56 protein-coding genes and 1 pseudogene (1 of these 57 only partly in view) are annotated in these 54,311 nt (G+C 61.1%); 31 read left to right on the forward strand and 26 right to left on the reverse strand.

The window, feature by feature from the left end:
* Positions 1-125: 125 nt before the first annotated feature.
* From moaC to moaE, 3 genes are read left to right on the forward strand one after another with little or no spacing between them, the layout of a single operon-like run.
* Positions 126-599, forward strand: a complete 474-nt coding sequence (gene moaC, locus ACP7C6_RS23600; protein ID WP_028618933.1) for a cyclic pyranopterin monophosphate synthase MoaC — start codon at positions 126-128, stop codon at positions 597-599.
* Positions 596-838: a molybdopterin converting factor subunit 1 gene (gene moaD / locus ACP7C6_RS23605; protein ID WP_028618934.1), complete on the forward strand. Its 243-nt coding sequence runs from the start codon at positions 596-598 to the stop codon at positions 836-838. The genes moaC and moaD overlap by 4 nt, the downstream gene beginning before the upstream one ends.
* A gap of 2 nt (positions 839-840) precedes the next feature.
* On the forward strand, positions 841-1,290 hold the full coding sequence (gene moaE, locus ACP7C6_RS23610) for a molybdopterin synthase catalytic subunit MoaE (protein ID WP_028618935.1): 450 nt from the start codon (positions 841-843) through the stop codon (positions 1,288-1,290).
* 104 nt (positions 1,291-1,394) lie between these two features.
* On the opposite strand, the gene rhlB is transcribed toward moaE, so the two are convergent.
* Entirely contained in the window at positions 1,395-2,846 is a 1,452-nt protein-coding gene (gene rhlB, locus ACP7C6_RS23615; RefSeq protein ID WP_236318369.1) for an ATP-dependent RNA helicase RhlB, read from the reverse strand.
* 102 nt (positions 2,847-2,948) lie between these two features.
* Positions 2,949-3,605, reverse strand: a complete 657-nt coding sequence (locus ACP7C6_RS23620; RefSeq protein ID WP_426109299.1) for an alpha/beta hydrolase — start codon at positions 3,603-3,605, stop codon at positions 2,949-2,951.
* Between the two features lie 345 nt (positions 3,606-3,950).
* Between ACP7C6_RS23620 and ACP7C6_RS23625 the strand changes: the two genes are divergently transcribed.
* From ACP7C6_RS23625 to ACP7C6_RS23640, 4 genes are all read left to right on the forward strand, one after another.
* Positions 3,951-4,982 (forward strand): amino acid ABC transporter substrate-binding protein, encoded by a 1,032-nt coding sequence (locus ACP7C6_RS23625; protein WP_028618938.1) that lies wholly within the window; start codon positions 3,951-3,953, stop codon positions 4,980-4,982.
* Between the two features lie 72 nt (positions 4,983-5,054).
* The gene (locus tag ACP7C6_RS23630) at positions 5,055-6,236 is read left to right on the forward strand and encodes an amino acid ABC transporter permease (protein ID WP_016978214.1); all 1,182 of its coding nucleotides are present in this window, start codon (positions 5,055-5,057) and stop codon (positions 6,234-6,236) included.
* 10 nt (positions 6,237-6,246) lie between these two features.
* The gene (locus ACP7C6_RS23635; RefSeq protein WP_068937386.1) at positions 6,247-7,344 is read left to right on the forward strand and encodes an amino acid ABC transporter permease; all 1,098 of its coding nucleotides are present in this window, start codon (positions 6,247-6,249) and stop codon (positions 7,342-7,344) included.
* A gap of 11 nt (positions 7,345-7,355) precedes the next feature.
* On the forward strand, positions 7,356-8,120 hold the full coding sequence (locus ACP7C6_RS23640) for an amino acid ABC transporter ATP-binding protein (RefSeq protein ID WP_003171943.1): 765 nt from the start codon (positions 7,356-7,358) through the stop codon (positions 8,118-8,120).
* Between the two features lie 52 nt (positions 8,121-8,172).
* Here the strand turns inward: ACP7C6_RS23640 and ACP7C6_RS23645 are convergent, their stop codons facing one another.
* Positions 8,173-8,664 carry a type II toxin-antitoxin system MqsA family antitoxin gene (locus tag ACP7C6_RS23645; protein ID WP_308908373.1) on the reverse strand — a complete coding sequence of 164 codons (492 nt, stop codon included), beginning with the start codon at positions 8,662-8,664 and terminating at the stop codon, positions 8,173-8,175.
* Positions 8,661-8,961 (reverse strand): annotated as a pseudogene (locus ACP7C6_RS23650) (type II toxin-antitoxin system MqsR family toxin). Before ACP7C6_RS23650 ends, ACP7C6_RS23645 begins: the two are co-directional and overlap by 4 nt.
* A 159-nt stretch (positions 8,962-9,120) precedes the next feature.
* On the opposite strand from ACP7C6_RS23650, the gene ACP7C6_RS23655 reads away from it, so the two are divergent.
* Together ACP7C6_RS23655 and ACP7C6_RS23660 are read left to right on the forward strand one after the other, a co-directional pair.
* On the forward strand, positions 9,121-9,780 hold the full coding sequence (locus tag ACP7C6_RS23655; RefSeq protein WP_122815121.1) for a FadR/GntR family transcriptional regulator: 660 nt from the start codon (positions 9,121-9,123) through the stop codon (positions 9,778-9,780).
* Positions 9,770-11,023, forward strand: coding sequence for a CynX/NimT family MFS transporter (locus ACP7C6_RS23660; RefSeq protein WP_426109300.1), 1,254 nt, complete (start codon positions 9,770-9,772; stop codon positions 11,021-11,023). The genes ACP7C6_RS23655 and ACP7C6_RS23660 overlap by 11 nt, the downstream gene beginning before the upstream one ends.
* Here ACP7C6_RS23660 and ACP7C6_RS23665 read toward each other — a convergent pair.
* From ACP7C6_RS23665 to ACP7C6_RS23705, 9 genes are all read right to left on the reverse strand, one after another.
* Complete coding sequence (locus ACP7C6_RS23665) at positions 11,020-11,670, reverse strand: DUF1120 domain-containing protein (protein ID WP_426109301.1); 651 nt, start codon at positions 11,668-11,670, stop codon at positions 11,020-11,022. The genes ACP7C6_RS23660 and ACP7C6_RS23665 overlap by 4 nt on opposite strands.
* Before the next feature lie 10 nt (positions 11,671-11,680).
* Positions 11,681-12,292: a DUF1120 domain-containing protein gene (locus tag ACP7C6_RS23670; protein ID WP_426109302.1), complete on the reverse strand. Its 612-nt coding sequence runs from the start codon at positions 12,290-12,292 to the stop codon at positions 11,681-11,683.
* A 17-nt stretch (positions 12,293-12,309) separates the two neighbouring features.
* Positions 12,310-13,434: a DUF1120 domain-containing protein gene (locus ACP7C6_RS23675; protein ID WP_426109303.1), complete on the reverse strand. Its 1,125-nt coding sequence runs from the start codon at positions 13,432-13,434 to the stop codon at positions 12,310-12,312.
* A 10-nt stretch (positions 13,435-13,444) separates the two neighbouring features.
* Positions 13,445-15,874, reverse strand: a complete 2,430-nt coding sequence (locus tag ACP7C6_RS23680; RefSeq protein ID WP_426109304.1) for a fimbria/pilus outer membrane usher protein — start codon at positions 15,872-15,874, stop codon at positions 13,445-13,447.
* A gap of 143 nt (positions 15,875-16,017) precedes the next feature.
* Complete coding sequence (locus ACP7C6_RS23685) at positions 16,018-16,734, reverse strand: fimbria/pilus chaperone family protein (RefSeq protein ID WP_426109305.1); 717 nt, start codon at positions 16,732-16,734, stop codon at positions 16,018-16,020.
* A gap of 227 nt (positions 16,735-16,961) precedes the next feature.
* Positions 16,962-17,159 (reverse strand): hypothetical protein, encoded by a 198-nt coding sequence (locus tag ACP7C6_RS23690; protein WP_426109348.1) that lies wholly within the window; start codon positions 17,157-17,159, stop codon positions 16,962-16,964.
* On the reverse strand, positions 17,125-17,757 hold the full coding sequence (locus ACP7C6_RS23695; RefSeq protein WP_426109306.1) for a DUF1120 domain-containing protein: 633 nt from the start codon (positions 17,755-17,757) through the stop codon (positions 17,125-17,127). The genes ACP7C6_RS23690 and ACP7C6_RS23695 overlap by 35 nt, the downstream gene beginning before the upstream one ends.
* Before the next feature lie 58 nt (positions 17,758-17,815).
* Positions 17,816-18,436: a DUF1120 domain-containing protein gene (locus ACP7C6_RS23700; RefSeq protein WP_028618949.1), complete on the reverse strand. Its 621-nt coding sequence runs from the start codon at positions 18,434-18,436 to the stop codon at positions 17,816-17,818.
* Positions 18,437-18,480: 44 nt separating this feature from the next.
* Entirely contained in the window at positions 18,481-19,095 is a 615-nt protein-coding gene (locus tag ACP7C6_RS23705) for a DUF1120 domain-containing protein (protein WP_122686168.1), read from the reverse strand.
* Between the two features lie 488 nt (positions 19,096-19,583).
* On the opposite strand from ACP7C6_RS23705, the gene ACP7C6_RS23710 reads away from it, so the two are divergent.
* The 7 genes from ACP7C6_RS23710 to dacB all read left to right on the forward strand — a co-directional run bounded on the left by ACP7C6_RS23710 (position 19,584) and on the right by dacB (position 27,063).
* Complete coding sequence (locus ACP7C6_RS23710; RefSeq protein ID WP_032864551.1) at positions 19,584-20,318, forward strand: response regulator; 735 nt, start codon at positions 19,584-19,586, stop codon at positions 20,316-20,318.
* A 186-nt stretch (positions 20,319-20,504) separates the two neighbouring features.
* A complete protein-coding gene (locus ACP7C6_RS23715; RefSeq protein WP_028618952.1) occupies positions 20,505-21,140 on the forward strand; it encodes a response regulator transcription factor in 636 nt (211 codons plus the stop codon).
* Positions 21,141-21,232: 92 nt separating this feature from the next.
* On the forward strand, positions 21,233-21,703 hold the full coding sequence (locus tag ACP7C6_RS23720; protein ID WP_016978232.1) for a nuclear transport factor 2 family protein: 471 nt from the start codon (positions 21,233-21,235) through the stop codon (positions 21,701-21,703).
* Positions 21,704-21,740: 37 nt separating this feature from the next.
* Positions 21,741-22,016 carry a GIY-YIG nuclease family protein gene (locus ACP7C6_RS23725; protein WP_016978233.1) on the forward strand — a complete coding sequence of 92 codons (276 nt, stop codon included), beginning with the start codon at positions 21,741-21,743 and terminating at the stop codon, positions 22,014-22,016.
* Positions 22,017-22,091: 75 nt separating this feature from the next.
* On the forward strand, positions 22,092-23,027 hold the full coding sequence (locus tag ACP7C6_RS23730) for a glutathione S-transferase family protein (protein ID WP_028618953.1): 936 nt from the start codon (positions 22,092-22,094) through the stop codon (positions 23,025-23,027).
* Between the two features lie 109 nt (positions 23,028-23,136).
* Positions 23,137-25,566, forward strand: coding sequence for a TonB-dependent siderophore receptor (locus ACP7C6_RS23735; protein ID WP_426109307.1), 2,430 nt, complete (start codon positions 23,137-23,139; stop codon positions 25,564-25,566).
* A gap of 51 nt (positions 25,567-25,617) precedes the next feature.
* Positions 25,618-27,063 carry a D-alanyl-D-alanine carboxypeptidase/D-alanyl-D-alanine endopeptidase gene (gene dacB / locus ACP7C6_RS23740; RefSeq protein ID WP_426109308.1) on the forward strand — a complete coding sequence of 482 codons (1,446 nt, stop codon included), beginning with the start codon at positions 25,618-25,620 and terminating at the stop codon, positions 27,061-27,063.
* 1 nt (position 27,064) lies between these two features.
* On the opposite strand, the gene ACP7C6_RS23745 is transcribed toward dacB, so the two are convergent.
* On the reverse strand, positions 27,065-27,844 hold the full coding sequence (locus ACP7C6_RS23745; protein WP_028618956.1) for an IclR family transcriptional regulator: 780 nt from the start codon (positions 27,842-27,844) through the stop codon (positions 27,065-27,067).
* A gap of 120 nt (positions 27,845-27,964) precedes the next feature.
* Between ACP7C6_RS23745 and hmgA the strand changes: the two genes are divergently transcribed.
* The 4 genes from hmgA to ACP7C6_RS23765 all read left to right on the forward strand — a co-directional run bounded on the left by hmgA (position 27,965) and on the right by ACP7C6_RS23765 (position 32,690).
* Complete coding sequence (hmgA, locus tag ACP7C6_RS23750) at positions 27,965-29,248, forward strand: homogentisate 1,2-dioxygenase (RefSeq protein ID WP_028618957.1); 1,284 nt, start codon at positions 27,965-27,967, stop codon at positions 29,246-29,248.
* Between the two features lie 3 nt (positions 29,249-29,251).
* Complete coding sequence (gene fahA, locus ACP7C6_RS23755) at positions 29,252-30,538, forward strand: fumarylacetoacetase (protein ID WP_028618958.1); 1,287 nt, start codon at positions 29,252-29,254, stop codon at positions 30,536-30,538.
* Positions 30,539-30,550: 12 nt separating this feature from the next.
* A complete protein-coding gene (maiA, locus tag ACP7C6_RS23760; RefSeq protein ID WP_028618959.1) occupies positions 30,551-31,186 on the forward strand; it encodes a maleylacetoacetate isomerase in 636 nt (211 codons plus the stop codon).
* 136 nt (positions 31,187-31,322) lie between these two features.
* Positions 31,323-32,690, forward strand: a complete 1,368-nt coding sequence (locus tag ACP7C6_RS23765) for an MFS transporter (protein ID WP_122686178.1) — start codon at positions 31,323-31,325, stop codon at positions 32,688-32,690.
* Here the strand turns inward: ACP7C6_RS23765 and ACP7C6_RS23770 are convergent.
* Positions 32,687-33,490 (reverse strand): SirB1 family protein, encoded by an 804-nt coding sequence (locus ACP7C6_RS23770; RefSeq protein WP_028618961.1) that lies wholly within the window; start codon positions 33,488-33,490, stop codon positions 32,687-32,689. The genes ACP7C6_RS23765 and ACP7C6_RS23770 overlap by 4 nt on opposite strands.
* A 187-nt stretch (positions 33,491-33,677) precedes the next feature.
* Here ACP7C6_RS23770 and ACP7C6_RS23775 point away from each other — a divergent pair, with 187 nt between their 5' ends.
* Positions 33,678-34,697 carry a Leu/Phe/Val dehydrogenase gene (locus ACP7C6_RS23775; protein WP_028618962.1) on the forward strand — a complete coding sequence of 340 codons (1,020 nt, stop codon included), beginning with the start codon at positions 33,678-33,680 and terminating at the stop codon, positions 34,695-34,697.
* Between the two features lie 8 nt (positions 34,698-34,705).
* Here ACP7C6_RS23775 and ACP7C6_RS23780 read toward each other — a convergent pair whose 3' ends face one another.
* Entirely contained in the window at positions 34,706-36,013 is a 1,308-nt protein-coding gene (locus tag ACP7C6_RS23780; RefSeq protein WP_028618963.1) for an acetamidase/formamidase family protein, read from the reverse strand.
* Between the two features lie 247 nt (positions 36,014-36,260).
* Between ACP7C6_RS23780 and ACP7C6_RS23785 the strand changes: the two genes are divergently transcribed.
* Complete coding sequence (locus tag ACP7C6_RS23785; protein WP_426109309.1) at positions 36,261-36,974, forward strand: dienelactone hydrolase family protein; 714 nt, start codon at positions 36,261-36,263, stop codon at positions 36,972-36,974.
* Positions 36,975-37,063: 89 nt separating this feature from the next.
* On the opposite strand, the gene ACP7C6_RS23790 is transcribed toward ACP7C6_RS23785, so the two are convergent.
* Entirely contained in the window at positions 37,064-37,324 is a 261-nt protein-coding gene (locus ACP7C6_RS23790; RefSeq protein WP_016978245.1) for a YebG family protein, read from the reverse strand.
* A 274-nt stretch (positions 37,325-37,598) separates the two neighbouring features.
* Between ACP7C6_RS23790 and ACP7C6_RS23795 the strand changes: the two genes are divergently transcribed.
* The gene (locus tag ACP7C6_RS23795) at positions 37,599-38,087 is read left to right on the forward strand and encodes a phosphate-starvation-inducible protein PsiE (protein ID WP_016978246.1); all 489 of its coding nucleotides are present in this window, start codon (positions 37,599-37,601) and stop codon (positions 38,085-38,087) included.
* Here ACP7C6_RS23795 and ACP7C6_RS23800 read toward each other — a convergent pair.
* The 3 genes from ACP7C6_RS23800 to ACP7C6_RS23810 form a co-directional block, all read right to left on the reverse strand.
* Positions 38,084-38,398 (reverse strand): DUF3509 domain-containing protein, encoded by a 315-nt coding sequence (locus ACP7C6_RS23800; RefSeq protein WP_028618965.1) that lies wholly within the window; start codon positions 38,396-38,398, stop codon positions 38,084-38,086. The two genes, ACP7C6_RS23795 and ACP7C6_RS23800, sit on opposite strands and share 4 nt — an antisense overlap.
* Before the next feature lie 218 nt (positions 38,399-38,616).
* Entirely contained in the window at positions 38,617-39,906 is a 1,290-nt protein-coding gene (locus ACP7C6_RS23805; RefSeq protein ID WP_068937370.1) for a serine/threonine transporter, read from the reverse strand.
* A gap of 62 nt (positions 39,907-39,968) precedes the next feature.
* Positions 39,969-41,345 carry an L-serine ammonia-lyase gene (locus ACP7C6_RS23810; protein WP_426109310.1) on the reverse strand — a complete coding sequence of 459 codons (1,377 nt, stop codon included), beginning with the start codon at positions 41,343-41,345 and terminating at the stop codon, positions 39,969-39,971.
* Positions 41,346-41,482: 137 nt separating this feature from the next.
* Here ACP7C6_RS23810 and ACP7C6_RS23815 point away from each other — a divergent pair, with 137 nt between their 5' ends.
* On the forward strand, positions 41,483-42,430 hold the full coding sequence (locus ACP7C6_RS23815) for a LysR substrate-binding domain-containing protein (protein WP_028618968.1): 948 nt from the start codon (positions 41,483-41,485) through the stop codon (positions 42,428-42,430).
* Between the two features lie 212 nt (positions 42,431-42,642).
* Positions 42,643-43,053: an HPF/RaiA family ribosome-associated protein gene (locus ACP7C6_RS23820; RefSeq protein ID WP_028618969.1), complete on the forward strand. Its 411-nt coding sequence runs from the start codon at positions 42,643-42,645 to the stop codon at positions 43,051-43,053.
* 54 nt (positions 43,054-43,107) lie between these two features.
* Here ACP7C6_RS23820 and ACP7C6_RS23825 read toward each other — a convergent pair whose 3' ends face one another.
* Positions 43,108-44,622, reverse strand: coding sequence for an MFS transporter (locus tag ACP7C6_RS23825; protein ID WP_236318997.1), 1,515 nt, complete (start codon positions 44,620-44,622; stop codon positions 43,108-43,110).
* A 106-nt stretch (positions 44,623-44,728) separates the two neighbouring features.
* On the opposite strand from ACP7C6_RS23825, the gene ACP7C6_RS23830 reads away from it, so the two are divergent.
* Positions 44,729-45,601 carry a LysR family transcriptional regulator gene (locus ACP7C6_RS23830; protein WP_028618971.1) on the forward strand — a complete coding sequence of 291 codons (873 nt, stop codon included), beginning with the start codon at positions 44,729-44,731 and terminating at the stop codon, positions 45,599-45,601.
* On the opposite strand, the gene fecA is transcribed toward ACP7C6_RS23830, so the two are convergent.
* The 3 genes from fecA to ACP7C6_RS23845 form a co-directional block, all read right to left on the reverse strand.
* Positions 45,602-47,938 (reverse strand): TonB-dependent Fe(3+) dicitrate receptor FecA, encoded by a 2,337-nt coding sequence (gene fecA, locus ACP7C6_RS23835; protein ID WP_426109311.1) that lies wholly within the window; start codon positions 47,936-47,938, stop codon positions 45,602-45,604. It abuts the gene before it with no gap.
* Between the two features lie 91 nt (positions 47,939-48,029).
* Positions 48,030-48,971 carry a FecR domain-containing protein gene (locus tag ACP7C6_RS23840; protein WP_426109312.1) on the reverse strand — a complete coding sequence of 314 codons (942 nt, stop codon included), beginning with the start codon at positions 48,969-48,971 and terminating at the stop codon, positions 48,030-48,032.
* Positions 48,968-49,456, reverse strand: a complete 489-nt coding sequence (locus tag ACP7C6_RS23845; RefSeq protein ID WP_028618974.1) for a sigma-70 family RNA polymerase sigma factor — start codon at positions 49,454-49,456, stop codon at positions 48,968-48,970. The genes ACP7C6_RS23840 and ACP7C6_RS23845 overlap by 4 nt, the downstream gene beginning before the upstream one ends.
* Before the next feature lie 170 nt (positions 49,457-49,626).
* Between ACP7C6_RS23845 and ACP7C6_RS23850 the strand changes: the two genes are divergently transcribed.
* From ACP7C6_RS23850 to ACP7C6_RS23870, 5 genes are read left to right on the forward strand one after another with little or no spacing between them, the layout of a single operon-like run.
* Positions 49,627-49,929 (forward strand): DUF3649 domain-containing protein, encoded by a 303-nt coding sequence (locus ACP7C6_RS23850; protein WP_028618975.1) that lies wholly within the window; start codon positions 49,627-49,629, stop codon positions 49,927-49,929.
* On the forward strand, positions 49,926-51,500 hold the full coding sequence (locus ACP7C6_RS23855; protein ID WP_426109313.1) for a PepSY-associated TM helix domain-containing protein: 1,575 nt from the start codon (positions 49,926-49,928) through the stop codon (positions 51,498-51,500). The genes ACP7C6_RS23850 and ACP7C6_RS23855 overlap by 4 nt, the downstream gene beginning before the upstream one ends.
* The gene (locus ACP7C6_RS23860; protein WP_122686196.1) at positions 51,501-51,827 is read left to right on the forward strand and encodes a DUF3325 domain-containing protein; all 327 of its coding nucleotides are present in this window, start codon (positions 51,501-51,503) and stop codon (positions 51,825-51,827) included.
* Between the two features lie 8 nt (positions 51,828-51,835).
* Entirely contained in the window at positions 51,836-52,414 is a 579-nt protein-coding gene (locus tag ACP7C6_RS23865) for an RNA polymerase sigma factor (RefSeq protein WP_028618977.1), read from the forward strand.
* Positions 52,411-53,388 carry a FecR family protein gene (locus ACP7C6_RS23870; protein ID WP_426109314.1) on the forward strand — a complete coding sequence of 326 codons (978 nt, stop codon included), beginning with the start codon at positions 52,411-52,413 and terminating at the stop codon, positions 53,386-53,388. Before ACP7C6_RS23865 ends, ACP7C6_RS23870 begins: the two co-directional genes overlap by 4 nt.
* 1 nt (position 53,389) lies before the next feature.
* Here ACP7C6_RS23870 and ACP7C6_RS23875 read toward each other — a convergent pair whose 3' ends face one another.
* Together ACP7C6_RS23875 and yejK are read right to left on the reverse strand one after the other, a co-directional pair.
* Positions 53,390-53,740: a glutaredoxin family protein gene (locus ACP7C6_RS23875; RefSeq protein ID WP_122686199.1), complete on the reverse strand. Its 351-nt coding sequence runs from the start codon at positions 53,738-53,740 to the stop codon at positions 53,390-53,392.
* Positions 53,740-54,311, reverse strand: partial view of a nucleoid-associated protein YejK gene (yejK, locus tag ACP7C6_RS23880; protein ID WP_010212893.1) — the 3' portion only. It continues 433 nt past the right edge of the window; only the last 572 of its 1,005 coding nucleotides appear in the window; the start codon falls outside the window, past its right edge; its stop codon occupies positions 53,740-53,742. Before yejK ends, ACP7C6_RS23875 begins: the two co-directional genes overlap by 1 nt.

Below are 54,311 nucleotides of genomic sequence, written 5' to 3' on the forward strand. Positions count from 1 at the left end.
CCGGCTTGCCGGCGATGGGGCCCTCGAGGACGCCATCGCCGGCAAGCCGGCTCCTACGCACAATCAGCCGTGCGCAAAATTGACCCACGGGTTTACAATCGATGCTCCTGATCAGGAGTATCCCTGTGCTGACTCATCTCGATTCCCAAGGTCGCGCCCACATGGTCGACGTCACTGACAAGTCCGTGACGTTCCGCGAGGCGGTAGCCGAAGCGCGCGTGCGCATGTTGCCCGAGACGCTGAAAATGATTGTCGACGGCGCCCATCCCAAGGGCGACGTGTTTGCCGTGGCCCGCATTGCCGGGATCCAGGCTGCGAAGAAAACCAGTGACTTGATCCCCCTGTGCCACCCGTTGATGTTGACGAGCGTCAAGGTCGAACTGAGCGCCGATGGCGCAGACTCGGTGCACATCCTGGCGCGCTGCAAACTCTCCGGCCAGACCGGCGTGGAGATGGAAGCCCTAACCGCCGCCAGCGTTGCGGCATTGACGATCTACGACATGTGCAAGGCCGTGGATCGCGGTATGACCATCGAAAGCATTCGCCTTCTGGAAAAGCTGGGCGGCAAGAGCGGGCACTTCAAGGCGGACCACGCATGAGCATCAACGTATTGTTTTTTGCACGTTACGCAGAAGCGGTGGGTTTTGATTCGTTGGAGATGGAGGGCGACTTCGCCACTGTCGAGGCGGTGCGTCTGGCGCTGGCCAGTGACCCGGAGTTTGCAGTGCTCAACGAAACCAGCCTGATGTGCGCGCGCAACGAAGAGCTGTGCAGCCTTGATGAGCCGGTGCAGGCAGGTGACGAAGTAGCATTCTTCCCACCCGTGACCGGAGGCTGATCATGGCCATTCGTGTGCAGGCCCAGGCATTTGATCCCGGTGCTGAAGTCAACGCCATGCATGCGGCCAATGTCGGCGTGGGCGCGGTGGTGAGTTTTGTTGGCTATGTGCGCGATTTCAATGACGGTCTGGATGTTGCGGGAATGTTCCTGGAGCACTACCCCGGCATGACCGAAAAGGCCCTGGCCAAGATCGCAGTGGAAGCCGAGCAGCGCTGGCCGTTGCTCAAGCTGGAAGTGCTGCACCGCATTGGCGCGCTGGAACCGGGCGAGCCGATTGTGTTTGTTGGGGCAGCCAGTGCCCATCGCCAGGCAGCGTTTGATGCCTGCGCGTTTGTGATGGATTACCTGAAGACGCGGGCGCCGTTTTGGAAGAAGGAAAATACCAGTGAGGGCGCGCGTTGGGTGGAGGGGCGGCACAGCGATCAGGCAGCTGCAGATCGCTGGAAATAAACATACCTCTGTAGGAGCCGGCTTGCCGGCGATGACGACCGTGAGAACAGTGCAAGGCTTGAGGCCACATCGCCGGCAAGCCGGCTCCTACAGGGTTTGCGTATTCAGCTTGGGCGTTTGCGTTCTACCGGGCGCAACAGATGCGTCGGCGGCGTCTCGCAGCTGATCTTGCGCCCCAACAGCGCCTCGATCGACGGCAGCTGATACGAGTCATCTTCCCCAGCAAAGCTGATCGACACCCCCGCAGCCCCGGCACGACCGGTACGGCCAATGCGGTGCACATAGTCATCCGGCACTTCCGGCAGGGTGAAGTTGATCACGTGGCTGATGCCATCAATGTGAATCCCGCGCCCGGCCACATCGGTAGCCACCAACACGCGGATCTTGCCTTCACGGAAACCTTCCAGCGTCTTGATGCGCTTGTGCTGCGGCACATCGCCGGACAGTTGCGCAGCGTTCACACCATCACGTACCAGGCGTTCTTCGATGCGGCGTACTTCATCCTTGCGGTTGGCGAATACCATCACGCGTTCCCAACCGTTGTCGTTGACCAGGTTGTAGAGCAACTTGTACTTGTCGGCACCGGCCACCGCATAGATGTGTTGCTCGACGTTTTCGCTGGCGACGTTCAGTGCTTCGATCTCGACGATGGACGGGTCGGTGGTCCACTGTTTGGCGAGGTTCATCACGTCTTCGGTGAAGGTCGCGGAGAACAGCAGGGTCTGACGCTCGGATTTCGGCGGGGTCTGGCGAATGATCTGACGCACTTGTGGGATAAAGCCCATGTCGAGCATGCGGTCGGCTTCGTCCAGCACCATCACTTCGACCATGTCCAGGTGCACGTCGCCGCGCTGGTTGAAGTCCAGCAGTCGGCCCGGCGTGGCTACCAGGATGTCGCAGTGACGAGCTTCGAGGTGCTTGAGCTGTTTGTCGAAGTCCATGCCGCCGACGAACGTCATGACGTTGAGGCCGGTGTACTTGGTCAGGTCGGCGGCGTCCTTGGCGATCTGTACCACCAGCTCCCGGGTCGGGGCGATGATCAGTGCGCGCGGCTCACCCATGTAGCGCTCTTTCGGCGGTGGTGTCTGCAGCAGTTGGGTGATGATCGAGATCAGGAACGCGGCGGTCTTGCCGGTGCCGGTCTGGGCGCGGCCGATGGCGTCTTTGCCGGCCAGGGTGAAGCCCAGTACCTGCGCCTGGATCGGCGTGCAGTACGGGAAACCCAAGTCCTGGATGGCGTGCATCAGTTCAGGCGCCAGTCTGAAATCGTGGAAGCGGGTCTTGCCTTCCTGGGGCTCGACGACGAAGTCTTCGAGTTTCCATGGGATCACCGGCGGTTTTGGCGCGCGCTCACGGCGCGGTTTTGGGGCCGGTGCGGCTTCTTGTGCCGGTTCAGGCGGTGTCACCGTAGGCGTTTTGGGCTGGGCGACAGGCTCGGTCCGGCCAAGCTGTTGGCCGTCATTGCGGCTGCCGGCAGTCGGGGCAGTAGCACTGGGAACAGGCGCGAGCGGCTCGGCCTCGCTTTTGCCGAACATCTTCTTGAGTGCTTCGAGCACGGTGATCTCATTAATTGGTTAAGGAATGTACGCCGGCCAGTGTAATGCAAGAAACGGGCGCGGCGTAGTGCGTCTGTCATACGGCTACATTGATGCCGGTTTTCAGCCCAGGCGTGCGGTCAACCACGTGCCGATATCGCGGATCTCCTCGGGTAACACTTCGTGGCCCATTGGGTATTCCTGCCATGTCACGGTGACACCACGGCTCTTCAAATGCTCGTAGGCGCTGCGGCCCATGGCGTTCTGCACCACATCGTCGTACTGGCCGTGCAGGCAAAAGGCGGGAATACGCTGTTGGCTGGCGGACAATTCCAGCTCTTCGCTGAAAGTCGGGGCATAGGTGGAGAGGGCGATCACGCCACCCAACGGGCCTTCCCAATTCATAAACGCGGTGTGGAAAACCACGGCGCCGCCTTGGGAAAAACCGGCGAGGAAAATCCGCGACGCGTCTATTCCGGTTCTTTTCTGCGCTTCGATCAAATCCGTGACCATTTTGGCCGAGGCTTCCAGCTCTTCCAGGCTGATCGAACGGGCCGGGCTCATGGCCTTGATGTCGTACCAACTGGGCATCTCGTAGCCACCGTTGATCGTCACCGGACGGGTCGGTGCCTGGGGCAAAACGAAGCGGGTGCTCAGCAAGCTTTCCTGCAGCGCTTCGGCCACCGGCAGGAAGTCATAGCGATCGGCACCCAGGCCATGCAACCAGATTACGCAGGCGTCTGCGGGCTTGGCGGGCTGAAGAATCAAGGGGTCGGTCATGTCTGCTCCATTAATGTGCGTGCGCTCCGATTAAGTGCGACGGAACGGTGCGTGGCTTGTCGATCTGTTAAGAGAATGTCGCAAGGCTGAATCTTTTGCACTTGCTCATGGGCCGAAACGGCTCAGCCAGCACTCTGGTACGCGCCTTGCTATGTGTAGGTCGATGTCAGAACTTTCCTGCGACGGTAACACTATCAGTGCCTGCCGCTTGTGGGAAAGAACCTGGAATTACTGCGACAACTTCATGCCGCTTGACCCCAAAAAAAGCCAACACGGGTCAATATCGCCTCATAAGGGTGCGCTGAGGTTCTAGCTCCGACACAACAAGAGCAACTGGAGGTTTGAATGAAGGTATTGAAATCCACCCTGGCCATCGTTTCTGCGGCGGCCGTACTGGGTGCCAGCGGTTTCGCCCAAGCCGGCGCCACTCTGGATGCCGTGCAGAAGAAAGGTTTTGTGCAATGTGGCGTGAGTGACGGCCTGCCGGGTTTCTCGGTGCCGGATGCCAGCGGCAAGATCCTCGGGATTGACGCTGACGTGTGCCGCGCTGTGGCCGCTGCCGTTTTCGGCGACGCTACCAAGGTCAAATTCAGCCAGTTGAACGCCAAGGAGCGTTTCACCGCGCTTCAGTCGGGCGAAGTCGACATTCTGTCCCGTAACACCACCATGACCAGCTCCCGCGACGCCGGCATGGGCCTGAAATTCCCAGGCTTCATCACTTACTACGACGGCATCGGCTTCCTGGTAAACAACAAGCTTGGCGTGAAAAGTGCCAAGGAACTGGACGGTGCAACCATCTGCATCCAGGCCGGTACCACCACTGAGCTGAACGTTTCCGATTACTTCCGCGGCAACAACCTGAAATACACCCCAATCACCTTCGACACCTCCGACGAAAGCGCCAAGTCGCTGGAATCCGGTCGTTGCGACGTGCTGACCTCCGACAAGTCCCAACTGTTCGCCCAGCGCAGCAAGCTGGCCGCGCCGAAAGACTACGTCGTTCTGCCGGAAACCATTTCCAAAGAACCGTTGGGCCCAGTCGTGCGTAACGGCGACGACGAGTGGCTGGCCATCGTGCGCTGGGTGGGCTACGCCATGCTCAACGCTGAAGAAGCCGGTATCACCTCCAAAAACGTTGAAGCTGAAGCCAAGTCTACCAAGAACCCCGACGTTGCCCGTCTGCTCGGTGCTGACGGCGAATACGGCAAAGACCTGAAAGTGAAGAAAGACTGGGTCGTACAGATCGTCAAGCAAGTCGGTAACTACGGTGAAGTGTTCGAGCGCAACCTGGGCAAGAGCACCCCGCTGGAAATCGACCGTGGCCTGAACGCGCTGTGGAACAACGGCGGCATTCAATACGCACCCCCTGTGCGCTGATCGCTGATGGTTCTGTCACCCGGTGGGCCAACCGCCGGGTGATGTTCTGTTCCATTATTTTCGGGGCATTTCATGCAAAAACAAATCGGCGCACCCAAGCAGAAGCTCAGCTTCAGCGACCCCAAAGTGCGTGCGTGGCTCTTCCAGATCATCACGATTGTGGCGGTGGTCTCGCTGGGCTGGTACCTCTTCAACAATACCCAGACCAACCTTCAGCACCGAGGCATTACCTCGGGTTTCGACTTTCTTGAGCGCAGTGCCGGCTTCGGCATCGCGCAGCATTTGATCGATTACACCGAATCGGACAGTTATGCCCGGGTGTTTGTGATCGGTTTGCTCAACACCTTGCTGGTGACGTTTATCGGCGTGATCCTGGCGACGCTGCTCGGGTTCGTCATCGGCGTGGCGCGGCTGTCGCCGAACTGGATGATTAACAAGCTGGCGACCGTGTATGTGGAGGTGTTCCGCAACATTCCGCCACTGCTGCAAATCCTGTTCTGGTACTTCGCGGTGTTCCTGACCATGCCGGGGCCGCGCAACAGCCATAACTTCGGCGATACCTTCTTTGTCAGCAGCCGTGGCCTGAACATGCCGGCAGCGATTGCCGCTGACGGTTTCTGGCCGTTCGTGGTCAGCATCGTCGTTGCCATCGTGGCAATCGTGCTGATGGCACGCTGGGCCAACAAGCGCTTTGAAGCCACCGGCGTCCCCTTCCATAAGTTTTGGGCGGGCCTGGCGCTGTTCATCGTGATCCCGGCCTTGTGCGCCTTGATCTTCGGTGCACCGCTGCACTGGGAAATGCCCAAGCTGCAGGGTTTCAACTTTGTCGGCGGCTGGGTACTCATCCCTGAACTGCTGGCACTGACCCTGGCGCTTACCGTCTACACGGCAGCGTTTATTGCCGAGATCGTGCGTTCGGGCATCAAGTCCGTCAGCCATGGCCAGACCGAAGCCGCGCGCTCCCTGGGCCTGCGCCCTGGGCCGACGCTGCGCAAGGTCATCATTCCGCAGGCACTGCGAGTGATCATCCCGCCGCTGACCAGCCAATACCTGAACCTGGCGAAAAACTCGTCGCTGGCCGCCGGTATCGGTTACCCGGAAATGGTTTCGCTGTTTGCCGGCACGGTGCTCAACCAGACCGGCCAGGCCATCGAAGTCATTGCCATCACCATGAGCGTGTACCTGGCGATCAGCATCAGCATTTCCTTGCTGATGAACTGGTACAACAAGCGCATTGCGCTGATCGAGCGGTGAGGAAACGCCCATGAGTTCACATACTTTCAAACCGGATATGCCGCCGCCGAACAAAGTGTTCGGGCCGATGGCCTGGATGCGCGCCAACCTGTTTTCCAGCTGGCTCAACACCCTGCTGACCCTGTTGGCGTTTTACCTGATCTACCTGGTGGTGCCGCCGATCCTGCATTGGGCAATCCTGGATGCCAACTGGGTTGGCACCACGCGCGCCGATTGCACTAAGGAAGGCGCCTGCTGGGTGTTTATCCAACAGCGCTTCGGGCAGTTCATGTACGGCTACTACCCCGGCGACCTGCGCTGGCGCGTAGACCTTACCGTGTGGCTGGCCATTGTTGGCGTGGCGCCGTTGTTCATCTCGCGCTTCCAGCGCAAGGCGGTCTACGGCCTGAGCTTTCTGGTGCTATACCCGATCATTGCCTACTTCCTGCTGCACGGCGGGATCTTCGGCCTGACCAACGTGGCGACCAGCCAATGGGGCGGCCTGATGCTGACCTTGGTGATCGCCACTGTCGGCATCGCCGGCGCGTTGCCACTGGGCATCATGCTGGCGTTGGGACGGCGTTCGAATATGCCGGCGATTCGAGTGGTCTGCGTGACCTTCATCGAATTCTGGCGTGGCGTGCCGTTGATCACCGTGCTGTTCATGTCCTCGGTGATGCTGCCGTTGTTCCTGCCTGAGGGCATGGGTATCGACAAATTGCTGCGTGCATTGATTGGCGTGATCCTCTTCCAGTCGGCCTACGTGGCCGAGGTGGTGCGCGGTGGCCTGCAGGCGATTCCAAAAGGTCAGTACGAAGCCGCTGCGGCGATGGGCCTCGGTTACTGGCGCAGCATGGGCCTGGTGATTCTGCCGCAAGCCCTGAAGCTGGTGATCCCTGGCATCGTCAACACGTTCATTGCGCTGTTCAAGGACACCAGCCTGGTGATCATCATCGGCCTGTTCGACCTGCTCAACAGCGTCAAGCAAGCCGCCGCCGACCCAAAATGGTTGGGCATGGCCACCGAAGGCTACGTGTTCGCGGCCCTGGTGTTCTGGATTTTCTGTTTTGGTATGTCGCGCTATTCCATTCATTTGGAACACAAGCTCGACACAGGCCACAAGCGTTAGGAGTTGTTGTTATGAGCGAAGCGATCAAACAGCCTGTGAGCCCTGAAGGCATTATCCAGATGCAGGGCGTCAACAAGTGGTACGGCCAGTTCCACGTGTTGAAAGACATCAACCTCAACGTCAAGCAGGGCGAGCGTATCGTGCTGTGTGGCCCGTCGGGGTCGGGCAAGTCCACCACCATCCGCTGCCTCAACCGCCTGGAAGAACACCAGCAAGGCCGCATCGTAGTCGATGGCGTGGAACTGACCAACGACCTCAAGCAGATCGAAGCGATCCGCCGCGAAGTCGGCATGGTGTTCCAGCACTTCAACCTGTTCCCGCACCTGACCATCCTGCAGAACTGCACGCTGGCGCCGATGTGGGTGCGCAAGATGCCCAAGCGCAAGGCCGAGGAAATTGCCATGCACTACCTGGAGCGCGTGCGTATCCCGGAGCAGGCTCACAAGTTTCCGGGGCAACTGTCCGGCGGCCAGCAACAGCGCGTGGCGATTGCCCGTGCGCTGTGCATGAAGCCGAAGATCATGCTGTTCGACGAGCCGACCTCGGCACTCGATCCGGAAATGGTGAAAGAGGTGCTGGACACCATGATCGGCCTGGCCGAAGACGGCATGACCATGTTGTGCGTAACCCACGAAATGGGCTTTGCGCGCACCGTGGCCAACCGCGTGATCTTCATGGACAAGGGCGAAATCGTGGAACAGGCAGCGCCGAATGACTTCTTCGACAACCCGCAGAATGATCGGACCAAGTTGTTCTTGAGCCAGATTTTGCATTGATCGAAGGTTGAATGAATAAACCCGGCCTGGTGCCGGGTTTATTTTTTTGGGGCTAGGACGCTTTGAGTGCTTCAGCGTCGTTGTTCACGGTGTAGGTGAAGGCGCCACGCATGTCAGCGCCTTCGGCTAAGACTTCTGCATCCGCCAGCAAATGCGGGTGACGATCCAATAACCGCATCAATAATACCAGCGGCTTGGGGGGAAGAAGCTCGCCACGTTCGTAGCGAGAGAAAGCGTTGTGGCCGCCACCGGACAGCAATTTCACCGCCTCTTTTTGGGTAAGGTGCAATTTGCGGCGGATACGTTTCATCTCAGCGCCAATCATCTTTTGGGCCGCTATGACGAGTTCATCGCCTGCTTCTCCATAACGATCCGCACTATCGGTGTCGGGGTCCCAGAAGCCGTCGCCGCATTCGTGACATTCCCAGCCGGACAGATTGTCTACCCGGCGCTCCATACCTTTGACCCTCATGGTTTCACTGCGGCCCTCGAAATAATGCAATGCGTCGGGGGCGCCACAGATGTAGCAATTTTTTACCTTCATAGGTTCTTCTCCTTGAAGGAGATCACCGTCCGGGGAGTAAGTGACCTTGATGTAAATCTCCCTATCTTTTGAGTGCGTGTGATACACGTCCTGCCAAATTCGATGGTCCCTATGAGTGGTCATCGACTTGTACAACATCCAGTTTTGTAACTCATAGATGGCATGCTGCATCTCCTTGATACTGGAGTGGAGTTCCCGGCCGCACCGTTGTGCTGTCTGGGTAAAAGCTCTCCTGCCAAGCCGCCTCACATCCGCCTTTATCACCGCCAAATCGTAATGAGGTGTGTACTTTTCCATAAGACACCTGAGTCCAATAATTACCCTCAGAGGGTAATTTTACCAATCGAAAATACTGCTCCTTTTCCTGCCTAAGAACCCTAGTGCGTTGCCTTTGTAGGCAACTCCGAATAGGCTGTAGGAAAATTCATCCTATGATTGGACGAAAGTGCAAATCCCATGACAGACATCGCCCCCCTGATCAAACGCTCCCTGGTGGATCAGGCCTTGGAGCAACTGCGCTTGCGCATCAGCCAGGGCGTGTGGGCCATCGGCGAACGCCTGCCCACCGAGCCGGAGCTGTCCGCCGAACTCGGTATCAGCCGCAATACCGTGCGCGAAGCCATGCGTGTGTTGGCGTTTTCCGGCTTGATCGAGATCCGCCAGGGCGACGGCAGCTATTTGCGTTCGATGACCGACCCGCTGGGCACGATGCGGGCGTTGTCCCACTGCACCCTGGCGCAGGCGCAGGAAACGCGGCAGATCCTGGAAGTGGAGGCGATCAGCCTGGCAGCCTTGCGCCGCACCGACGAAGACCTGAAAAAGCTGCGTGAAGCCCTCGATGCCAGTGCCGCGCTTTACCACGGCGACCTGGAGGCCTATATCAGCGCCGACCTGGTGTTCCACAAACACTTGGTGGATGCGGCGCACAATCCGGCGCTGAGTGAGCTGTATCAGTATTTCTCAGCCATTGTCGGCGCCCAGTTGCGCCAGACCCTCACCATCTCGCCTCGTCGCCAGGCGGTGTTCGACCTGCATATCGCGTTGCTCGATGCCGTGGAGCATCAAGACCCGGAACGTGCCAAATCCCTCTGCCGGCAGTTGATCAATGAACCCTGAAACCAAGCTTGATGAACTGTTGATCGACGCCGAAGCCGACGACGAGGTGGTGCAACACGCCCCTCCGGTGGTCAGCCGTCTCTGGCTGTTGCTGTTCGGGCTGGTGCTGGTGGCACTGAACCTGCGCCCAGCGCTGTCGAGCTTGTCGCCGTTGCTCAACGACGTGTCGATCAGCCTGGGCCTGTCCGCCGCCAAAGCCGGCCTGCTGACCACCTTGCCGGTGCTGTGCCTGGGGTTGTTCGCGCCCCTGGCACCGATACTTGCCCGGCGTTTTGGCGCCGAGCGCGTCGTACTGGGGATTCTGTTGACACTGGCTGCCGGCATCCTCCTGCGCAGCTCATTCGGTGAAGTCGGGCTGTTTGCCGGCAGCCTGATCGCGGGTGCAAGCATCGGCATCATTGGCGTGCTGCTGCCGGGTATCGTCAAGCGTGACTTCGCCAAGCAGGCCGGCACTATGACGGGCGTCTACACCATGGCGCTGTGCCTGGGGGCGGCGTTGGCGGCGGGGGCCACGGTGCCGCTCAGCCATTATTTTGGTGACAGTTGGAACATCGGTCTGGGCTTCTGGATTGCGCCAGCACTGCTGGCGGCGTTGTTCTGGTTGCCGCAAGTCGGTCAGAAACACGGTGCGCATCGCGTCGCTTACCGCGTGAAGGGCCTTCTGCGTGACCCGTTGGCCTGGCAGGTGACGCTGTACATGGGCCTGCAGTCGTCCCTGGCCTACATCGTGTTTGGTTGGGTGCCGTCGATCCTGATCAGTCGTGGCCTGAGCCCCACCGAAGCCGGGTTGGCGCTGTCCGGTTCGATCATCGTGCAATTGCTCAGCGCCCTCACCGCGCCATGGTTGGCCACGCGCGGCAAGGACCAGCGCCTGGCCATCGTGGTGGTGATGGTGCTGACCCTCGGCGGTCTGTTCGGGTGCCTGTATGCTCCGATCGACGGTTTATGGGGCTGGGCAATCCTGCTGGGCCTGGGGCAGGGCGGTACCTTCAGCCTGGCGCTGACCTTGATCGTGCTGCGCTCGCGGGACGCTCACGTGGCGGCCAACCTGTCGAGCATGGCCCAGGGCATCGGTTATACCCTGGCGTCCCTCGGGCCGTTGGCGGTGGGCCTGATCCACGATTGGACCGGCGGTTGGGCCGCCACCGGTTGGGTGTTCGCCCTGATTGGCCTGGGCGCGATCGTGGCGGGCCTCGGTGCCGGGCGGGCGAAGTACGTCGGTGTCAGCAGCGAGAAAATCTAGAGATACAACACCTCCAGGGTCGCTGAGCCGTCCATCATGATGTCGGTGCTCAGGTCCAGGTTCTGCTTGGCGTTGATCACCACCTCCAGGGTCAGGGTGCTGGTGAGGTTCTGAATTGCTGCCGGCCCGGCGGTACTGCCCTCGATGTCGGTAAAGCCGAGCAGGCTTCGAGCGCCGATATCGATGGGTTTCAGGTTGGCCATGCGCCAGGCGAGGCCGCCGACGGTGGACTCAGTGCCATAGACCGGCGCCCAGCTATCGGCCGCGGTCTGCTTGGGGTCGAAGCTCAACGAATACAAACCGATCTTGTTGCCGCTGTTATCGAGGCCCAGTCCATAGAAAATCTCGCTGTTGACGTGGGCCGTACCGTCGCGATTGTCGCGCATGCGCAACGCATACTGTACTGGGCCGTTGCAGGTGAGCGTCAGATTCAGCGATTTGCGTGGCAGGCGCTTGCCGGTGGTGAGGTTGAGGTCTTGCTGGGAGATTTTGCCGAACTCGACCCTGCCGTTGCCCGACAGGATCGGTGTGCAGGAGGCCGGTGTAATCAGGCCTTTTACGCTCAGGTCGGTGGTGGAGGCGGCATGGGCCGGTAAAACGTTGACCAGCCCTACAGCGGCGGTCAGAAAGATCAGTGACGTTTTCATGGGGTAGCTCCTATAGGTATTTCACAGTCAGGGTTACGAACCCGTCGATGGGTACTTCTTCGGTTAACGGCAGTGTGTTTGCAGGGGCTATGGTTGGGACGATCTGCACGTTTGCGTTCAATAGCTGGACCGGCGCTGGGACGACCATTGATTTGTCGGGAGTGAATGCTGTGAGGAATTTGGGCGACAAAATTGACGTCGGGCTCCAGCCCGCCCACGTCGACCCGAGGGCGTACATCGGCGTTCCCTGCGCCGTGATGGAGTTGAGCTCTAATGTCATGTAGCCGAGCTTGATTGCGTCGTTGATCAGGCCCAGGCCGAATGTATAGGGCCTATCGCTGTAACTGGAGCCGGATCGGTTATCTCTGGTCTCCAGGGCTAGCAGGGTCATGGCTTCGCAAGTGACTTTCAGTTGCAGCTCATGCGCGGTTAGTCGGGTTGGCTGGGCGACGTTCAGATCCCTGGCCGAAATCTTGCCCAGGTCGTACTGCCCAGCAGCGCTCAGGGTCGGCTCGCAGGCACTGGGCGTGATCCGGCCGGTGACGCTCAGCTCCGTGGTGGAGCCCGCGTGCGCCAGAACGCTTAGAAAAATGGTTGTGAGAATCAGGTATCGATAAAACATGTGGGCTCCGATGTTGCTTAGAAATAGATGATTTCAAGGGTGGCCGAACCGTCGAGTCGCACCTCATTGCTCAGGTCCAGGGTGTTGAGTGGCGCAATAACGGCCTTCAGGTTCAGTAGCGCGCTGAGGGTTTGCAGGGCGTGGGGGCCGTCGGTGCCGCCGGCTGTACCGGTGAAGCCGAGCAAGCTGCGCGCGCCCAGAGGTAGTGGGCTGGCGCTGGCGCTGCTCCAGGCTGTGCCGCCGGTGGTGGAGCCCGTCCGATACAGCTGGGGCAGATGGTCGGCGGTTGCCTGGGTCGGGTCGGCAAGCAGGTAATACCGCCCGATTTTTTGCCCGCGAGTGTCCAGGCCCAGACCATAGGCCGTTTCATCGAGGCCTCCGGTGGCGGAACCTTCGCGGTTGTCGTGCATCACCAGTGCAAAGGGCGCTGGACCGTCGCAGGTCACCGTGAGGGTCAGCGGTCGCTCCGGCAGGGCGGTGTCTTTGTCGTGGTTCAGGTCGCCGACTGACAATTTGCCGAAGTTCACGGCGCCATTGTTGGACAGGCTGGGCGTGCACGCCGCCGGCGCGAAGCGCGCTTGCAGGCTCAGTTCCCGCGAGCGCCCCGAGGCGGGAGCATCGACCAGGCCGGAGGTTTCCCAGGTCACAGCGTCGCGCACCCGCACGGCCTCCTCGCGGGCCCAGGCGCTGACCTGCAGTTGTACCGAAAAGCTGCGGCCCATGGCGGGTTGGCCATCGATCATCGGCACGACGCCATGGTCGGCACGCCAGCTCAGATTTGCGCCGACCAGGCTCGGCGCCTGGCCCTGGCCTGCGAGCAAGCCAAGTTCAACGGTGCGCCCATCCAGCACGCCGTCACGCACGTGCAGTTGGTAACTGCCACCGTCGGTGAAACGCAGGCGCTCGATGCCGGCGGCCATAGCACGGTAGAACAGGCTCATGTCCTGCGGTTGCGGGCAGTTCAAGGTCAGGGACAATTGCCGTTCGCCCAGCAGTCGTTCTGCTGCCGAGGTCGGTGGAACGGCGCGGTTCATCAGGCCGAAGTCCAGGCGCGATTCGCTGAGGTCCAAGCGGCATTCGTCCTGGGCTTGTACCGCGCTGGCGCAGAGCAGCAAGGCTGTGAGGCAGTGGTGAAGCTTCATAGGCTTTTCCTCAAGGGGTCTGGCAGCGGGCTGGGGCCGTTTCGTAGTACACGTGTGGGTCGGCCTTGGCCGGCAACTCGAAGCGCAAATGGCAGCGGCGTTGGTCGGGGGCTTTGATCCACAGCGTGCGGGTGTCGAGGACATCGGGCAGGAACACCTGGTTGTTTTCCTGGACCAGGGTGATGAATTCGCCGTCTTCGGTGGTCACCGTCGAGCCTCTTGGCACGGGTCTGTCCAGGGTCAGCAGTGCTCGACGGGTCAGGGCTACACCGAACTCGACGCGGTCCACCGCGCCGCGCCCGGCCGTCACCACAGCCAGGCCGTTGTTGATATCGGCATTGCGCGGCAGTGAGCGGGTTTGCACTTCGAGTGGGCTGCGTCCGTAGGCGCTGAGCTGGGAGGCTACGGCCTGGCCTTGCCAGTCGGTCCACACCGGGCCGCTGGGGGTGTTGACCTTGATGCCGGCCATGTCGCCTATCGACAGTACAGCGAAGGTATCGCGCACCGGGTAGGGTGAGAACGTCACGCCGTCACTGTGCAACACCACGGCGCCCCGTGCGCCGCCCTGGTAGCTGGAGCGTTCGGCATCGGAGCGGGTGTAGTTGAAGTCCATTTGGCTGTAGTACGGCAGCGCGGACACGCCTACGGATGATTCGACTTCGCGGTCGCGCGAGTCACGTTCGACGCCGACCCGATAGGCCAACTGATCGTTGATCTGTTCATTCAGGCCCAGCCCTGTGTGGTGTTCGCCGCCGGCATTGCGTATCCACGCGCGGCCACGGCGATTTTCCCCAAGCGGCACGCTGAGCGTCAGGTACACCCTGTCGTCGTTGTAACGGCGACCGCTCATGTGCCATTCGGCGGTGGCGGACACCGACATTCCAGCGACCTGGGTACCCCACGACGCCAAGGCACGGCTGCTGCTGTCGCCCTGGAACGAGGACGAGCGCGAAACCCCCGCGCTGAATGCCCCCAGCCATGGGTGCGACCACGAGGTGGTTGCGCTCTGCTGGTCGCGGTAGCGCGAACGTTGCTGCTCGCGGGTGTCGGTGGTGTAGGTCGACTCGGTGAGGTCGCGGTAGCCCGGGGTGCGCCAGGAGTTGGCCGCCGTGACTGACCAGCGGTCGCTCAGTTTCTGCGACCACGCCAAGTCGGTCTGCACACCGCGCTCGCGGGTACGTCGAGTGGCCTCGGAGGCGACCACGCTGAATTGCACCTGGCTGTCTTGCCAGGGCAACAGCCCCAGGCTCACGCCCGCCGATCGGTAATCCTCGGCCGCCAACACGCCGCTGCCCAGGCTGACCTGCGGGTGTGGCGCGGCACTGTAGCCGGCACTCACCACCCACGGCTCGACCCCCTCGCCATCACCGATATTGCGCACCCGCCCGGCGGCAACCGAGAAGCCCGGCGCCGGTAGCCCCAGTCCGAGCATTGCGGCGGGCACGGTGAAGCGGCGTTCTTCGCCGGTAGCTTCCTTGACGGTGACTTCAACGTCGGAGCGCCCGTTGAGGCGCGGCACATTGCTCAGGGTGAACGGGCCTGCGGGCACCACTGTGGAGTGAATCAAGGTCCCGTTCTGGCGCACCTCCACCTGGGCCGGGCCATTGGCGATGCCATCGATGGTCGCGCCCTGGTTCTGGTCTTGCAGCGCCTGTTCGGTGAGCACTTGCATGCCGTTGATTTGCGCGCCTGCGAGTACCGGGTTGTAGAGGTTGATCTGCCCAGCCTGCAACACCGCCTGATGGCTGGCGAACGTGCGTTGAGCGTAGGCGTCAAGGTGTGTGGTGCTGGAGACACTGTCCTGCCAGGTTTGCACCTGGCGACTGCGCACAATCCAGTCTCCCGCGTTAAAACCGACCTCGGTATTGGCCGAGCCGAAGCGGTTGGAGTCGCCGCCGTAGCGGTTGTACAGGCCGGTCACGTCATAGTTGAGCAACGCGGCAAACCCACCGGTGTGATACCCCGAAATGTCCTGGGTGACCGGGCGCAGGGCCTGTGTGGGCACCACCAGCGCCAGGCTCAGGCTGGCCGGGTCCGGCTCGATCACGGTTTGCGGGTAGTCCTGGAGAAAGTCATAACAGCTGCTTTCTTCTACGGGGCCCGATGACGGCGTCACCAGTTGCCCGGCGTCCAGCAACAGCGGGTCGAAGCACAGCGTGCCTTGCTGATCGAAGCTGACATCGACGCGCCCACGCCGTTGGCCGTTGACTGTCAGGCTGAGCGCATGGAGCCCTTCGGTGAAACGTGGTGCCTGCATCAGCAGGCCCGCGAGTTCAGGGTCGATCCCGCGCTGGCGCAATGTTTGCTGGTCAAAGGCCGCGGCCGTCGAGGGAGGCTCTGCCCAAGCCTGGTGTGTCAGCAGGCCCGGACAGAGGGCCAGTGCCATTAGTGCCAGGCGTGGTGAAACGCCGGGCACGGCTTTGCCGTCACGGTAACTCATGACTGTGTTCACACAAGTGCACTCTTCTTGGGGGGGAAGGGCCCGACTCGGATTTCCTATCGCGGCAGGGGGCTTTCCCGGTGGCCTTCAGTAGGTGACCACTTCGTTATTATTGGCGCCTTTGCTTCCCTGGCGCCGCTGTTTCACAGGGTGATGGGCGCGTCGTGGGCGGTGACGGCAAAGCCATACACCGTGGCAGGTTGCAAGCGCACGCGGGTGGCGCCGGAACCGCCGGCGGTCACGGTCAGTGTTTCGCCGGGAAGCACATAGGTGCGCGGGAGCATTGCCGCGCCGTTGCCCGGCATCAATTGAAGTTCCTGAGCCATGCGCACCACATACGACGTGGGGTTGTGGACGCTGAGCTGGTCGGCCTTCAAGGTCCAGGTCAGGCCCAGCCAGGGCGTGCGATTAGGCGCGAGCCCCTTGGGATGAATGATCACCGGCAAATTCTGGCGTACGGTCACGCCCACTTGGGCGCGTCCGGCCTTGGCGGGGTCGCGTTGGGCAGGCATGCCTTCGAAAATCACGCGTTTGAGGCGTTGGGTTTTCAACGGCTCGCCCGTTTGCAGAATGAACCGCACCAGCTGGCTTTTGGACGCTTCGACCCGTGTGAGCGGTGGTGTCACGAACAACAGCGTATTTTTGTCCTCGGGAATGTCTTCGAGAGTCACGTGCAACAGGGCCAGTTTGTTATCGGTGTTGGTCACCGACACACTGGCTTCGCCGTCAGCCTCGTTGACGATCACCACCGATGTGTCCGGGACCATGCCATCGGCACGCGCGGCGGTTGCGCCAAGTGCTGCCAGCACAGCACAGCAGAGCCCGGGGCCCCAGCGAAAAACGGAAAAAAACAGTTTCATGACAGGTCTCTTCAGAGAGGCCGCCCTGCACACGGTGAATCAACCGGGCATCGGCGGCGCGGTGTTAGTTAGAGGTACCGCAGGTCCAACGTGATCGAGCCATCGAGGGGCACCCGCTCGTTGAGCGTCAAGGTGTTGGCCGGGCTGATCGAGGTGTCTACCCGCAGGGAGGCCACTAGTTGCCGGATGGGCGCCGGTAGTGTCTCGCCCGCTCGGGCAAACCCCAGCTACTGGCCCGGATACATGTACGGATCCGGCGTCCAGTTCTCGCCCTTGTCGGGCGAGATCAGGGGTTGCAGCGGCTGCGCGTCGCCAACCGACCCGTGCACCGACAGGCTGACCGAACCGAGGCGCTCGCGGATGGTACGGGCGTACAGCCAAGCGCCAGTGTTACAGGTACACGACGCTGATCGTGGCCGAGCCATCAATACCTGTGTCTTGGGAGATGGTCAGATTCTTGGCCGGATGGATGAACGGGTTTACCAAGAATTCCATCTGCGTGTCCTTGGCCGGAATAGGCGCCACCGGTACTACACCGGGTTGTTTAATTGAGACCAGCATGTCGGTTTGCCATCCTTCGTCTTCAAACATGCGGAACCAGGTGTTGCCGTTGTTCATTGACCCAATCGGCTGGACGATGGCCTGATCGGCGATGACCTTGTCGAGGTACACGGTATAGCCGCCGATAGGCTCGCCGGCGGCAGTTTTTCCGAGGCCCAGTTCGATTACGTTGGTTTTGGAGTCGACGCGGTTGTCGGTGGCAGTCATTGCAAACAGCGTCGGTGCCTCGCAGTTGATACTCAGTTGCAAGGTAACTGGGGTCAGACGCGTTTGGGCATCCTGGTTAAGGTCTTTAACCGAAAACCGGCCTATATTGATGGTGCCGCCTGGCGTCAGGCTCGGCGTGCAGGCCGAGGGCACAATCATCCCTTTGACGGTCAGGTCGGTGGTGGACGCGGCAAACGCCGGCAAAGCGCTGCCAATCAGCAGGCCAGCGACGCTGGTGCAGAGTAGTTTTTTCATGTCGGTTAACGCTCCTTTGACGGGGTCGGGATACAGGGTGTACAGGGATGTACGGGTATTACAGATAACGCATGGTCACGGTCACATGCCCATCGACGGGCACTTCATCGTTAAGGGTCAGGCTGTCGGCGCGGGCAATCCGGGTGTAGAACACAATGTCCGCATCGAAGGTCGTCACCGCAATCGGCCGGGGAGGGTCATCCATCGAAGCGATGGCGAGCAGACTGAGGTGGCTTAAATGCGAACCTGCGGCCCATTGGGTGCCGCCATCCAGGGACACGATGGTGCGCACCGCCAGTGTGTCCGCTACAGGGTTACTCAATACCAGCGCAACGCTGCCCAGGTTTTCATCGTTGGGGGTTGTGCCCAGGCCGTGGTGGTTGGGAATCACCGCCGTGCCGCCACGGTTGTCGAGCGTGGTCAAGGCAAACAACGTCGAGCCTTCGCACCGCACATTCAACTGCAAGGTGTCAGGGGGCAGCAGTGTGTGCCTGTCTTGATTGAGGTCTTTGACGGTGATCTTGCCGTGGTCAATCGCCCCCCCGTCGGACAACGTGGGCGTGCAACTGCTCGGCGTAATCATGCCGGAGACGTTGAGGTCGGTGCTGCTGGCGGCAGAGGCTTGAGGCAGGTAGATGATCAGCAGTGCCGCCAATACTGCAGGGGTCGATTTATCCATGGATCGAATAACCTCTAGGGGGAATGCCCTGTGTGGAAGAAGAGTTACAGGTACACGACCTCAATCGTGGCTAAACCGTCGATTGGCGTTTCTTCCGAGGGAAAACCCATGGCTCTGTCGATCTGGCCGATCACCACAATGTCCGTATTCAGATTCTGGATCATGGTCGGCTGTGGATTCCCAGGAATGCCAAACGCCGCCAGCGTCGTTCCCTGCCAGATAGCGTTCCCAATGACCTGCCAGTTTTGACCGTTATCAGATGATTGGAGGGGCGTAACGTCGACGTTATCGGCCACGGCGTTTTCAAGGGAAAGAGTGAAGTTGCCGATTTTGACGTTGTTGCTTGTCAGGCCCAAGCCATAGCCGTCGAGTATGGTTGACGACCCGGAGCGATTGTCGGTGCCTCTTAACGCAATTAACGTGGCAGCATCGCAGAGAACGTTGAGTCGTATCGTGATGGGGTCCAGGTGTGTCGGGGTGTTGGGGTCGAGGTCTTTTATCGAAATCTTGCCGTAATTCACGTTCCCGGACAGGCTTGGGGTGCAGGCGCTTGGAGTGATCATGCCTGTGACGGTCAGCTCTGTGGTGCTTGCGGCGAACGTCATGCCACTACCGGCAAGGGTGAAGACGGCGGTGAGGGCGGCTAGGGACTTTTTCATGTTTTAAGAGCTTCCGGTGCCAAGGCTGAATAATGACGGTGCCAGTGGCCGTCTGCAGCTACGTTGCGACCGCCTGGAGTGGTCAGTCGCATCCCTCTCTGGGGACGCCGGGAAATCTATCGTTGGGAGGCGGTCTCGCAAATACAATAAATACGACAATCGTCCAGGGCTGAGAGGGTCGTCAGAAGCAGAGTTGACTTGTGTAGGATTAATGGATTTTTCGTAGTTGTTGTATCGTTTAAAGGCACGCAATTGACTACTGTACGTGCTCCCCCGCAGTAAGCCCTTCACGTAAATGCTCGGAGTTGTGCGCACGCTCAGGGAGCGTCCAGCGTTATGGGCGAGCCTGTTTCTCCGTTCGTTGTGCCGCCCGAACCTGGTTGGCTGGCGGTGTAATCGAGGTGACCATGCAGCCGGGTACTCCACCCGACGAGGGCTCGGGGAGCGCCTTTTCGTCGTCAAGCGGGTTGCCTGTAAAGTGGCAAGGCTTGACGGTATTGGTGGTCGAGGATCACCCGGCCTATCGCATTTTGCTGGGCTGGATTCTGCAAAAACTGGGGCTCGGCTTTGTGATGGTCGCAGACGGCCGGGCCGCGCTTGAAGCGATGCACCGACAGCCCGTGGACCTGGTGCTGACGGACTGCCAGATGCCCGTCATGGACGGCTACGTGATGACCCGCACAATACGGCGCAGAGAGCGCATTGCCGGTACCGGGCGCATGCCGATCATTGCCTTCACCGTCACCCTGGGAACCGAGCAGATACAACGTTGCTTGGCGGCCGGCATGGACGCCTGGCTGCTCAAACCGGTGACCTTCGAGCAACTGCGCGACATCCTCACCGTATGGCTTCCCGCTACCGGGGAACTGCGCGAGCAGCGCAGGCCACCTGCACAACCGGACTGGCCGACCCGCATGAGCCTGGTCGACACCTTCGGCAGCGCGGCGACAGTGAAGCACCTGTTGCAAACCTTGGTGCGAGAGGCGCAAATCGACCTCGCGGCGCTGGCCGAGGCCAAGCGCACACGGGATGCCTGCGCCGCTGCAAACCACCTGCACCGATTGATCGGCAGCGTAGCGTTTCTGGGTGCAGGCGCCCTGGAAACCCGCGGCATACAGATGATCGAAGCCGTGGCGAGGGAAGGCGTGCAGAGGCATGCGCAGCCTCTCGGCGTGCTGCTGAAGGACCTTCGCTTGTACCTGAAATATCTGTCCTCACTGTAGTTTTGCAGGACGTTTCTGGTTGTTTTGTAGCCTCTACGCGTAGGTGAATTCTGTTTATTTTGTAGGTCTTGATCTATGGCTCATTAATCGCGGGGCGGCGCCGGAAAGCGCCGGCCGTCAACGGTTGTGGCTGAAAGCCACTAGGGGTACCGTGCACCAACTCAACTGGCAATCCAGGTGGTTCCCATGCTCCGTGTAATTATTGCTGACGATCATCCTATTGTGCGTGTTGGGCAGAAAGTAGTGATCGAGGCCAATGGCAAATGCAAGGTAGTGGGCGAGGCCGATGGTCCCGATCAACTATTGGAATTGGTGGCTCATCAGCCATGCGACGTGCTGGTGACTGACTTCGCCATGCCGGGCAATCAACAGGCCGATGGTTATGGCTTGCTGGGCCTGCTGCACCGGCAATACCCGCAAATGCCGGTGATACTGGTGACCATGTTTGCCAATGTCGCCACCCTGCGCGCATCGTTTGCCCACGGCGCCAGGGCTATCGTCGCTAAAAGTGCGTCGGCCCGCGAGTTGCCGCAAGCGATCAAGGCGGTGTGTGGCGGCCAGACGTTTGTCAGCGAATGCCTGCGCCAGCAAATGGAAGAAGCCGGCACCCTGGACCAGCAAGCGGTCCCGCAGCTGTCCGGCAAGGAGAGCGAAGTGGTGCGTATGCTCGCCAGCGGCATGACCGTCAGCCAGATCGCGGCGCGGGTCAACCGCAGCATCTCGACCATCAGCAAGCAGAAAAGCACCGCGATGAGCCGGCTGTGCATTTCCACCGATGTGGATTTGTTCGCCTACGCACGCAGTAGTGGCATGGTGCCGTAAGCTCGCTTATTTGCGTGGCGAATGTCGGTAGCCTTGGCGGCGCGGGCAGCTTATCGTGCGCCTACTCTTTTCGACACCCGCGGAGCCTGCCCATGAGTGATGCCCATAACGCCCTGATCACTGAGTTCTACAGCGCCTTCCAGCGCCTGGACGCCGAGGCCATGGCCGCCTGCTACACCGACGATGTGGTGTTCAGTGACCCTGCGTTTGGCGAACTGCACGGCCGTGATGCCGGGGACATGTGGCGCATGCTGACCACGCGGGCCAAAGACTTTTCCCTGACCTTCGACAACGTGCGCAGCGATGAGCGCAGTGGCAGTGCCCATTGGGTGGCGACGTACTTGTTCAGTGCTACCGGCAACACGGTGGTCAACGATATCCAGGCGCGCTTTGTGTTTCGCGACGGCAAGATCTGCGAGCACCACGACAGCTTCGATCTGTGGCGTTGGTCGCGGCAGGCGCTGGGCACCAAGGGCTTGCTGTTGGGTTGGACGCCGCTGGTGAAAAACGCCGTGCGTGCCCAGGCGTTGCGTGGTTTGAAGGCATTTCAGGCCAGTCGTTGATAAGCTTGGCGCTCTTCTGTATTAGCCGAATCGACCTGTGACTGATCCTTCTGAACCCAAACCCTGGTTCGTCTACCTTGTACGCGCTGCCAATGGCTCGCTGTACTGCGGTATCAGCAATGACCCGGTGCGCCGCTTTGCTTCTCACCAGAGCGGCAAGGGCGCGCGGTTTTTCCTGTCCAGCCCGGCCGTGGCGCTGGTGTACACCGAGCAATGCGCGAGCAAGGGTGAGGCGTTGCGTCAGGAGCGGTTGATCAAGAAGTTGAAAAAGAGTGCCAAGGAGTGCCTGGCGGCCAGCGGTTCATTGATTTGACTGATGGGTTCCCATCGTCCCCAAACGGCGTGTTGCAGGCTAATCTAGCGGCTCACTTCTAGAGCGGAGCCTGGCATGTCTGAGTTGATCCTCCACCACTACCCGCAGTCCCCCTTCGCTGAAAAAGCCCGCCTGATGCTGGGTTTCAAGGGTTTGTCCTGGCGCTCGGTGCATATCTCGCCGGTGATGCCCAAGCCGGACCTCACCGCCCTGACCGGCGGCTATCGCAAAACGCCGGTGTTGCAAGTCGGCGCGGATATCTACTGTGACACCGCCTTGATTGCCCGACGCCTGGAGCAGGAAAAGTCCGCGCCGGCGCTGTTTCCTCAAGGCCAGGAGTTGGTCACCCAAGCCTTCGCCGCCTGGGCCGATTCGGTGGTGTTTTCCCATGCCGTGGCGCTGGTGTTCCAGCCGGAATCCCTGGCGGTCAAATTTGCCAAGGTGCCGCCGGAAATGATCCAGGTGCTGGTGGCTGACCGCAGCAAGTTGTTCAGCGGCGGCACCGCAACCCGCGTGCAATTGGAGCAGGCCAAGCACCAATGGCCGACGATCATCCATCGCATCAATCAGCAATTGCAGCACCCGGCCGGGGATTTCCTGTTCGGCGAGCCGTCGATTGCCGACTTTGCCCTGGCCCACCCACTGTGGTTCCTCAAAGGCTCTTCCGTGACGTCGCCGTTGGTGGATGCCTATCCTGCCGTCGCCGCTTGGCTGGATCGCGTGCTGGGTTTCGGCCACGGTACATCCACCCAGATGAGCGCCGATCAGGCCCTGGACGTATCGCGCAATGCGGCACCGGCTGTTCTGCCTGAAGAAGTCTTTGAGGACTTGAACGGCTTCAAGGCTGGCCAGCAGGTGACCATTTGCGCCACCGACTACGGCACCGACCCGGTGGCGGGCGAACTTCTGTTTGCCGGACGCGAAGAGCTGATCCTGCGCCGCAGCGACGAACGTGCCGGCACCGTGCATGTGCATTTCCCACGCATGGGTTTTCGCATCCAGGCGCAATAAACAAAAATATTTGCAAATTAAGGTGAGGTAAATCCACCGCCCATCCGTGTAGTGCTTGAAACTGCGATCTATTCGCATTAACAGCGTTTTCTACACGGGTTCTCACAGCATGAAGTCGACGGCGGGCGGTTGGGTTAAACAGTGGCTGGGAGCCTCGGTATTGGCGGTATCGGGGTTGGCGTTGCTGCCGCTGAGTATGGCGCAGGCGCAGGCGCAGGAGCAGCAGAGCGCCCAGTTTAACTTTGCGCTGGCGGCCAAACCGTTGCCCCAGGCCTTGAGCGACTTCAGCCGGGTCACCGGCATCAGCGTAATCTACACCGACGAAGCGCCCTACGGCCTCAGCGCCCCGGCAGTCAGCGGGCAGATGAGTGCAAACCAGGCTCTGCAACGCCTGCTGGGCAACAGTGGCTTCACTTTCCGCCAGATCGATGCCCGCACCCTGGCCCTTGAACCGCTGCCGACGGAAGGCGCGGTCAACCTCGGCGCCACGACCATCAGCGGTGCCGGCCAGGCCCAGGACAGCACCAGCTACCAGCCGCCGCCCACCAGTTCGGTGATGCGCTCCCACGCGCTGCTGCTGGAAACCCCGCAGACCGTCAACGTGGTGCCCGCCCAGGTACTGCGCGACCAGACCCCGCGCAATCTGGATGATGCCCTTGCCAACGTCAGCGGTATCACCCAGGCGAACACCTTGGCCAGTACCCAGGACGCGGTGATGCTGCGCGGCTTTGGCGACAACCGTAATGGTTCGATCATGCGCGACGGCATGCCCATCGTGCAGGGGCGTGCATTGAATGCCACGGCGGAGCGCGTCGAAGTGCTCAAGGGCCCGTCGTCGCTGCTGTACGGCATCCAGGATCCGGGTGGCGTGGTGAACATCGTCAGTAAAAAGCCTGAACTGGTGCAGTCCACCGCCCTGACCGTACGCGGCTCCACCTTCGGCGACGGCAAGAACGGCAGCGGCGGCAGCCTCGACACCACTGGCCCGATTGGCGACAGCGGCCTGGCCTATCGTCTGATCGTCGACCATGAAGACGAAGACTATTGGCGTAACTTCGGCACTCACCGTGAGAGCCTGATCGCACCGTCCCTGGCCTGGTATGGCGACAGCACCCAATTGCTGTTTGCCTACGAACACCGCGAATTTCTCACACCGTTTGACCGTGGCACCGCCATCGATCCCAAGACCAATCACCCGCTGGACATCCCGGCCACACGGCGTCTGGATGAACCCTTCAACAACATGGAAGGCCGTTCCGACCTGTACCGTTTTGAAGCCGATCACGACTTGAACGATGATTGGAAAGCTCACTTCGGCTATAGCTGGAACCGCGAGACCTACGACGCCAGCCAAGTGCGCGTCAGTGCGGTGAACACCAATGGCACCCTGACCCGCAAGATGGACGGCACCCAAGGGGCAATCACCACGGACCGTTTCGCCACCGCGAGCCTGGAAGGTAAGGTCAATGTGTTCGGCCTGCAGAACGATGTGGTGTTCGGCCTGGATGATGAGTACCGCAAAATCTACCGCGCCGACCTGATTCGTCAGAGTTCACGCGCCACCAGCTTCAACTACAACAATCCGGTGTACGGCAATGAAGTCGCGGGCACTACCGTCAGCCCTGCTGACAGCGCCCAGACCGACCTGCTGCGCAGTGATTCGCTGTTCTTCCAGGACGCCATCCACCTGAACGAACATTGGATTTTCGTCGCCGGCGCGCGCTATCAGATGTATGACCAATACGCCGGCAAAGGCGTGCCGTTCAAGGCCAACACCAACGGCAACGGCCAGGCCTGGGTGCCGCGTGCGGGCCTGGTGTATCGCTACACCGATGAACTGTCGTTCTACGGCAGCTACACCGAATCGTTCAAACCCAACTCCACCATCGCCGCCTTGGCCGATGGCAGCACCTTGACCGGCGACCTGACGCCCGAGGAATCCAAGTCCTGGGAACTGGGGGCCAAGCTCGACATTCCGGGACGCATCACCGCCAGCGCGGCGCTGTTCAACATCGACAAGCGCAATGTGCTGGTCTCCGTCGGCTCCGGCGCCAACACCGTCTACAGCATCGCCGGCCAGGTGCGGTCCCGTGGCCTGGAACTGGACGCCACCGGCCAGTTGACCGACAAGGTGAGCCTGATCGGCAGCTACGCCTACACCGATGCGCTGGACGTCAAAGACAAGGATCCGACCCTGCAAGGCAATCGCCTGCAAAACGTTGCCAAGCACACCGGTTCGCTGGCGGTGGCCTATGACTTCGGCAACATCTTTGGTGGCGACCAGTTGCGCGTGGGCACCGGTGCGCGTTACGTCGGTGCACGTGCAGGCGATGCGGCCAACGATTTCACCTTGCCGGGTTACACCGTGGCGGATGCCTTCGCGACCTACGACACCAAGATCGATGGGCAAAAGGTCAAGTTCCAGCTCAACGTGAAGAACATGTTCGACCGCGTCTACTACACCTCGGCGGCCAGCCGCTTGTTTGTGTCCATGGGCGATGCGCGGCAGGTGTCGGTGTCCAGCACCCTGGAGTTCTAAGGAGTTTATGGTAGCGTTGCCGCCACTGATGTCTTGGCGGAAACGATACTGATGCATTTTGGACGATGGCTACATCTGCTGTGCTTGAGCGTTTTGCTGGGTGGTTGCGCGAGTGTTTCACCGACTTCCACCCCGGCAAGCCTGGAGCAACTCCTGGCTGACCCGGCCCTCAACGGCGCCACTGTTTCCCTGATGGTGCGTGATGCCCGTAGCGGTAGCACGCTCTATCAACACAACCCGCGAACCCGCCTGATTCCCGCCTCCAATCTCAAGTTGCTCACCACCGCAGCGGCGATGGATGTACTGGGGCCGCAATACCGCTTCTCCACGCAACTGCTGAGCAACGGCGCGCAACAAGGTGAGCGCCTCGCCGGCAATCTGTACCTCAAGGGCCTGGGCGATCCGACCACGCAATTCGCTGATTACCAGACATTGGCGGCACAGCTCGCGGGCCAGGGCGTGCGCCAGATCCAGGGCGACTTGGTATTTGACGATACCTTTTTCGACGCCGAACGCCTGGGTGTGGACTGGGCCCAGGACGACGAAAGTACCTACTATGGCGCGCAGATTTCCGCGCTGACCGTATCGCCTAACACGGATTTTGATGCGGGCACGGTACTGGTCACGGCAAAGGCGCCCGCCATGGTTGGCCAACCGGTCAGTGTGGTGGTGAGCCCGTCCACCGACTACGTGCAACTGAACAACCGCGCTGTCAGCGGCCCCGGCAACAATTACGGCATCACTCGCCAGCACGGCACCAACCTGCTGCAACTCACCGGCGCGTTGGCGCCCGGCAAGCAAAGTCGACAGTGGGTGAGTGTGTGGGAACCGACGCAACTGGTGGCCAATCTGTTTGAACAGGCGCTGGCGCAGCAGGGCATTCAGGTGCTGGGGCGGCGTGTGATCGGCGGCGTAACCCCGGTAACAGCCAGGGTGTTGGCCGAGCACCAATCGGCGCCTTTGCAGGCACTGATCACGCCGCTGCTCAAGCTGTCGAATAACAACATGTCCGAAGCGTTGCTAAAGACCATGGGGCGCAAGCTGTCCAATGCTGGGACGGCGCAGGCGGGTGTCGCGGCAGTGGCGGATTTCATGCGCCGTCAAGGTTTGGACCCGATGACGTTGAGCCAGGTCGATGGTTCGGGCTTGTCGCGGCGCAATCTGGTGTCCTCGCAGAACCTCACCGACCTGCTGCTGGCGACGGCCAAACAGCCTTGGTTCGACGCTTGGTACAACGCTTTGCCAATCGCTGGAAACACCGATCGCATGAGCGGCGGCAGCCTGCGTTATCGTCTGCGCGGGACGGCGGCGGAAAACAACCTGCACGCCAAGACCGGCTCCATGGCCGGTGTGTCGTCGTTGAGCGGCTACATCACCGACGCCCAGGGCCGGCGCCTGGTGTTTTCAATGATCAGCAACAATTACCTGAGCACCACCGCACCGATCCGCGCCCTGGAAAACCGCGTGGCGCTGGCCCTGGTGCAGTGGCACGACTAGTTCAGGGCTGATAGCCCATGCGCCAGCTCACGGCCCGGGTCGCCGCCAGCAAGTGCTGCGCCGCCGGGCCGTCTTCGTCGGCATGGAACAACGAGGTGGGACCGACCACGGTCATCACCGCCGCCACTTGGCCGATGGCGTTGAAGACCGGCGCGGATAACGCATCGACGCCGGGCATCAACAAGCCATGCACAAAATGCAGGCCACGGTTGCGGATTTGTTCGCACGCGGTGGCGTAGGCCTGGTCATCTGCCAGGGCATGGGCGATGCCAGCCTGGATTTCGCGTTCACGCAGCTCCACGGTTTCCCGCGACGGTAGAAAGGCGCTGAACACCAACCCGGTGGACGAACTGAGCAGCGGCAGCACCGAACCCAATTGCGTCACCACCGTGACGGCGCGCACGGCGGGTTCGATCTGCACCACGGTCGCGCCCTGATTGCCCCATACCGCCAGGAAGCAGGTTTCATTCAACTCATCGCGCAGCTCCGCCAGGGGCATCGCGCCCACTTTCAAAACATCCATGCTGCCCAGCGCCGCCAAGCCCACGCGCAAGGCTTCGCGGCCCAGCCCGTAATGGTTGGTGGCGGTGTTCTGTTCAGCGAAACCCGATGCGATCAGCGCCTGCAGGTAGCGGTGCACCTTGCTCGCCGGCATCTGCACGTGTTCGGCCAGGCGTGACAGCGAAGTGGCCGGGGACAGCTCGGCCAGCGCCTTGAGGATATCGGTGCCCACTTCGGCCGAGCGGACTTTCTGTTTACCGGTGTCGCGGGGCTTTTCCATGGAAGGGCGAGAATCCAAGAGATGAATGGGCGTCTTTATAGCTTGACGGTCGATAGTGATCAAATTACGTTATGCGTAACTGGATTACGATAAAAATAACTGACCTACAGAGGACGATCCATGAACCTCGAATACCTGTCGGGCTTCGGCAACGAATTCGCCAGCGAAGCCTTGCCCGGCGCACTGCCGGTCGGCCAGAACTCCCCGCAAAAAGCGCCCTACGGGCTGTACACCGAACTGTTCTCCGGCACCGCGTTTACCATGGTGCGCAGTGAAGCCCGGCGCACCTGGCTGTACCGCATTCAGCCGTCGGCCAATCACCCTGCTTTCATCAAATTGGAGCGGCAATTGGCCGGTGGGCCATTGGGGGCGGTGACGCCCAATCGCTTGCGCTGGAATCCGTTGGATTTGCCGAGCGAACCGACGGATTTCATTGATGGGCTTGTAGGCATGGTCGCCAATTCGGCGGCGCAAAAGCCCTCAGGCATCAGCATCTACTCCTATCGCGCCAACCGTTCCATGGAGCGTGTGTTCTTCAACGCCGATGGCGAACTGTTGATCGTCCCCGAACAAGGTCGCCTGCGCATCGCCACCGAATTGGGCGTGCTGGAGGTGGAGCCGCTGGAGATCGTCGTGCTGCCGCGCGGCCTTAAATTCCGCGTCGAGCTGCTGGATGCTCAGGCGCGTGGTTATGTCGCCGAGAACCACGGCGCCCCGTTGCGCCTGCCAGACCTGGGCCCTATTGGCAGCAATGGCCTGGCCAATCCGCGCGACTTCCTGACGCCAGTCGCCCACTACGAAGATCAGAAGAAACCGACAACGCTGGTACAGAAATTCCTCGGCGAACTCTGGGCCTGCGAGTTGGACCATTCACCCCTGAACGTGGTCGCCTGGCACGGCAACAACGTGCCGTACAAATATGACCTGCGCCGCTTCAACACCCTTGGCACCGTGAGTTTCGATCACCCGGACCCGTCGATCTTCACCGTCCTGACCTCGCCCACCAGCACCCACGGCCTGGCCAACCTGGACTTCGTGATCTTCCCGCCGCGTTGGATGGTGGCCGAGAACACCTTCCGTCCGCCGTGGTTCCACCGCAACCTGATGAACGAATACATGGGCCTGATCCAGGGCGCCTACGACGCCAAGGCCGAAGGCTTCCTGCCCGGCGGCGCGTCGCTGCACAGCTGCATGAGTGCCCACGGACCGGACGGCGAGACCTGTACCAAGGCCATCAACGTAGAGCTGGCGCCGCACAAGATCGACAACACCATGGCGTTCATGTTCGAGACCAGCCAAGTGCTGCGTCCCACCCAGTTCGCCCTGGACTGCCCGCAACTGCAAACCACTTATGACGCGTGCTGGGCCTCGCTGCCCGCCACCTTCAACCCGAACCGGAGATAACCCATGACTCAGCCCACACTTACCCGCAGCTGGGTGGCCTCCGCCAATGGTCACACCGATTTTCCTCTGCAAAACCTGCCGTTGGGCGTGTTCAGCATCAACGGCTCGGCACCACGCGCTGGCGTGGCGATTGGCGACTCGATCCTGGATCTGCACGCCGCCATCGATGAATTCGACGGTGAAGCCCGTCGCGCCGTCGAAGCGACCGCCGGTGGCCAACTGAACGCCTTTTTTGAACTGGGCCGCGGCCCCCGCGTGGCCTTGCGCGAGCGCCTGTTGGAACTACTGGCCGAAGGCAGCAAGCTGCACACCCGTGAAGCGCAGGTGCTGCACCGCGCCGCCGATTGCCAGATGCACGTACCGGCGCGGATCAATGACTACACCGACTTCTACGTCGGCATCGAGCACGCGCAAAACGTCGGCAAACTGTTTCGTCCCGACAATCCACTGCTGCCCAACTACAAGTACGTGCCGATTGGCTACCATGGCCGTGCTTCGACCATTCGTACCTCAGGCACCGACGTGCGCCGCCCCAAAGGCCAGACCCTGCCGGCCGGGCAGACCGAACCTACTTTCGGTCCGTGCGCACGCTTGGACTATGAACTGGAGCTGGGCATCTGGATCGGCCAGGGCAACGAGATGGGCGATTCGATTGCCATTGGTGACGCGGCCGATCACATCGCCGGTTTCTGCCTGCTCAATGACTGGTCGGCACGGGATATCCAGGCCTGGGAATACCAGCCGTTGGGGCCGTTCCTGTCGAAAAGCTTCATCACCACCATCTCGCCTTGGGTGGTGACGGCCGAAGCCCTGGAACCGTTCCGCAAAGCGCAACCGGCGCGCCCTGAGGGCGACCCGCAACCGCTGTCGTATCTGTTGGATAAACGTGACCAGGCCGCAGGTGCCCTGGACATCGAGCTGGAAGTGCTGCTCACCACCGCCACTATGCGCGAGCAGAACCTGCCGGCCCATCGCCTGGCCTTGAGCAACAGCCTGCATATGTACTGGACGGTTGCGCAATTGGTGGCGCACCACAGTGTCAACGGTTGCCAATTGCAGGCAGGCGATCTGTTTGGTTCGGGGACATTGTCCGGTCCGCAAACCGGTCAATTCGGCAGCCTGCTGGAAATGACTGAAGGCGGCAAAAAAGCCGTTGAATTGCCGTCCGGCGAAGTGCGTAAGTTCCTTGAAGACGGCGACGAAATCATCCTGCGTGCGCGTTGCAACCGTGAAGGCTTTGCCTCCATCGGTTTCGGCGAATGCCGCGGCACCGTGATCGCGGCGCGCTAGGAGGGCAGGGCGATGGAACTCTACACCTATTACCGTTCCACTTCGTCGTACCGGGTGCGTATTGCCTTGGCCCTCAAGGGCCTGGATTTCACCGCGGTGCCGGTCAACCTGCTGGTCCCGGCGGGCGGCGCCCACCGCCAGCCTGAGTACCTGGCGATCAACCCGCAAGGTCGCGTCCCGGCCTTGCGTACCGAGGAGGGCGAGCTGTTGATTCAGTCGCCGGCGATCATCGAATACCTGGATGAACGTTATCCACAGGTGCCGCTGCTCTCCAAAGACCTGGCGACCCGCGCCCATGAGCGCGCGGTAGCCTCGATCATTGGCTGCGATATCCATCCGCTGCATAACTCCAGCACCCAGAACTTGCTGCGCCAATGGGGGCATGACGAGACTCAACTGCTGGAGTGGATCGGTCACTGGATCAGCCAGGGCTTGGGCGCGGTGGAGCAGTTGATCGGCGACCAAGGGTTTTGCTTCGGCGAGCAGCCGGGGTTGGCCGACACCTTCCTGATTCCGCAACTGTATGCGGCCGAGCGCTTCAAGGTGCCGCTGGCGGCGTATCCACGCATTGGGCGGGTGGCGGCGTTGGCGGCGCAGCATCCTGCCTTTATCAAGGCCCACCCCGCCAATCAACCTGACACCCCCTGACCCCTGTAGCAGCCGGCTTGCCGGCGATAGCGTTATTTCAGTCGATCAATCATTGCCTGATTCACCGCCATCGCCGGTAAGCCGGCGCCTACACAGTTGCGCTAGACCATAAAAATAAAATCAAAGGTACCTTGCGATGCACAATCAGATTGCCAGCTTTCGCGCGGCACTCGACGCCCGTCCGGTGTCGCGTTATCAGTGGTTGATTCTCTTGTTGCTGGCGCTGCTGCTGGTGACCGACGGCTACGACGCCCAGGTGCTGGGTTACGTGGTGCCGGCGCTGGCCCAGGATTGGGGGTTGGAGAAGGCTGCATTCGGCCCGGTGTTCAGCGCCAACCTGCTGGGGCTGACCTTGGGGTCGTTGCTGGTCACGCCGCTGGCGGATCGGTTCGGCGTGCGCCGCATCCTGCTTGGCTGCGTACTGATCTACGCCACGCTTACGGTGCTGATGGTATTTGCCAATTCGCTGAACACGCTGATGGCCGCGCGGTTTATCTGCGGCATCGGCATGGGCGGCGCGATGCCCAGCGCGATGGCTTTGATGTCGGAATACTCGCCGCCGCGCCTGCGCACGTTGATGGTGACGTTGGCGGCGTGTGGCTTCTCGTTCGGCGGTGCGGCCGGCGGGTTTGTGGCGGCGGGTTTCATTGAAGGCTTCGGGTGGCAGGCGGTGTTCCTGGCGGGTGGCGTGACGCCGTTGCTGTTGTTCCCGTTTCTGGTGTGGCTGTTGCCGGAATCCTTGCCGCGTTTGCTGCGTGATGCGCCGCCCTATGCTCGGCTGCAGAGCGTTACGTCACGCATGCTGCCGGGCTGGCAACCACCGGCAGCGACCGAGGCCAAAAACCCGCAGGAGCAGGGCAGCAAACTGACGGTGGTGGAGCTGTTTCGCAACGGCTACGCGCGCCCGACGCTGCTGATCTGGGCGACCTTTTTTGTCAGCTTGATCCTGCTGTATTTCATGATCAGTTGGTTGCCGTCGCTGCTGTTGGAAAGTGGCTTGGCGTTGAAAGAAGCCAATCTGGTGACTTCGATGTTCCTGTTCGCCGGCACCTTGGGCGCCATCGGCATGGCCTGGTTCGCCGACCGCTTGAAAAGCAAAGTGCGGCTGTTGTCCGGCGTGCTGGCCGCGGCTGCGGTGTGCACCCTGCTGCTCGGCCTGAACCATGACAACCCGCGTTACCTGGTGGCCTGCGTGTTCGCGGCCGGGTTTTGCATCATCGGTGGTCAACTGACCCTCAATGCCTTCGCCAGTAACTTCTACCCGGCACACGTGCGCGCCACCGGAACGGGCTGGGCGCTGGGCGTGGGGCGTTTTGGTTCAATCCTGGGGCCGCTGTTTGGCAGTATGTTGCTGGCGATGCATATTCCGGTGCAGCAGATTTTCTTTTTCTGTGCGATACCGGCGGTGATCGCAGCGTTGTTGATCATTCAGGTGCGTTCGCCGGGTGCTGAAGGACCGAAGAGCCCGCTGTCTGGGGATATTCTCAAAGCGCCGCAGGCTTAGTGCACCACTGAGTTGGGCGGCAGGTGGCCCAGGCGTTCGGTCAGGCGCAGGCGTTGGATCGGATCTTCGCTGAGCATCAGCGCGTGTTCCAGGTCGAAGCGTTCGGCGTTGGGGCAGTCCAGGCGCTGATACAGGCTGGCACGTGCCAGGTAATCGGCGGCGCTGGCGTTGCCCAGTTCCAGCACGCGTTCGGCGTCAATCAGGGCTTGGAGTGGGGCGTCGTTGGAAAGGTGCAATTGCCTCAAGTTGCGTGACAACCGTTGCAGGATCGAACGCGGGTCGGCTGTGTGGAGGTGATCGGCTTGCAACTTGAGGTTGGGGCCGTATTGGCGCTGCAACAGGTCGCGGCAATCGTTCGGGTAGAGGCGCCGGCCGCCGCAGGGATCCAGCAGGTGATCGGCGCCGGGGACTCTTAAAAGGAAATGGCCGGGGAAATTCACGCCGACCATGGGGATCTCCAGGCGGCGCGCCAGCTCAAGGGCGATCAGCCCCATGGCCAGGGGTTGCCCGCGTTTGCGCTGCAAGACCTTGTCCAGCAGGGCTGCGGCGGGGCGCAAGGGCGTGAATTCATCCTGGGCAAATCCCAGGTCATTCAAGCGCCGCAACAGCGGCTGGCCCAGTTCATCCGCCGGCAACAGCGGCATGCCCAGGCTCACCTGTTGTTGCAGCAAGGTCAGTTCCTGCAGGATCTGCAAGGGCTTCACGGCCGGATCATGCTCGGCAGCAATCCACAACGCCGCTTCAAACAGCGCGGGTGGGGAGCGTTCCAGGCAGGCGAAAAAAGCTTTGCGGGGATTCATTGCATTCTCCGGCAGATGCCCCCGTTTTAGCCTTGCTGGCAATTTTCGTCCAGTGGCTTGGGAAATATCCTGCGTGCTTATGTCGCAAGACCTGTGAAATCGGACGGCTTATTCCAGCCTGGTCCGGCAGTTTTCTGCCGCAAGCCTATACTTGGCCCACTACCAGAAGTGATTCGGGAGCTTGACGATGTTTGCTCTCATGCACAGCACCCGCCTTGAATCGCTGCACTTGAGCGTCGACCCGGCCACCGGGCTGAAGGCGGTCATCGCCATCCATAACAGCCGCCTGGGGCCTGCCCTCGGTGGCTGTCGCTACCTTTCCTACCCCGACGACGAAAGTGCCGTGGCCGATGCCGCGCGCCTGGCCCAAGGCATGAGCTACAAGGCGGCCTTGGCCGGTCTGCCGGTGGGCGGGGGCACCGCCGTGATCCTGCGTCCCGGCCACGTAGAAAGCCGTGCCGCATTATTTGAAGCCTTTGGTCGATGCGTTGAGCAACTCGACGGCCGTTACATCACCGCCGTCGACAGTGGTACTTCAGTGGCGGACATGGATTGCATCGCCCAGCATACCCGCTATGTCACCAGCACCACCGCCGCAGGCGACCCATCGCCCCATGCCGCCATGGGCGTGTTCGCCGGCATCCGTACCACCGCCATGGCGCGCCTGGGCAGCGACAACCTCGAAGGCTTGCGCGTGGCCATCCAAGGGCTAGGAAATGTGGGCTACGCCTTGGCCGAACAACTGCATGCCGCCGGAGCCGAACTGCTGGTAAGCGACATCGACCACGGCAAGGTGCAACTGGCCATGGAGCAGTTGGGCGCGCACCCTATCGCCAACGACGCGTTACTGAGCACGCCGTGCGACATCCTTGCGCCTTGTGGCCTCGGCGCCGTGTTCAACCGCCAGAGCGTCGGCCAATTGCGTTGCGCCGCTGTGGCCGGTTCTGCCAGTGCGCAATTGACTCATCTGGACAACGCGGATCAATTGGAGGCACGCGGCATCCTCTACGCCCCCGACTACGTGATCAACTCCGGTGGCCTGATCTACGTCGCGCTGAAGCACGGCGGAGCGGAACTGCCAACGATTACCGCGCACCTGTCCAACATTGGCACGCGCCTCACCGAGATCTTCGCTCACGCCCAGGCGGAAAAACGCTCACCCGCACGGGTGGCGGATGAGCTGGCCGAGCGTTTGCTGTACCGCTGATACACCGATCAGAGTTGATACTTCTCACGCACCAGTGAGCCGACCCCCATGCGATCCAGAATGTGCATCGGACACAGGAGCGTGACACGGACGGTCCCCGGCAGCCGACTGATTTCAATCGAGCCGTTAAGCGTTGCGCGGTTGCGCACCTCATCCATCGACAGGCCCGTGACGGCCGCTGCGCGCTCCAGGCCGTTTTCCGTCGCTAAGTTGAGGTCGGCGCCACTGCCGATAAAAGTAATGGGTCCGTTGTCTTCTATCTCGAACTGCCCCCAGCGCTCGCCCAATGCTTTGACATGCAACCGTTGCTCGGCAGTCATCGGACGAGCCATGGGCGGCAGGTCATCAAGGTTTTGCAGCAGGATCGGGCCGTCGAGTGACAACCCCTTGATCACATGGGCGGTCAGTTCGGTTTCACCCGATACATCGGTGGCATGCCCGGCAATTTCGCCGTTGCCTTGCTGGGCGTGCATATCGCCCATGTAAACCCCGGCGCCGGGGACTCTCACCGGGCAAATCAGCACGCAACCTTCACGTACCGAGTTAGTGTCCATATGCCCGTCGGTTTTCGCGGCATGCAGTTGGTCATGGGTCATGCCGTAGCGATGGGGCGCGCCGACCAGGTACTGACCGAAGTCGGCACAGTTGTGGGAGTCCGGCAGATCCCGTGAAGGCGTGGTGCCAATATTGCCCAGGAACGGCCGCATGTGCGCGGCAAGGCCGGGGATATCGGCGCGGGCCAGGGACAGAATCGAATGCTGGGCGGACATCTCCGGCAACGCCGCCATATCCGGTGCCTGGCCGGCGAGGCGGTCGGCTACCAACTGGTTCACGGTCAGGCTCAGCTGATGCTCGGCATCGAACACGATGACGTAGCCATGGCTGAAACGAAATGCGCTGACCTCCGCCCCGCAGGCGTTGCAACGAATGGCGTCGGCGCCGATGCCGTCGACATGGCTGGCGGGATGCTCCTGCCCACAGTTGGAACAGAACTTGGCGACAAAGGGATCGCCATGATAACGCCCCTCAACAAAACGCATGACACCGGACGAAGTGGCCAGAGACGTCACGCGCATGCGTTTAATCTTCAGGGCCACGGCGTCACCGACCTCTGCGCCGGCGATGAATACGGGTTGAGTCACCTCATGGCCACCCTCAAATGCGGGCGTGATCATTGGGCCCCAACACCCCGGCGGAGTACCGGTGATAAGCGTGCCGCCATCGGCGAGCGGGCCGAGCATCTTCTGGCTGGGGCCGATGAGGCCATTGGTGTAGGTGTTGACGATCAGGCGATCAACCGGTGCTGAGTGGTGCATTTTTATTCTCCGGGTCCTATGTGATTGAACCTTCGGTCACGGCGTATTGATCAGGGAAGGTTCAGGCAGGCCCAGTAGACCGGTGTTTTGTATCCCGAATATGTCGCGCGGGTGCGCTAATACACAGTGGTACATAACGATGGGAGAGGAGGGTTTGTAACTGCAAAAATCCTGATAGGGTTCTGTGGGCTGGCGCTTTGAGGTGCTTGCTCAGCTATCGTTTTCATACTTGCTGCGGAGAATATTCATGTCCAATCAAGCAACAGCGCATTCCGTAACGTTCAAGCGTCCGGACGGCGCCGAGGTCAATGGCTACCTGGCCAGCCCCGCTGTGCTGGAAGGGGCGCCGGCCATCGTATTGATTCAAGAGTGGTGGGGGCTGAACGAGCAGATCAAGGGCGTGGCCTTCCGCCTGGCCGAGTGCGGTTACCGGGTGCTGGTGCCGGACCTTTATCGCGGCGCCTCGACCGTGGAAGAGGAAGAAGCCCATCACCTGATGGACAGCCTGGATTTTGGCGATGCGGTATCCCAGGACATCAAGGGCGCGGTGCGCTACCTGCAGGCCGACTCGCAAAAAGTGGGCGTGACCGGCTACTGCATGGGCGGGGCGTTGACGCTGTTGGCGCTCAATGCAATTCCGGAGCTGGCCGCGGGTGTGGTCTGGTATGGCTTCCCACCGCTTGAATATCTGGATGCGGCAAAAATCAAAGCACCGCTGATTGGCCATTGGGGCACACAGGATGCTTTTTTCAATATCGACACTGTCGCGGAGCTGGAGTCAACGCTGCACGCGGCAGGTGTGGACGCTACCTTCTACCGTTACCTGGCGCGCCATGCCTTTGCCAACGAAACAGCGATCGGCAACGGCCGTATCCCCGACACGCAATACGACGCCGCGTGGTCGCAACTGGCGTGGGACCGCACGTTGACCTTCTTCGGCAAAACCCTGTGGCAGGCGTAAGGCGCAAATAGCCTTCGGTAAAACGATGAGTTGCCGGTCTGCCTGAACCTGTTGGTTCACCCTGAATCAACGGAGGCGGGCCGGCCTCCTTACTCTGCCTCTGGCTGCCCGATCTCGGCCAGGGCGCTGGCGTTGTTCTTGAACGCTGCTGCAAAGGCGGCGCGGTTCTTGGCCATGAAAATACCGGCATCTTCTGCCTGCTTTTCAGTCAAGCCTTCCACGTTTTTCAACAGGACATCCATCAGAGACTCTGCCAGTTCAAGCATCTGGTCGTGTGCGTCGGCAAGTTTGCGATCCACGAATGTAGTCTCCAAGTCGCGGGTACTGCGATACAGGGTTTCAACAGCCATTTTTTGGCCTCGTCATCAGGGTGCAGTAGTGAAGGGGAGTAGCCCTTGTGTTCGGGTGTTTCTGGATAGCTGTATTTATATACAGTAAAAAGGTTAAGCCAAACCATCGAGTTTGGATAGCAGTTTTTTAATGTAGCCCGTAAATACAGGTTTGGAGTGCCTCATGTCACCCCGCCACCATCTCATACCTGCCCCTGGCCTTTTTTCTGCATGCAGAACAACCGTCACGTCCAACCCGCATTATCCGGTCGAGTCGACCTAAGGAAGCATCATCGTGAAGATCAATTGGGCCGAAAGGCTACGCCAGCAAGTGCACGGGCTGGCCGAGTCCCTGGGGAATCTGTTCGTCGAGTCGTTCCACTACCTGGCGTTGTTCGCCATTGGTGCGGTGACGGCCTGGGCGGCGGTGATGGAGTTTCTGGGGATGTTGGAGAACGGGCACATCAAGATCGATGACATCTTGCTGTTGTTCATCTACTTGGAACTGGGTGCGATGGTCGGCATTTACTTCAAGACCAACCACATGCCGGTGCGGTTTCTGATCTACGTGGCGATCACCGCGCTGACGCGCCTATTGATCTCCAACGTGTCGCACCACAACCCGCCGGACGTGGGAATCATCTACCTGTGCGGTGGGATTCTGCTGTTGGCGTTCGCGATTCTGGTGGTGCGTTATGCCTCCTCGGCGTTCCCTTCGGTGAAGGTCGAAGGCCCGCGTCGCAAGGGCGAGGCGAGCCTGGAAACCGAGAAGGGCGAACTTTAAAGCCCGACGCTGAACGGCAGGGCGCGGGTGGGCGGTCGCTGCAGGACCTTGTGATCGCCATCCGTCATCACCGCCAGGATCTCCATGGCGCTGTGGCCCTGCTCGATGGCAATACCGAACTGGATACTTTGCACCAGGCGTTTGAGGCGCTCTGGATCATTGCGCTGTTCGGCGCTGATCATGCGCTTGGCCACTACGCCTTGTTCGTTGGAGAGGGTCAGCATGATGCTGCCGTCCAGCCGTTGTATGCTCAAGTTGACGCGGTATTCAGGGGTGAACGTGTCGGTGATGATCTGAAAAGGATTGTCCATGGTGCGTACCGCCTGATAAGAACATGCAGTCATTGACGACCGGTGTCGGGATTAGTTCGCGTCTCCTGACCATCGGCCACTCCGTCGCTGAGGTTTTCACAACGTCCGTTTCCCTCCACAGCTGTACAGCAAAGGCCGTGCCGCATAAGGCGCCGAGCCGTTATTGCGGGACATGAAAAAGGCGAACCGAGGTTCGCCTTTTTGTTGGGTGATCTATTTCAGGGCAGTACCGAGAAAACGATCGCAGACAGCGCAATCAACCCAATCACTACGACGAATACATTCGACACCTGGCCTGAATACTGGCGCAAAGATGGCACGCGACGAATGGCATACATCGGCATCAGGAACAGCAGGCACGCGATGATCGGCCCGCCCATGGTCTCAATCATGCCCAGGATGCTTGGATTGAAGGTGGCCACGGCCCAGCAGGTCAGCACCATGAACAGCGCCGTGCAGCGTTCCAGCCATTTGGCCGACATCGAACGGTTGCGCCCGCGCAGTGATTTGACGATCAGGCCCTGGAAACCTTCGCTGGCACCGATGTAGTGGCCGAGGAAGGATTTGGTGATGGCCACCAGCGCAATCAACGGCGCGGCGTAGGCGATCACTGGGGTCTGGAAGTGGTTGGCCAGGTAGGACAGGATCGAGATGTTCTGCGCCTTGGCCGCTGCCAGGTCAGCTGGCGACAGTGCCAGTACGCAGCTGAAGCAGAAGAACATCACGGTCAGCACCATCATGCCGTGGGCGGTGGCCAGGATGCCGCTGCTTTTGCGCTCGGCCTGTGCGCCGTACACGCGTTTCTGGTCGACGGCGAAGGCGGAGATGATCGGCGAGTGGTTGAAGGAAAACACCATCACCGGAATCGCCAGCCATAGGGTTTTGAGGAACAGCGGCATGGGCATGCCATCACCGGCGGAGGCGAAGAACGCGCCGTTCCAGTTGGGGATCAGGCTGACGGCCAGCAACAGCAGTGCCGCGACGAATGGATACACCAGCACGCTCATGGCCTTGACGATCACGCCCTGGCCGCAGCGCACGATGGCCATCAGGCCAAGAATCAGCACCAGCGACAGGATCGCCCGAGGCGGTGCGGTCATGTGCAGTTGGTGTTCCATGAAACTGCCCAGGGTGTTGGTCAGCGCCACGCTGTACACCAGCAGGATCGGGAAGATGGCGAAGAAATACAGCAGGGTGATCAGCTTGCCCGCACCGACGCCAAAGTGCTCTTCGACCACTTCGGTGATGTCGCCGGATCTGCCTGACAGCACAAAGCGCGTTAGCCCACGGTGGGCGAAGAAGGTCATCGGGAAGGCCAGCAGGGCCAGTACGATCAACGGCCAGAAGCCGCCGACGCCGGCATTGATCGGCAGGAACAACGTGCCGGCGCCGATGGCGGTGCCGTAGAGGCCCAGCATCCAGGTGGTGTCGTGTTTGGTCCAGCCGGTGGTCACGGTTGTTGCTGTAGCAGCAGGATTTTCAGCAGCAGGTGTACGTACATCGGTCATCGGTATTGCCTCGTTATTATTTTTGCGCGGGCTCACGTAGGGGGCGGGTAGAAGTGCTCCGATCAGCACTCCACCCAGCTGACCGCCAGGCCGCCCCGTGAAGTTTCTTTGTATTTGTCATGCATATCGGCGCCGGTATCACGCATGGTGCGGATCACCCGGTCGAGAGAAATGAAATGTTTGCCGTCACCGCGCAGGGCCATTTGCGTCGCGTTGATCGCCTTGACCGCTGCGATGGCATTGCGCTCGATGCACGGCACTTGCACGAGGCCGCCTACCGGGTCGCAGGTGAGGCCGAGGTTGTGTTCCAGGCCGATTTCGGCGGCGTTTTCCAGTTGCTCGGGGGTGGCGCCAAGGATGTCGGCCAAGCCCGCAGCCGCCATGGCGCACGCCGAACCGACCTCGCCCTGGCAGCCGACTTCGGCGCCGGAGATCGAGGCGTTTTTCTTGCAGAGGATGCCGACGGCGGCGGCGGCCAGGAAGAAATTGACCACATCGTCGTCAGACGCGTCGGCGTTGAACTTCATGTAGTAATGCAGTACCGCCGGGATGATTCCTGCCGCGCCGTTGGTCGGTGCGGTGACCATGCGCCCACCGGCCGCGTTTTCTTCGTTGACGGCGAGGGCGAACAGGTTGACCCACTCCATGGCCGACAGGGTCGACGTGATGACATTCGGCTTGCCGATTTCCAGCAGGCTGCGGTGCAATTTCGCCGCGCGACGGGGCACGTCCAGGCCGCCTGGCAAGATGCCTTCATCGCGCAGGCCCTGCTCCACGCATTCGCGCATCACCGACCAGATGTGCAACAGGCCACTGCGGATGTCGGCGTCGCTGCGCCACGCGCGTTCGTTGGCCATCATCAGCTCGGAAACCCGCAGGCCGTGCTTGTTGCACAAGGCCAGTAGTTCTACGGCGCTGGAAAAGTCGTAGGGCAATTCCACATCGCTGGTCGGCGCAATGCCCGAGGCCGCTTCCGCCGCTTCGATGATGAAACCGCCGCCTATGGAGTAATAGGTTTGCTCGCTCAGCAGGCCGTTTTCGCCGTAGGCGTGCAGGGACATGGCGTTCGGGTGGTAGGGCAGGCTTTCGTCCAGCAGTAGGAGATCGTGCTTCCAGTTGAAGGCAATGTCCTGCTGACCTCCGAGAAGCAGTCGGCCGGATTCGCGCAGTTGCTGGATGCGTGCGTTGATCGAGGTGGGGTCGACCCGGTCCGGCCATTCGCCCATCAGGCCCATCACGCAGGCGCGGTCGGTGGCATGGCCGACGCCGGTGGCGGACAGCGAACCGTACAGGCGCACTTCTACACGGCGAGTGTCGCTCAGCAGGTGTTGGTCGATCAGGGCCTGGGCAAAGGTCGCCGCCGCCCGCATCGGACCGACGGTGTGGGAGCTGGAAGGGCCGATGCCCACTTTGAATAGATCGAAAACACTGATAGCCATGCTAAAGCCTTACAAGCAATGGAGTAGAAATCGCTGCCATGTTTTGTAGAGCGAGCGGAATTGGCGCGATACTGAGCCTCTGGATCGGCACTGACCAACGAATTATCCTAAGACACCCTTTAGCAGGACTAAACACTATGACCCGGCCCATTCATGGCCAGACGTATGTCTGGCTGCACGTTTTTTCCTGTGCTGCGCGGCATTTGTCGTTCACCCGCTGCGCCGAGGAACTGCACATCACGCCGGGCGCGGTAAGCCAGCAGATCCGCCAGTTGGAGGAGCGCTTGGGATTCCGCTTGTTTCATCGGCGCGCGCGGGGGGTGGAGCTGAGTGCAGAGGGACAGCGATTGGCGACAACGGTGGGCGAGGCCTATGGCAGCATCGCCGCGGAGTTGCAGCGCCTGGACGCGGGAATGATCAGCGGCACCCTGCGCCTGCGCTCGATCCCGTCGTTTCTCGGCAAGTGGCTGACCCCTCGGTTACCGCGTTTGCAGCAGCGCTTTCCGGATATCCAATTGCGTATGGTCGCCGAGGACAGCAGCATCGCCTTGCATGAGGGCGACTTCGACCTGGCCATCGACTTGAACGACGGCAGCTACCCTGGCTTGTTATCCACAGCCCTGTTGGACGAACAAATCTTTCCGGTCTGCGCTCCGAGCCTGCTGCGCGGCCGGCCACCGCTGCATGGCCCCGCCGACCTGGTGCATTTCCCACTGCTGCATGACATCACTGCCTGGCGTGGGAGTTATGAGTACGCCGAGTGGGAGTTTTACCTGAATGCTATCGGCTATCACCATGCCGACGTGCGCCGTGGCCATACCTTTAACCGCAACCACCTGACTATCGAAGCCGCGATCGCCGGCATGGGCGTGGCCATTGCGCGGCGCACCTTGCTCAACGATGAGCTGGAGCGCGGCACCTTGATCGTGCCCTTCGGCCTGGCGGTGCCTAACCACAAACGTTACGTGTTGCTGTATGCGCCAGGCGCACTGAGCCATCCGGGCGTGCGCGCGGTGCATGATTGGCTGGTTGAAGAGGCGGGGATTTTCCGCGGATTGCACCCGTTGGGAGAGGGGCAATTGTGAGGTTGGCTGGGCGTAAGAACATGTAACTAACTCCCCACCCTAACAGCGTTTTTGCTCGTAGTCAGACTTAATTTGTAATGTGGGATTTATCTTTGCAAAGGGGTTGAATTGTTCTGCTGACTGCTCAATTGTGTAGTCAAGAGGTCATGGTTTCACCGACCCGGTGTTGCAGTTGTGACCTCTCGCGAGCTAGCTGAAATAAGGGAAGAACTATGCAAATCCAAGTCAATAGCGATAACCATATTGAAAGCAGCATCCGACTGGAGGAGTGGGTACGTACTACCATTGAGAGCACGCTCGAACGTTACGAGGAAGACCTGACCCGAGTGGAGGTCTACCTGCGGGATGAGAACGGCGACAAGCCCGGTCCCCACGATTTAAGTTGCCGCCTGGAAGCGCGGCCAAAAGGCCATCAGCCAGTGTCGGTACTGCACAAGGCCGATACCCTGGAACAGGCGATCGACGGTGCGGCGACCAAGCTGGACCATGCGTTGGAACATCTGTTCGGCAGACTGCAAGGCAAGCCACGCGCTGCCGGGAAGAGTCAGCCGACCACCAAAGTCAACGAAGATGAGCTTGAGCAGGAGTTTCTGGAAAAAGAACGCGCCGTGTTCAACGGCTGATAGTTTTCTCACGCTCCACTAAAAACGGGCCTGCATTTGCAGGCCCGTTTTCGTTTACTGGCTGCGTCGGAAGAAATACCTGCTCAACCACGCCAACCCACCTGCACCCAGGCCCGCGTAAAGCATGGCCCAACCGATGCCATGTCGCAGGGCTGCCTGGGCATCGGTGAATGCCAGACCCACTGATGCCCCCAGCTTGCCCGCCGCGATGTTCTGGCTGATGGTCGGCCACTCCAGCACAGAGCTGTCGGGCAGTACAGCTGCCAACTGATGGCTGATCCCCAACAGCAGCACCAACCCCATCAACGCGATGTTGAGTGCGAGGGTAATCAATCGTGCGCTGAGGTCGATGCCTGACGCCATGCCCGCACGGTCGGCCGAGACTGCACCGGTGGTGGTATTGGTGGTGGGGGAGTTGGTCAGCGCCAATCCCACCCCTGCAATGATGCAACTGATCAGCACCAGCACGATGCTCGGTTGCGCCACCGCATTGGCGGCGGCCATGCTCAGGAAGCCTGCGCCCATCAAGCCCAGTCCACACGGGATGACGCGCTCGGCACCGTAACGCAGGGCCAGGCGCTCGGCCACGGGAGGTATTAGCAAAGTGGGCAAGGTGTAGGCGAGCAAGGCGCCGCCCGTGGTCACGGTGTCGTAACCAAGCCCAGCCTGGAAGTACAAGGGCAAGTAGATCATGAACGGCCAAAAACTGAAGTTCATGCCGATCGAACCCATCAGTGCGCCGTTGAAACGCTGGATGCGGAACACCGAGAAATCGAACATTGGGTGAGGGCTGCGCCGCTCGACAACAATGAACAGCAGCAGCCCGGCTACCGCCAAGCCCGCCCAGCCGAGCATGGGCGGTGTGCCAAAGCCGTTTTCAGTACCCTGGGTGATGAAATAGACCAGCGCAAACACCGACAGTGTCAGGGTTAGCATGCCTGCGATGTCGAGGCGATGTGCAGCGGGATCCCGCGATTCCTGCACACTGATCCGCAGCAGCACCAGTGTGAACAGGGTCAGCGGTACATGTACGAGGAACACCCAGCGCCAGTCTGCGACCGCCAGGATCAACGCCCCCACGATGGGCCCAAAGCCCAGGCCCACTCCAGCAATCACGCCCCATATCGCGAACGCCCGCGCCCGTGCCGCCGGTTCGCGGAACAGGTGCGACAGGATCGCGAACTGGCAGATCATCATCGCCCCGGCGCCGATGCCTTGGACGAAACGCGCCGCGATCAGTGTGGTGGCATTGTTCGCCAGCCCACAGGCCAGGGAGGCCAACCCGAACACCCACAGGCACAGCACCAGCATGCGTCGGCGGCCAAAGCGATCGGCCAGTGTGCCGGCAGCCATCAGTACGCTGGTGCAAGCCAGGGTGTAGGCGTTCATGATCCATTGGGCGTCTTGGAATCCAGTGCCCAATTGGTTTTCCAGGGTCGGCAGGATGACCGGCACGCTGGAAATTTCCAGGCCGAACATCAGGGCGACAAGGCACACGGCGGTCAGCGCAAGACCGTTTCTGGCCGTGCGCCGGGTATTGGCGACCGATAACGTGACGGCGGGTGGCATGGGACTCTCCTGTCGATAGGGTATCGGGCTATTTTCAGGGGAATCGAGTTCCTTATTCGTGATAAGTTTTCCACTCATAAGGGAATCAAGGGCGACAAACCGCACCATGACCACGCCACGTTTTGACGGTGTCGAACTCTTTCTGCAGATCGTCGAGAGCGGCAACCTGACCGAAGCCGCCGAACGGCTGAACCTGACGCGCTCCGCCGTGGGCAAGGGCCTTGCGCGACTCGAGGCGCGCTTGGGCACCTGCCTGTTGCAACGTTCTACCCGGCGCCAGCGGTTGACCGAGGACGGCCAGGCTTACTACGAACATTGTTTGCGCGCGCTGGCTGAGCTGGAGGCCGCCGAGTCGGTACTGGAAAGCGGCCGACAACTGCCTCGCGGGCGTTTGCGGGCAAGCCTGCCGCTGGCTTTCGGGCACCACTATGCGGCGCCCGCGCTGTGGGGCTTGATGGCGCGTTATCCGCAGTTGGAGATCGAGATCAGCTTCGCCGACCGGTTGGTGGACCTGGCTCAGGAGGGCTTCGATATCGCCGTGCGGATCGGTCCGTTACCCGATACTGACCGCCTCAGCGCACGGCGCCTGGGCGAGCAGTCGGTGGGGCTGGCGGCTTCACCGACGTACTTGCAGCGCGTCGGGCCGATTGCATGCATCGAAGACCTTGCCGGCCATCGCGGCATCGCCTACCGCAGCAACACCCCGCACCGCAATCGAGTGGCTTCACCGCTGATGATGGATGACCTGCAGGCCGTGGCCGATGCCGCCATCGCGGGTGTGGGCCTGGCCTGGTTGCCGAGTTGGTTGATTGCCCACTACGTGCTGCGTGGGCAATTGCAGGCGGTGCTGCCTGACTATCGTGAGCAACCCGCCCCGATCCATGTCATCTGGCCGACGGCCACGCACATGCCGGCCAAGACGCGTTGTGCAATCGACGCGTTGGTGGCCGGCACCCCTTCGTGCCTGGCGGGCAGTTGATCAGAACGCGATGGACGTCTGCACATACACCGTGCGCGGCTCGCCCACGTATTTGCCCTTGTTGTTATCGTCGAACGAGCGCGTGAAGTATTGGGTGTTGAAGATGTTTTTCACACCCACTGCCACATTCAAGTCCGACAGCTGCGGGCCGAAGTCATAGGCCGCACGGCTGCTGAACAGCATGTAGCCAGGGATGCGTCCGTTGGCGCCGTCGGCGGTTTCTTTCTCGGTGTTGGCGTTGTCGGCGAACTGGCTGCTCTGGTAGCTGCTGTCCAGGTTGAGCTTCCAGCGGCCTTCGGTGTAGCCCACACCGAGGGTGCCTTTGTGCTTGGAGGAGAAGGGCACGCGGTTGCCTTTGTTCGGGCCGTCTTCGCGAATGGTGGCGTCGACGTAGGCGTAGGTGGCATACACATCGAACCCTGCCAGCGCCGGGCTCAAACCATCGAGCGCGTAATTGATGCTGGTCTCGATACCCTGGTGACGGGTTTCGCCACGGGCAATTACCGAGTCATTGGTCTGGTTGCTTTCGTATTGGTTGTCGAAGTTGATCAGGAACGCGCCGATTTCCGCACGCAAGGTGCCGTCGTCGTAGCGGGTACCCAATTCCCAGGTACGGGCTTTTTCCGGTTTCACTTCGCCGCTGGTCACGCGGTTCGGCATCTGGCTGTACTGCACGCTGCCGAACGAACCTTCGGTGTTGGCGTAGAGGTTCCAGCTGTCGGTGAGGTGGTAGAGCACATTTAGCGCCGGCAGCGCGGTGTTGTAGTCGCCCTTGTATTTGACGTTGGTCAGGTTGTTCGTCTGCTGCGACTCGATAATCTCGTAGCGAATGCCCGGGGTGATGGTCCACTTGCCGATATCGATCCGGTCATCGATGAAGAACGCATTGGCTTCGGTGCCGCCACGGGTGTCGCGGTCGTTGCGGCTGTTGGTAGTGGGGATTTGCTGGTTGGCGGCAATCGGCGTGCGGTAACGCAGCTCGTGGCCGGCCTCGTTGATGTATCGGTAGCCGACGCCCACTTCGTGGCTGGTCGGGCCCAAGTCAAAGCCTTGGGCGAAGCGGGTCTCGATGCCACGCACCCAGTATTCACGCGGGGACAACGAGAGGAATGTGCCCTGGTCCAGGTAACCGCTGCGCAAGGTCTTGGTGAAGAAACTGTTCACAGTGAATTCGCGGCGGTCCTGCTCATAACGATAGCCGACGTTGAACATCGTACGGCGGCCCCAGAATTTGTCGTAGGGGCGGGTGGACTGGTAGGGATCCGCTTTGTAGTCCGAGACGTTCAAGCCACCCGGCATATCGGCCTGGCCTTCGTAGTACTGCGCCATGGCGTTGAAGCTGTTGGCGTCATCCAGTTGGTATTTGCCCTTGAGGATCAGGTCGTCGATGCGCGTGTTGCTGTTCTCGCGCCAGTCACCACCACGGGTGCCGGAGTACAGAATCGCGCCGCCCAGGCCGTTGTCGGCGGTGCCGCCGGCCAGCAGGTTGCCGGTGGTCTTGAAGCCGTCGTGGCTGGAGGATGGGCTGGTTTCGGTCTGCAAGCCGCCTTTGACCGTGGGCGCATCCGGGATCGCGCGGGTCACGAAGTTGACCACGCCGCCGACGTTCTGAGGGCCGTAGCGCACCGCACCGCCGCCGCGCACCACGTCGACCGCGTCCATATTGCCCATGCTGATCGGCGCAAAGGAAAGCTGCGGCTGGCCGTAGGGCGCGAACGGCACCGGAATGCCGTCCATCAGCACCGTGGAGCGCGACGCCAGGCGTGGGTTGAGGCCACGAATGCCGAAGTTCAGTGCCATGTCGTGGCTGCCGGTGCCGTTGTTGTCCGGGGCGTTGACGCCGGGAATGCGGTTGAGCACGTCCTTGGCCTGGGTGGCGCCCTGGCGTTCGAACTCTTCACGGCGGATCACATCGCGGGCGCCGGGGTGTTCGAACACATTGGTTTGCGCCGCGTCGCCCAGCCAGTCGCCGACCACGCTGGAGGTGCCCAACTCAATGCTGGCCGGTGCAGTGGCCGGTTGCAGGCTGTAGGCATTGTCGCCTTCTGCACGGGCTTGCAGGCCGGTGCCCTCCAGCAGTTTCTGCAGGCCGTCCGCGGCGCTGTAGTTGCCGGACAAACCACTGCTCTGCATACCCGCCGTCACTTCGGAACCGAAGGAGATCAACACGCCGGCTTCGCGGCCAAACTGGTTCAGTGCAGCTTCCAGCGACGTCGGGGCGATGTGATAGGGCTTGGCGTCGGCCGCCATCACCGGGGGCAGCACGGTCAGACTGAGGCTGGCGCCGAGTAGGAGTTGGCGCAAGGTGCGGGCAAGAAGCGTCGGTTGCTGGGGCATGAAGAGCGGTCCTGAGAAGGAAGGATCAAGGTGGCTTTCCTTCTCTGTCACGCGAGGGGTGGAAAACGGCTCACCGTTTTTTGAATTAATTTCAGGCGCGTGCCTGCACGGTCACCCAGTAGCGGGTGAAGCGTCGCACCTTCACCGGCAGGCTCACTTCCAGCAGGTCGAGAATGCGTTCGCTGTCGTCCAGCGGGTAGCTGCCGGAGATCAGCAGGTTGGCCACCTGTGGGTCGCAATTGACTTGGCCACGGCGATAACGTCCGAGTTCGCCGAGGAAATCTTCCAGGCGCATGTGGGCAGCGACCAGCATGCCGTCGGCCCAGGCGCCGCTGTTGGCGTCGGCGGCACGCGGGGTGTCCCAACCTTTTCGTGTGAAGTTGACCTGGTGCGCGGCCTGGACGCTCAGCGGCAGGCCGGTGTAGGTGTTGGGCATGACCTCGACGTGACCGTCGAGTACCGCCAGTTGGGTGTGATCGTTGAACTGCCGCACATTAAAACGCGCCGCCTGGCTAGTGAGCAGGCCTTGGCCGGTCAGCACTTGCAGCGGTGTACTGCCCGCAATACCGGTCAGCAGGATCTCGCCTTCAAGCAGGCGGATCAGCCGCTGCTGGCCATCAAAATGCACATCCACCGCGCTGCCGGTGTTGAGTTGCAACTGGCTGCCGTCGGCCAATTGCACCTTGCGTCGCTGGCCAACGGGGCTGCGGTAATCGGCGGTCAACGGCGGCAGGATATGTTGCTGGCGCAGGCTCCAGGCGGCAGCGGAACCTGCGCCGAGGATCAACAGCAATTTCAACGCCTGGCGACGGCTGGTGGAAGTTGGCGCATTCAACGCCGCATGGGCCAGGGGCGAGGGCATGCCGCGCAGGCGCTGATTGACGCGCTGCATGTGGTCCCAGGCGCGCTGGTGTTCGCTGTGGGCGTTCAACCACTGCTGCCAGGCGGCTTGCTGGCGTGGGTTGAGTGCGCCTTGCTGCATTTCCATCAGCCAGTGCACGGCTTGTTCGGCGACTTGGGTGGAGAAGTTCATAGGGCGAAATAGCAGCGCATGGCCGCTTTGCTCAGGTGGCGTTTGACGGTGGCGATGGAAATGCCCAGTTCAGCGCCGATTTGTGCGTAGGTCAGGCCATCGAGTTGGGCCAGCAGAAAGGCCCGCTTCACCTGGACGGGCAGGCCGTCGAGCAGTTGGTCCAACTCCACCAGGGTTTGCAGGATGATTGCGCGTTCTTCTTCCGACGGTGCAACGTGCTCGGGCATCTGCGCCAAGGCGTCGAGGTAGGCGCGCTCCAGGTCCTGGCGGCGGTAGAAGTTGAACAGCACGCGCTTGGCGACCGTGGTGAGGAACGCGCGGGGCTCGATCAGCGTGGGTGTTTCTCGCGCGGTGAGCACGCGGATGAAGGTGTCCTGGGCCAGGTCGGCGGCGCTTTCCGGGCAGCCGAGCTTGCGTCGCAACCAGCCGGTGAGCCAGTGGTGATGGTCGTTGTACAACACTTCGACGGTATTGGACGGGCTCAATGCGAACACTCCACAAGCATCGGCATGCTTTAGAGAACAAGAATTGTTCGCATTGTAGGGCTCGCGACGGGCTTCGGCAATCCGTCAGGGCAGGTCTTTCATCCGTTCTGTTTTGCTTATGAGAATATTTATCATTAATATTGCGGCCTGATGAACCTGGCGCCTCCCGCATGAAAAGCAAAACCTCGCTGCCTGTCTCCTATCGCCTCTCCGTCACCTCGCGCGTGCTGGCTGCCGTGGTGGGTGGTTATCTGATGGCTTCCCTGGCCAGTATCTGCCTGGCGCTATGGATGCCCACGTCGCGCGCCGATGCGGTGATCACCGGGATGATGAGTTCATTCGTGTTCTACCTGCTCGCCGTGCTCTGGTGTTTCGCCTGCCGCAGCGCACCCCGCGCCTGGTTTGGCGTGATGTTGCCAAGCGCGGTATTTGCCACCCTGGCGGGTGTGGGCTTCTGGATGGCACGCACATGAAAGAGGGTTTCCGCCAGGCCATGGCCTGGTTGCACACCTGGGCAGGGCTGATCTTTGGCTGGCTGCTGTTTGCGATTTTCCTGACGGGCACCTTGGCGTATTTCAAGGATGAGATCAGCCACTGGATGCAGCCTGAAGTGCAGGCCCATCCGCTGGACGATGCGCGCAGCCTGACGGTCGCCCAGACCTATCTGCAGCAAGTCGCGCCGACCGCTGCGCGTTGGTTTATCACTCTGCCAGACAGCCGCGATCCTGGTTTGTCGGTGATGTGGCAAGACAAAGTCGACCCCGGCCGACGCGGCAATTTCATCCAGAAAACCCTCGACCCTGTTACCGGCCAGGCTGTGGAAGCCCGTGAAAGCATGGGCGGCGATTTCTTCTACCGCTTTCACTTCCAGCTACAAATGCCTCACCCGTGGGGCCGCTGGCTGTCGACGATTGCCGCGATGGTGATGTTCGTCGCCTTGATCACCGGCATCATCACCCACAAGAAAATCTTCAAGGACTTCTTCACCTTCCGGCCCCGCAAAGGCCAGCGTTCCTGGCTCGACGGGCATAACGCGGTGGGAGTTCTGGTGCTGCCGTTCCATTTGATGATCACCTACAGCAGCCTGGTGATCTTCATGAGCATGGTGATGCCGGCGCCGATTCTTGCTTCCTATGGCGGCGACACCCGCGCCTTTTTCAGCGAGGTATTCCCGAACACCAACAACGCGCCGGCGCTGGGCCAGCCTGGAAAACTGTTACCGCTGGTGCCGATGTACGAGCAAGCGCGGGCACAGTGGGGAGGTGGCCATGTGGGGCGCGTGGCGGTCAATAATCCCGCCGATATGAACGCCTCGGTCAATGTGTTTCGCGCGGGTTCCGATAGCGTGGTGCATGATTTCGGCAGCACCGTTTCCTTCAATGGCACCACCGGCGAGCTGGTGCGGGTGAATGGCGGGCAGTCGCTGCCGGCAGCCATCGGCGGCAGTTTCTACGGCCTGCACATGGGCCATTTCGCCGGTCCGGTCCTGCGCTGGTTGTACTTCATCTGTGGCTTGGCGGGCACGGCAATGATCGGCACCGGGCTGGTGATCTGGCTCGGCAAGCGTCAGCTCAAACATGCCAAGGCTGCGGTAATGCCGTTTGAGTTGCGCTTGGTGGAAGTGCTGAACATCGCCAGCATGTCCGGGTTGATGATCGCCATCGCCGCATTTTTCTGGGCCAACCGTTTATTGCCGGTGAGCTTTGCCGACCGTTCCGATTGGGAAGTGCAAACCTTCTTTATTGCCTGGGGCCTGAGTCTGTTGCACGCGATCCTGCGTCGTGGCCGCCAGGGTTGGGTCGAGCAACTGAGCTTCGGCGCGCTGCTGTTTATCGCCATTCCACTGCTCAACGCGTTGACCACATCGCACCACCTCGGTGTTTCGTTGGCAACCGGCGATTGGGCCATGGCTGGCTTTGATCTGACCTGTCTGGCCAGCGGCGTATTCCTTGGCTGGGCCGCCTGGAAGATGCAGCGTCGCACCGCGCCGGCGCCTAAAGCTCAGCGCGCACGCCCGCTGGCGCTGAAGCAGGAGGCGAACTGAATGCTGCTCGCACTGCTGATGTGCTACGCCGGGTTCACCGCACTCTGCCTGTCCACTGACCGTCACCACGGCGAGTTGCTGCACAGCAAACCCACGCCTCGTCGGCGCCTGGGTTTGCGGGTGATCGGTTGGTTGCTGCTGGTGGTGTCGATCTGGCCGGCGGTGGATGTCGCCGGTTGGGGTCAGGGCCTGGTGGAGTGGTGCGCCGTGTTGATGCTCAGCGCATTGCTGCTGGTGCTGTTATTGCCGTACCGGCCAAGGCTGGCCTTGATCCTGGCGGGCATTGGTCTGCTCGCCAGTCCTGTTGCAGCCTTCGCCACCCTCTGAGCCCGCCCATGATGATCAGCACGCCACCCGAATCCCAGGACAGCCAGCACGCTGACGCGGCAGGTGGGCGTGCGCATTTCCTGCAGGTGTTTTTATCCCAGCGTTCGCAGATGGAAGCCTTGGTGAGTCGCCGCGTGGGGTGTCGCGCCACGGCGGCCGACCTGGTGCAGGACCTATTCCTGCGTTTCTGGCGCCGGCCGTTGGTGCAGGTCGAGGAGCTCAGCACCTACCTGCTGCGCTGCGCCGGCAATATCGCCATCGACCACCTGCGCAGCGAAGGTGCACGGGTACGCAGCAGTGAAGGCTGGCTGCCCGAACAGCAAGACAACCAAGGTTCCGAACCCCAGGCAGCATTGGAAGCCGGCAATGACCTGCGCCACGTCGAAGCCGCCTTGCGCAGCCTGCCCGAGCGCACGCGCCAGATTTTCCTGCTCAACCGCATTCACGGTCGCAAGTACGCGGAAATCGCCAAGGTCATGGGCCTGTCCCAAAGTGCCGTGGAAAAACATATGATGCGTGCCCTTGAAGCCTGCAAAGCCAGCCTTCGCGAACCATCGCCCCCACGCACGCCAGGGAAAGCAACGTGAACGCCACCCCCACGCCCGCCCAGGAACAAGCCGCACTGGCCTGGCTGAGCCTATTGCATGATCAGCCCAGCAGTGGCGACCAAGCCACTTTCAGTCAGTGGTTGCGGGCTGATCCGGCGCACGTTGAGGCCTATTCCCAGGCCCAGGTGCTCTGGGAATTGAGCGAAGTGCCGGCACGCCAGCTGGCGGATGAAGAGGCGTTGGCGTTGCAGGGCTACCTCAATGCGATGACCACCTCGAAGCGTTCACGGGTGGTGCGTTGGTCCGGCGTCTTGGCGATGGCTGCGTGCCTATTGCTGATGGTATCCATGGGGGCCGGCTGGCAGCCGTCACGCTGGATCGATGATCTCGGTGCCGACTACGTGACGGCGCCGGGTGAAGTCAAAACCGTCACGCTGGCCGATCAATCCCAGGTGACCCTCGATGCTGACAGCGCCATTGCCGTGGACTTCAGCGGTGGCGAGCGCCACATCCAGTTGCGTCGAGGTGCCGGTTTTTTTAGCGTGACCCACACCGGGCAATCCTTTGTGGTGGAGGCGGGCAGCGGTGAGGCGCGGGTGCTGGGGACGCAATTCGAAGTGCGCCTGCAACCGGCAGGCGCTCAGGTGACGGTGTTGTCCGGGCGGGTGGGCGTGACGCCGTCCAAACAGGGCCAGCAGCAAATTCTTACAGCGGGTCAGCAAGTGGCCTACGCCGAGGGTGTTGCGGACCCTCTGCACGCGGTAGACAGTGAATCGCGCCTGGCCTGGCGCGACGGTTGGCTCAACTACTACAAGGCGCCGTTGGCGGACGTGGTCAAGGACCTGGGTCGCTACTACCCCGGCCGCATCCTGTTGCTCAACGAAGAGATGGGCGCCAAGCGCGTCAGCGGGAGCTTCCCGAGCAAGGACCCGCAAGCGGTGTTGAATGCGTTGCAGGCCGTGCTCGGCTTTGAGCAGCACACATTATTGGGGCGGATGATCGTGGTGCGCTGATTTACTTCAGCGCCGCCATGATTTTTTCTGGGTTGTAATCGCGAATCAGCGTGCCGTTCACGTCCACAAACGGAATCCCTGCGCCCCCCAGCGCCTCATACGCCTTGCGCGCCTGGGCGTCTTTCTCGATGTCGAACGCTTGGTAGGGTATGCCTTTCTGGTCCAGGAACCGGCGGATCTGCTTGCAGTAACCACACCACTCGGTCGAGTAGAGCACCACACGCGCTGAAGCACGTACGTGCTCCGGCGCCACTTGTGAAGGGTTGAACACCCGTTCGATCTTGCCCCAGTTCTGGATCACCACCACGACCAGCAACACCAGCAGGACTTTTTTAAAGACCCCGCCGAGCATCAGTTGCGGCGCTTGAGCTGGTCAGTCAGTTGGGTCGGCAGGCCCTTGATGATCAAGGTGCCGGCGGCTTCGTCGTATTCGATCTTGTCGCCCAGCAGGTGCGCCTCAAAGCTGATGGACAAACCCTCGGCGCGACCGGTGAAACGGCGAAACTGGTTGAGCGTGCGTTTATCCGCCGGGATTTCCGGCGACAGGCCATAGTCCTTGTTGCGGATATGGTCATAGAACGCCTTAGGCCGATCTTCATCGATCAACCCTGACAATTCTTCCAGCCCCATCGGTTCACCGAGCTTGGCCTGGCTGCTGGCGTAGTCCACCAGGGTCTTGGTTTTCTCGCGGGCGGACTCGTCCGGCAGGTCTTCGCTTTCGACGAAGTCACTGAACGCCTTGAGCAGGGTGCGGGTCTCGCCCGGGCCGTCGACGCCTTCCTGGCAGCCGATGAAGTCGCGGAAATACTCCGAGACCTTCTTGCCGTTCTTGCCCTTGATAAAGGAAATGTACTGCTTGGACTGCTTGTTGTTCTGCCACTCGGACACGTTTATACGTGCCGCCAAGTGCAATTGGCCGAGGT

It is taken from the genome of Pseudomonas sp. TWR1-1-4 (assembly GCF_049897165.1).
In the GTDB taxonomy this organism is placed as follows: domain Bacteria; phylum Pseudomonadota; class Gammaproteobacteria; order Pseudomonadales; family Pseudomonadaceae; genus Aquipseudomonas; species Aquipseudomonas canadensis.

What these genes read in the sequence shown, in the direction of transcription:
- moaD (WP_028618934.1), top strand. Translation starts at nt 596, where the DNA reads ATGAGCATCAACGTATTGTTTTTTGCACGTTACGCAGAAGCGGTGGGT.
- moaE (WP_028618935.1), top strand. Translation starts at nt 841, where the DNA reads ATGGCCATTCGTGTGCAGGCCCAGGCATTTGATCCCGGTGCTGAAGTC.
- ACP7C6_RS23620 (WP_426109299.1), bottom strand. Translation starts at nt 3,605, where the DNA reads ATGACCGACCCCTTGATTCTTCAGCCCGCCAAGCCCGCAGACGCCTGC.
- ACP7C6_RS23625 (WP_028618938.1), top strand. Translation starts at nt 3,951, where the DNA reads ATGAAGGTATTGAAATCCACCCTGGCCATCGTTTCTGCGGCGGCCGTA.
- ACP7C6_RS23630 (WP_016978214.1), top strand. Translation starts at nt 5,055, where the DNA reads ATGCAAAAACAAATCGGCGCACCCAAGCAGAAGCTCAGCTTCAGCGAC.
- ACP7C6_RS23635 (WP_068937386.1), top strand. Translation starts at nt 6,247, where the DNA reads ATGAGTTCACATACTTTCAAACCGGATATGCCGCCGCCGAACAAAGTG.
- ACP7C6_RS23640 (WP_003171943.1), top strand. Translation starts at nt 7,356, where the DNA reads ATGAGCGAAGCGATCAAACAGCCTGTGAGCCCTGAAGGCATTATCCAG.
- ACP7C6_RS23645 (WP_308908373.1), bottom strand. Translation starts at nt 8,664, where the DNA reads ATGAAGGTAAAAAATTGCTACATCTGTGGCGCCCCCGACGCATTGCAT.
- ACP7C6_RS23655 (WP_122815121.1), top strand. Translation starts at nt 9,121, where the DNA reads ATGACAGACATCGCCCCCCTGATCAAACGCTCCCTGGTGGATCAGGCC.
- ACP7C6_RS23660 (WP_426109300.1), top strand. Translation starts at nt 9,770, where the DNA reads ATGAACCCTGAAACCAAGCTTGATGAACTGTTGATCGACGCCGAAGCC.
- ACP7C6_RS23665 (WP_426109301.1), bottom strand. Translation starts at nt 11,670, where the DNA reads ATGAAAACGTCACTGATCTTTCTGACCGCCGCTGTAGGGCTGGTCAAC.
- ACP7C6_RS23670 (WP_426109302.1), bottom strand. Translation starts at nt 12,292, where the DNA reads ATGTTTTATCGATACCTGATTCTCACAACCATTTTTCTAAGCGTTCTG.
- ACP7C6_RS23675 (WP_426109303.1), bottom strand. Translation starts at nt 13,434, where the DNA reads ATGAAGCTTCACCACTGCCTCACAGCCTTGCTGCTCTGCGCCAGCGCG.
- ACP7C6_RS23680 (WP_426109304.1), bottom strand. Translation starts at nt 15,874, where the DNA reads ATGAGTTACCGTGACGGCAAAGCCGTGCCCGGCGTTTCACCACGCCTG.
- ACP7C6_RS23685 (WP_426109305.1), bottom strand. Translation starts at nt 16,734, where the DNA reads ATGAAACTGTTTTTTTCCGTTTTTCGCTGGGGCCCCGGGCTCTGCTGT.
- ACP7C6_RS23690 (WP_426109348.1), bottom strand. Translation starts at nt 17,159, where the DNA reads ATGGCTCGGCCACGATCAGCGTCGTGTACCTGTAACACTGGCGCTTGG.
- ACP7C6_RS23695 (WP_426109306.1), bottom strand. Translation starts at nt 17,757, where the DNA reads ATGAAAAAACTACTCTGCACCAGCGTCGCTGGCCTGCTGATTGGCAGC.
- ACP7C6_RS23700 (WP_028618949.1), bottom strand. Translation starts at nt 18,436, where the DNA reads ATGGATAAATCGACCCCTGCAGTATTGGCGGCACTGCTGATCATCTAC.
- ACP7C6_RS23705 (WP_122686168.1), bottom strand. Translation starts at nt 19,095, where the DNA reads ATGAAAAAGTCCCTAGCCGCCCTCACCGCCGTCTTCACCCTTGCCGGT.
- ACP7C6_RS23715 (WP_028618952.1), top strand. Translation starts at nt 20,505, where the DNA reads ATGCTCCGTGTAATTATTGCTGACGATCATCCTATTGTGCGTGTTGGG.
- ACP7C6_RS23720 (WP_016978232.1), top strand. Translation starts at nt 21,233, where the DNA reads ATGAGTGATGCCCATAACGCCCTGATCACTGAGTTCTACAGCGCCTTC.
- ACP7C6_RS23730 (WP_028618953.1), top strand. Translation starts at nt 22,092, where the DNA reads ATGTCTGAGTTGATCCTCCACCACTACCCGCAGTCCCCCTTCGCTGAA.
- ACP7C6_RS23735 (WP_426109307.1), top strand. Translation starts at nt 23,137, where the DNA reads ATGAAGTCGACGGCGGGCGGTTGGGTTAAACAGTGGCTGGGAGCCTCG.
- dacB (WP_426109308.1), top strand. Translation starts at nt 25,618, where the DNA reads ATGCATTTTGGACGATGGCTACATCTGCTGTGCTTGAGCGTTTTGCTG.
- ACP7C6_RS23745 (WP_028618956.1), bottom strand. Translation starts at nt 27,844, where the DNA reads ATGGAAAAGCCCCGCGACACCGGTAAACAGAAAGTCCGCTCGGCCGAA.
- hmgA (WP_028618957.1), top strand. Translation starts at nt 27,965, where the DNA reads ATGAACCTCGAATACCTGTCGGGCTTCGGCAACGAATTCGCCAGCGAA.
- fahA (WP_028618958.1), top strand. Translation starts at nt 29,252, where the DNA reads ATGACTCAGCCCACACTTACCCGCAGCTGGGTGGCCTCCGCCAATGGT.
- maiA (WP_028618959.1), top strand. Translation starts at nt 30,551, where the DNA reads ATGGAACTCTACACCTATTACCGTTCCACTTCGTCGTACCGGGTGCGT.
- ACP7C6_RS23765 (WP_122686178.1), top strand. Translation starts at nt 31,323, where the DNA reads ATGCACAATCAGATTGCCAGCTTTCGCGCGGCACTCGACGCCCGTCCG.
- ACP7C6_RS23770 (WP_028618961.1), bottom strand. Translation starts at nt 33,490, where the DNA reads ATGAATCCCCGCAAAGCTTTTTTCGCCTGCCTGGAACGCTCCCCACCC.
- ACP7C6_RS23775 (WP_028618962.1), top strand. Translation starts at nt 33,678, where the DNA reads ATGTTTGCTCTCATGCACAGCACCCGCCTTGAATCGCTGCACTTGAGC.
- ACP7C6_RS23780 (WP_028618963.1), bottom strand. Translation starts at nt 36,013, where the DNA reads ATGCACCACTCAGCACCGGTTGATCGCCTGATCGTCAACACCTACACC.
- ACP7C6_RS23785 (WP_426109309.1), top strand. Translation starts at nt 36,261, where the DNA reads ATGTCCAATCAAGCAACAGCGCATTCCGTAACGTTCAAGCGTCCGGAC.
- ACP7C6_RS23790 (WP_016978245.1), bottom strand. Translation starts at nt 37,324, where the DNA reads ATGGCTGTTGAAACCCTGTATCGCAGTACCCGCGACTTGGAGACTACA.
- ACP7C6_RS23800 (WP_028618965.1), bottom strand. Translation starts at nt 38,398, where the DNA reads ATGGACAATCCTTTTCAGATCATCACCGACACGTTCACCCCTGAATAC.
- ACP7C6_RS23805 (WP_068937370.1), bottom strand. Translation starts at nt 39,906, where the DNA reads ATGACCGATGTACGTACACCTGCTGCTGAAAATCCTGCTGCTACAGCA.
- ACP7C6_RS23810 (WP_426109310.1), bottom strand. Translation starts at nt 41,345, where the DNA reads ATGGCTATCAGTGTTTTCGATCTATTCAAAGTGGGCATCGGCCCTTCC.
- ACP7C6_RS23815 (WP_028618968.1), top strand. Translation starts at nt 41,483, where the DNA reads ATGACCCGGCCCATTCATGGCCAGACGTATGTCTGGCTGCACGTTTTT.
- ACP7C6_RS23820 (WP_028618969.1), top strand. Translation starts at nt 42,643, where the DNA reads ATGCAAATCCAAGTCAATAGCGATAACCATATTGAAAGCAGCATCCGA.
- ACP7C6_RS23825 (WP_236318997.1), bottom strand. Translation starts at nt 44,622, where the DNA reads ATGCCACCCGCCGTCACGTTATCGGTCGCCAATACCCGGCGCACGGCC.
- ACP7C6_RS23830 (WP_028618971.1), top strand. Translation starts at nt 44,729, where the DNA reads ATGACCACGCCACGTTTTGACGGTGTCGAACTCTTTCTGCAGATCGTC.
- fecA (WP_426109311.1), bottom strand. Translation starts at nt 47,938, where the DNA reads ATGCCCCAGCAACCGACGCTTCTTGCCCGCACCTTGCGCCAACTCCTA.
- ACP7C6_RS23840 (WP_426109312.1), bottom strand. Translation starts at nt 48,971, where the DNA reads ATGAACTTCTCCACCCAAGTCGCCGAACAAGCCGTGCACTGGCTGATG.
- ACP7C6_RS23850 (WP_028618975.1), top strand. Translation starts at nt 49,627, where the DNA reads ATGAAAAGCAAAACCTCGCTGCCTGTCTCCTATCGCCTCTCCGTCACC.
- ACP7C6_RS23855 (WP_426109313.1), top strand. Translation starts at nt 49,926, where the DNA reads ATGAAAGAGGGTTTCCGCCAGGCCATGGCCTGGTTGCACACCTGGGCA.
- ACP7C6_RS23860 (WP_122686196.1), top strand. Translation starts at nt 51,501, where the DNA reads ATGCTGCTCGCACTGCTGATGTGCTACGCCGGGTTCACCGCACTCTGC.
- ACP7C6_RS23865 (WP_028618977.1), top strand. Translation starts at nt 51,836, where the DNA reads ATGATGATCAGCACGCCACCCGAATCCCAGGACAGCCAGCACGCTGAC.
- ACP7C6_RS23875 (WP_122686199.1), bottom strand. Translation starts at nt 53,740, where the DNA reads ATGCTCGGCGGGGTCTTTAAAAAAGTCCTGCTGGTGTTGCTGGTCGTG.